We start from the raw sequence: 56,489 nt of genomic DNA, 5'->3' as shown, positions 1-56,489 counted from the left end.
CCTCGGTCGGTGCGACGGCACCGGCCGAGATCAGCTTGATCGCGTGCGGCGTGGCCTCGGCCTCGACCATCATGATCGCGACTTCGCCGTCGGCCAGAACACGGCCGGCCACGACCATGTCGAAGGTGGCCCGCTCGAGCTCCTCGAGGGTCGGGAAGGCGACCCACTGGCCCTCGACGTGGGCGACCCGCGTCGAGCCGACCGGGCCGCTGAACGGCAGGCCGGAGAGCTTGGTGGACATCGAGGCCGCGTTCATCGCGACCACGTCGTACGGGTGGGCCGGGTCGAGCGCCAGGACGGTCTCGACGACCTGGACCTCGTTGCGCAGGCCCTTGGTGAACGACGGGCGCAGCGGCCGGTCGATCAGGCGGCAGGTGAGGATGGCGTCCTCGCTGGGACGGCCCTCACGCCGGAAGAACGAGCCGGGGATGCGGCCCGCGGCGTACATCCGCTCCTCGACGTCCACGGTCAGCGGGAAGAAGTCGAAGTGCTCCTTCGGCTGCTTGCTGGCGGTGGTCGCGGAGAGGACGGTGGTGTCGCCCAGCTGGACGATCACCGAGCCGGCGGCCTGCTGAGCGAGGCGGCCGGTGGAGAAGACGATCTCCCGGGTGCCGAACGATCCGTTGTCGATAACGGCGGTGCGGGTTTCGTTGCCGAGAGCGTTGTTCTGCTCGGTCATGAAGTGCGGTACTCCTTCGTCGAGGACCCGGCGGTCAACAGCGCGGTTCAGTCGAGCCGGTCTTCGATCGAAGCGCCCAGGTCTGGAGCTAGCTGGCTCGGAGCCTGGGAACCACTACCGAGGACCGGTGCTGACGGGTGTGATCCGCGCGGGTCCGTGGGGTGGAAATCTCGGGGAGCGACCAGGCGGCCGCTCCCCGAAGGTCAAGCTATCGGCGCAGGCCGAGACGCTCGATAAGCGTCCGGTAGCGGGCGATGTCCTTCTTGTGAACGTAGTTCAGCAGGCGGCGGCGCTGGCCGACCAGGAGAAGCAGGCCACGACGGCTGTGGTGGTCGTGCTTGTGCACCTTGAGGTGCTCGGTCAGGTCGGCGATCCGCTTGGTCAGCATGGCGACCTGAACCTCGGGCGAACCGGTGTCGCCGTCCTTGGTCGCGTACTCACCCATGATCTTGTTTTTGGTCTCTTGATCGAGCGCCATGTTCTCCGAACTTCTGTGTTGCCGATTGCACGGTTACTCCCGCGACCCGCGGCGTCGGGCAGGCATGCGGGACCGGTGTCGGATATTCCGACGACCGACCAACCCTATCAGGGCGTTACCGAAGCGACACCCGGGTCTCTTCGACGTCGGCCCTGATCTGCGCGATCAACGGTTCGATGGCGTCGTATTTGCGCTGCTCACGGAGGTGCGCGACGAAGTCCAGGCTGACCCTCTCGCCGTACAGGTCACCGTCGAAGTCAAGGACATAGGCCTCCACCCGCCGCTCCCGGCCGGAGAAGGTGGGATTGGTGCCGATCGACACGCTGGCCGGCAGGCGAGCGGCGTTCTCACCGCCGCGGGTGAGCCAGGCGGCATAGATGCCGTCGGCCGGGACCGCCGCATAGCGGTGCACCATCAGGTTGGCGGTCGGGAAGCCCAGCTCGCGCCCGCGCTGGTCACCGCGGACCACCACGCCGGCCAGGCGGTGCGGCCGGCCGAGCGCGGCGGCCGCGGCCCGCACGTCCCCGGCGTCGACACAACTGCGGATGTACGTCGAGGAGAACACCAGCCCGTCCGCGGAGACCAGCGGCGCGTCCTCCACGGTGAAACCGAACCGCTGCCCGAGCGACTCCAGCAGCGTCACATCACCGGCTGCCTTGTGCCCGAACCGGAAGTTGTCCCCCACCACGACGACCGCGGTGTGCAGCGCCTCGACCAGCACGTCGTGCACGAACTCGTTGGGGCTGAGCTGGGAGAACCCGGGGGTGAACGGCACCACGCAGAGCGCGTCGACGCCGAGATCCTCGATCAGCTCCGCCTTGCGGACCGCCTCGGTCAGCACGGCCGGGTGCGACCCGGGCCGGACCACCTCGGCCGGATGCGGGTCGAAGGTCATCACCACCGACTGGAGACCGAGGTCGTGGGCACGCTTCACGGCGTGCCCGATGATCGCCTGGTGCCCCCGGTGCACGCCGTCGAAGACGCCGATCGTCACGACTGACCGGCCCCACCCGCCGGGGACCGATTCAAACCCCCGCCACCGCTGCATCGAACGCTCCTCCACTGAAAACTCGCCCTAGCGTATCGATTGCCGCTCAGGCGGGAGCGAGCACGATCTCCGCGCGGGCCCGCCCGTCACGCTCGCTGACGATCGCGAGGACCACACCGGACTCGTCGAAGACCGCGTACGGCCCGTCGATCCCGGCCGCGCTGAGCGGGCCGCCGTGCCGGAGCACTCTGGTCTCCTCCGCAGTGGCCGTACGCTGCGGGAACGCCTGGCGGGCCGCCTCCGCGAGGGAGAGGCTGATCACGTCCGGGGCACGCTGCTCCAGCTCCGGCAGGGTGACCGCGGCGTCCAGCGTCATCTCGCCGACGGCGGTGCGGCGCAGCGCGGTCAGGTGACCTCCGACACCGAGCGAGGTGCCCAGGTCGCGAGCGATAGCCCGGATGTAGGTCCCCGACGAACATGTGACGTCCACGTCCACATCGACCACGCCGGAGCCGGCCGGCCGCCGGATGTCCAGCACGTCGAGCCGGTACACGGTGACCCGCCGCGCGGGGATCTCCACGGTCTCCCCCTCGCGCACCCGCTTGTAGGCCCGCTGCCCATTGATTTTGATGGCGCTCACCGCGCTCGGCACCTGGTCGATCTCACCCACCTGAACCGCCAGCCCGGCCCGGATCGCCTCATCGGTCACCGAGTCCGCCGGCACGGTGGCCGTGACCTCGCCCTCGGCGTCATCCGTGACGGTCGTCTGACCGAGCCGGATCGTCGCCGCGTAACTCTTCCGGGAACCGATCACATAGGTCAGCAGCCGGGTGGCCCGGTTCACCCCGATGATCAGGACGCCGGTAGCCATCGGGTCCAGCGTCCCCCCGTGCCCCACCCGCCGGGTCTTCGCCAGCCGCCGGATCCGGGCCACGACGTCGTGCGACGTCATGCCGGCCGGCTTGTCCACCACGATCAGTCCATCCGTATGCACCCGCCCACCCTATTTCCGTGGTCCAGGTCCGCTTCCCGGTCACCCTCCTCTTGAGGTACGCGTAGCCGGCCGTTCCGCCTAAACGAGGTCGTCCCCTCCGTGACAGCGCGAGCCAGGCGGCTCCCACCGCCCCAGCGCGGCCGCCGGGAAAGAGCACTCAGCGGGTCGCACCCAGAATCAGCCAGCGGGGTGAACGCCAGCGCCACAGCAGGGTGGCGAAGCGGACGAAGGTGAACAGGCCCAGCCCGGCCCAGACACCGCCGAGACCGAGGTCGAACGCGTAGGCGAGCCAGATCGCCGGCAGAAAGCCGAACAGGGCCGAGATCACCGTGATGGTGCGCAGGAAGGCCACGTCGCCGGCGCCGATCAGGACCCCGTCGAGGGCGTAGACGATTCCGGCGAACGGCAGCAGACCGACGAACCACGGCCAGATGATCGCGGCCTGGTCGTGCACCGCCGGGTCGGAGGTGAACCAGCCGGGGACCACGGAGGCGCCGGCCAGCGCCAGCAGGGCGAAGACGGTGGCCGCGACACCACCGGCGACGGTGACCCGGCGGGCCACATCGCGGGCCTCGTCGGCGTCGCCGGCGCCGAGAGCGGCCCCGACCAGGGACTGAGCCGCGATCGCGACCGCGTCGAGAGCCAGCGCGGCGAAGAACCAGAGTTGCAGCGTGATCTGGTGAGCGCCGACCGCGGCCACCCCGAACCGCGAGGCGACCGCCGTCGCGGACAGGAAGCAGGCCTGGAAGGCCGCACCGCGGATCAGCAGGTCGCGGCCGAGCACCACCTGCCGGACGATGATCGACGGTTCCGGGCGCAGGTGGCGCGTCTCCCGGATCAGGGCGAGCAGGAAGAGGCCGCCGCCGACGCTCTGCGCGATCACGTTGGCGATCGCCGAGCCGGTCAGGCCCAGCCCGAGCGGATAGACGAGCACCGGGCAGAGCGCGGCGGAGAGCACGTTGGCACCGAGGACGATGTAGAGCGGGCGCCGGGTGTCCTGCACGCCCCGCATCCAGCCGTTGCCCGCGGCGGCGAGCAGCAGGCCGGGCGCACCGAACGCGGCGATCCGCAACCAGCCCGCGGCGGCCTCGGCCGTGTCCGGGTTGCCGGCCAGGACGCGGGTGAGCGGCTCGGCCCCGACCAGAGCGAGCAGGGCGAGCAGCACACCGGCGCCGAGCGCGAGCCAGGACGCCTGGACGCCCTCGGCCACGGCGGCGGGCCGGTCGCCCGCACCGAAGCGGCGGGCGGCGCGGCCGGTCGTCCCGTACGCCATCAGGGTGCCGATCCAGACGGCCATCGACATGACGGAGCCGCCGATGGCGATCGCCGCGAGCTCGACCGGACCGAGGTGACCGACGACCGCGGTGTCCACCAGGACGTAGAGCGGCTCGGCGGCCAGGACGACGAGCGCGGGGAGGGCCAGTCCGGCGATCCTGCGGGCCGTGGCGGTGCCGTGCGGTTGGGCGTACGGATCGGCAGGCGGGCTCATGGTGTCCCATGATGCCCGCCTGGCGGTAAGGGTCGCAATGCGACCCCGGCCCTTACTTCTTACTGGCGCGTGTCCAGCGAGGTCTGCAGGGCGCGACGGGCCTGCTCGCGGGCGTCGTCGGAGGGCTGAGGCTTCGGCTTGGCAGCCATGAGAGGGATTCCTTCCACGGTGTGGTCGGGCGCTCCGCACACGCGGGCGCCCGGATGCGGTCGAGCGGGGCGTCACTAGCCGATCCGGGATCGCCGGATCTCAGGCTCCGATGACGCGGCCCGGGGCTGTGGACCCGGGTGGCTCGAGGCTTCGCGGAAGGCGGTGGTGGCAGCCGCGCGAAACCAAATCACCGTTCAGGTCCCAAACTAACGTTCACTCACGGACACGGAACGCGGATCCCGTAATCCGGGACGACAAAATGGGAGCCACCCTCTCGGGTGACCCCCATCTTCCTGCGATAACGCCGATCAGTTCAGGAATGCGTCAAGTAGGCGACGAACGCCGTCAACCACCTCGCCCACCTCCCCGTAACCGGTGAAGCCGGCCGCCAGCCGGTGCCCGCCACCGCCCTGCGCCACCGCCACACCGCTCACGTCCACGGCGCCCTTGCTGCGCAGCGAGACCGACCACTCCCCGGCCGCCACCTGCTTCACCACCACCGAGACGTCCGCGTCGGCCACCGAGCGGACCGGATCGATGAGCGTGTCCAGCACGTACGGCGGCTGGGCGTGCCGCTCCAGGTCGGCCAGCGTGGCGTAGGTCCACACCATGCCCCGCCCGCCGGCCGCACCCGGCTCGAGCACCGCCCGGCCCAGCACCTCACCGGTCAGCTTCATCGCCCCGAACGGGCGGCTGTCGAAGACGCGCCGGGAGATCTCCCCGGGCCGGATCCCGGTGGCGATGAGCCGGGCCGCCAGCTCGTGCACCGCCGCCGTGGTCATGTCGAACTTGAACGAGCCGGTGTCGGTCGCCAGTGCCACGTAGAGGCACTCCGCGATCTCCTGGTCGAGCGGCACACCGAGCCGTGCGAGCAACTGCTCGGCGACCACCGAGGTGGCCGCCGCCCTCGGATCGACCAGCCGGACCATGCCGAAGCCGGTGTTCGACGCGTGATGGTCCAGCACGACGCTGCACGGCGCGGCCGTCAGCAGGCCGGCGAGCCCGCCGAGGCGCGACTCGCTCGCCACGTCGAAGACCAGGATCAGGCGCGGGTCGTCGAAGGCCTCCGCCTCCGGCACCAGCAGGTCGGAGCCGGGCAGAGCGGCGTACGGATCCGGCACGACGAACTCACCCGGAAAGGTGGCCCGCAGCCGGGTGAAGCCCAGGCGCCGCAGACCCAGTCCGAAGCCGAGCATGCTGCCGAGCGCGTCCCCGTCCGGGTTCACGTGGCAGATCAGCTGCACCTCGTCGTCCGGGCCGGCCGAGCGGACCGCCGCGACCGCGGCGGCCCATTGCTCGGCGGAGGGCTCGGAGGACAGACTCACCCCTGGTCCTCGCGGGCGCCCACCCGCTCGTCCTCGTCCTCGTCGTCCTCGTCGCTCTTGTACGGGTCCGGGTCGCCGGCGTACTTCTTCCCGGCGGCCAGCCGCTGCACCTCCTGGTCGCGGTGCCGCGCCTGGGCCAGCAGGTCGTCGATCTCCTTGACGTTGTCCAGCACGTTGTCCAGGACGAACGCCAGGCTCGGCGAGTGACGCAGGCCGAGCGCGTGCCCGACCCGGCTGCGCAACATGCCCTTGGCGCTCTCCAGCGCCGCCGCGGTCGACGCCTGCTCGGTGGTGTCGCCCAGGACCGTGTAGAAGACCGTCGCCTCGCGCAGGTCGCCGGTGATCCGGGCATCGGTGATCGTCACCATGCCGAGCCGGGGATCCTTGATCTCCCGCACCAGCGAAGCCACCAACTCGCGGACACGCTCCGCGTGCCGCCGGGTCTTGGCTGGGTCCGACATTTCGCCCACCTCCGACTATGGTTCCCGCGGGTCAGCACCGCCCCCGCCCTAACTGCTGAAGCGTACCCATCTCTGGTCCGCGGCCTCGCATCGGTTTTCCGCCGCCGGGCAGCTCAGTCCTCGTCGCCGTAGAGCCGTCGCCGGACCGAGAGCAACTCGATCTCGGGGCGGCCGGCCACCTGATGCTCGCAGGTGTCGATGACGGCCCGGGCCTGTGCCGGGTCCGGCGCCACCACGGCCACCCCGATCTGCGCCCGCCCGTGCAGGTCGTGGAATCCCACCTCGGCGGCGCTGACCTCGTACTTCTTCAGCATCGCGATGATCGGCCGGAGGTAGGAGCGCTTCTGCTTCAGCGAGCGTGAGTCACCGGGCAGGAGCAGGTCGAAAACTGCGGTCTCGGTATACATCAGCGAGCAGGGTACTTGGGGTGGCGCGGGTTATCCCGCGAGTTTCCGCGCGACCACCACGTCGCGCTCGATGCCCTGGTCCACCCGGTGTTCCAGGGGCTGGTGCTCGACGATCTCCAGCCCGTTGGCCAGCAGGATGTCCTCGGCCAGCGCCCGCTTGGCGACCTTGGTGTTCCAGGACAGCCCGATCGCGCCGCCGGGACGCAGCAGCGCCAGCCACTGCGGCACCGCCCGCTCCAGCAGATCCAGCGGGCGGCGGGAGATGCCACCACCGTCGTCGTAGCTGCCGTGCGCCACGCCGTACGGCAGGTCGGCGACCAGCACGTCGGCGACGTTCCCCCGGATCAGGCCGTCGAGCTGGGTGGAGTCGGCCTGCAGCACGGTGATCTTCTGCACCGCCCCGGCCTTGTGGTCGTCCTTGCTCGGCGCGAGCGTCACCTCCAGGCGACGCGCGGCCCGGCGCCCCTGCCGGCGCACCGGCACCAATTCCGCGGTGTGCTTGAGCCGCTTGCGCTTGAGCCAGGTCTGGAGGAACAGCTTGTACGCCTCCACGTCCTTGCCGTCGATCTCCACGCCGATGCCGTCGTAGCCGTACATCAGGGCCTGGTTGAGCGTGGTGCCGCGACCGCAGAGCGGGTCCAGGACGGTCAGGTGCCCGTCGAGCATCCGGCCGGCCGAGGCGGAGGCGAGCAGCGTGAGGTTGAGCACCAGCTTGGTGAACTGCTCGTTGGTCTTGCCCGCGTACTTGGGGATGGTGATCAGGTCGCTGTCGTACCGGGCCAGCGGGCTGAGCGCGACCGGCCGCAGCAGCTCGGCGTCGACCCGCTCGAAGAGAGCGTAGGCGGCCGACAGATTAGAGACGTACGAAATGTCGCGCGGCTGCAGCTCGGCGGTGAAGGTCAGGTACTCCACACCGCCGATCCCGGTCACCTCGATCTCGGCGAGCTCGGAGGAGAGCACCGAGCCGAAGGCGGACAGCTCCGCCACCGAGATGCGGGCGGCCTGATCGGCGTAGACCCGGTTGGCGGAAGGGGCGAGCAGCAAGGCATAGCGGGACATGCCCTCATCCTCCCAGCCGCCCTTTCCCGGCGGCCGCGCTGGGGCGCCGCGTGGCTGGTGATCGCGCGGTAGCGGGGGACGGTCCCGGTTCGGCGGGACGGTCCCGCGCGTACCGGAAAGGGGTTGGAAAAAGAGCGGCCCTGACGCCGAAGCGCCAGGGCCGCACTCAGATCAGCCGGGGATTACGCCCGCGGCTTCTCGCGCATCTCGAAGGTCTCGATCACGTCGCCGATCTGCGGCGTGCCGAAGCCCTGGAGCGTCAGACCACACTCGAAGCCCTCGCGGACCTCGGTCGCGTCGTCCTTGAACCGCTTGAGCGAGCTGATCGTGACGTTGTCCGCCACCACGGTGCCCTCACGCAGGATGCGCGCCTTGGCGTTGCGGCGGATGAGACCCGACCGGACGATACAACCGGCGATGAGACCGATCTTGGACGAGCGGAAGACCTCGCGGATCTCCGCGGTGCCCAGCTCGACCTCTTCGTACTCCGGCTTGAGCAGGCCCTTGAGCGCCGCCTCGATCTCCTCGATGGCCTGGTAGATCACGCTGTAGTAGCGGATCTCCACGCCGGCGCGGTCGGCCATCTCCTTGACCTTGTTCGAGGCCCGGACATTGAAGCCGATGATCGTCGCGGTCTGCTCCGACGAGGCCGACGCCAGGTTGACGTCGCTCTCGGTGATCGCACCGACGCCGCGGTGGATGACCTTGAGCTGGATCTCGTCCGGAATCTCGATCTTGAACAGCGCGTCCTCGAGCGCCTCGACCGAACCCGAGCTGTCGCCCTTGATGACCAGCGTGAGCGAGGTCTTCTCGCCCTCCTTGAGCTGAGCCATGAGCGTCTCGAGCGTGGCCTTGGTCCCCGAGTTGGCGAAGGCGGCCGCACGACGGCGGGCCTGCCGCTGCTCGGCGATCTGCCGCACGGTGCGGTCGTCCTCGGCAGCGAGGAACGTGTCGCCCGCGCTGGGAACCGAGGTGAGACCGAGCACCAGGACCGGACGGGCCGGACCCGCCTCGGCGACCTGCTTGCCGTTCTCGTCGAGCATGGCGCGGACGCGGCCGTGCGCGCCGCCCGCCACGATCGAGTCACCGGCACGGAGCGTGCCCTTCTGCACCAGGACGGTGGCCACGGCACCGCGACCCTTGTCCAGGTGCGCCTCGACCGCGACACCCTGAGCGGGGCCGTCGATCGGAGCGGTCAGCTCCAGCGCCGCGTCGGCGGTCAGCAGGACAGCCTCGAGGAGGTTGTCGATGCCGATGCCCGGCTTGGCGGCCACGTCGACGAACATCGTGTCGCCCTGGTAGTCCTCGGCGAGCAGGCCGTAGTCGGCCAGCTGCTGACGGACCTTCTCCGGGTTGGCGTCCGGCTTGTCCACCTTGTTGACCGCGACCACGATCGGCACGTCGGCGGCCTTGGCGTGGTTGAGCGCCTCGACCGTCTGCGGCATCACGCCGTCGTCCGCCGCCACCACGAGGATGACGATGTCGGTCACCTGGGCACCACGGGCACGCATGGCGGTGAACGCCTCGTGACCCGGGGTGTCGATGAAGGTGATCGCCCGGTCCTCGCCCTGGTGAGGGACGACGACCTGGTAGGCGCCGATGTGCTGGGTGATGCCACCCGCCTCGCCGGCCACCACGTTGGTCTTGCGGATCGCGTCGAGCAGCTTCGTCTTACCGTGGTCGACGTGACCCATGACGGTCACCACCGGCGGACGGGTGACCAGCCGGTCCTCCGCCACCTCGGCGTCGAGGTCGATGTTGAACTGCGCGAGCAGCTCACGGTCCTCGTCCTCGGGGCTGACGATCTTCACGTCGAAGCCGAGGTGCTCACCGAGCAGCAACAGCGTGTCGTCGGAGACCGACTGCGTCGCCGTGACCATCTCACCCAGGTTGAACATCTCCTGGACGAGCGAGCCCGGGTTGGCGTTGATCTTGTCGGCGAAGTCGGAGAGCGACGCGCCGCGAGAGAGCCGGATCTCCTGGCCGTTACCGCGAGGAGCACCAGAGCTCATCTGCGGGGCGGACAGGTTGTCGAACTCCTGACGCCGCTGCTTCTTCGACTTGCGGCCACGGGTCGGCCGGCCGCCGGGACGCCCGAAGGCACCCGCCGCACCGCCGCCGCGACCACGGCCGCCGGCACCGCCGGGACGACCGGGAGCACCGGCGCCTACCGGGCCGCCGCCACCGCCGCCGGGACGGAAGCCGCCACCGCCGCCACCGCCACCACCGGGTCGGAAGCCGCCACCGCCGCCACCGCCGCCGCCGGGACCGCCGCGGTAGCCACCGCCACCGCCGCCGCCACCGCCGGGACCGCCGCGGTAGCCACCGCCACCGCCGCCGCCACCACCGGGACCGCCACGACCGGCACCGGGACCACCCGGACGACCGGCACCGCCGCCACCGGGACCGGCCGGGCGACCCGGACGCTGCGCCGGCATGGACGCGGGGCTGGGCCGCGGCGGCATCGAGGCAGGGCTCGGCCGCGGCGGCATACCCGCCTGGTTGGGACGCGGCATCGAAGCCGGCGAGGGCCGCGCCGCGGCACCGCCGGAGACACCGAACGGGTTGTTACCCGGACCACGCGCGGGCGGACGCGGAGCGCCGCCGGCCGGGCCGGGACGGGGGCCACCGGGCGCAGCCGGGGGCACGTTACGACCCGCGGCCGGAGAACCCGGACGCGGCGGGACACTGCCGGGACCGGGACGCGGGCCACGCTGGGCGCCGCCGTCCGGCGGGCCCTGCTGCTGCCGGCGCTCGGCATCCCGGGTCCGGGCGGCCTGCGCCGCCTTGACAGCGGCCTCTTGCTCGGCCTTCAACGCCGAAGCGCGAGCCTCGGCGGCCGCCACCTCGATGTCGTGGGCACTGGCCGGCTTGGCGACCGGGCCGGGCGTCGGGCCCGGACGACCGGGAACCGCCGGCTTGGGCCGGACGAACGGACCGGGCGAGGGAGCCGGGGACGTAGGAGCGTTACTGGACGCGCCCTGCGGCGGGCCGGGACGACGCGGCGGCTGAGGCCGCCCCATCGGGGGTCCCGGACGCGGGGGCGTAGCGGTGCCCGAGCCGCCGGAAGCGGCCGGAGCACTGGACGCCGGAGCGGCGGGCGCCGACGAAACGGCACCGCCCTGCTCCAGGGCACCACGAAGCCGCCGGGCCACCGGGGCCTCGACGGTGCTGGATGCGGATTTGACGAACTCGCCCATCTCCTTGAGCTTGGCGAGAACGGTCTTGCTGTCGACCCCGAGCTCCTTCGCGAGCTCGTGTACGCGGGCCTTGCCTGGCACTGCACTCCTCACTTCGAGGTCGTGCGAGCGCACCCGCACAGACCTCACTCGTGCACTAGAAGCCTGGTCATTTCAGGGACTTCATCGTGTGCTCATCTGGGTCGTCCTACCTTGCTGGGTCGTGACGGGGCTCAGGCGCCTCGTCATCGGTGGTTCCGCACGGCACGGAGACCGTGCGGATGTGCTCCGCAAGCAGCTCGGGGTCAGCAAAACCAGTGAGACGCAACGCACGCCCGAAGGCACGACGTCGCTCTGCCTGCGCGAAGCAGGCCGGATCGGGATGCAAATGTGCTCCCCGGCCCGGCAGTCGGCGGCCCGGATCGGGCAGAAGCCGGAGGTCTCCCCCGGATCCGGCCGCGACGAACCGCAGCAATGAAGCGGCCGGCGCGCGTTTGCGGCAGCCGACGCAGGTTCGCATCGGGCCGACCGAGGGCAAGTCTACCCCTCGATCGTGCCGGACGCGTATCCGGTCAGTTCCCCGCCTCGGCCGCATCACGGTCCGAGACTCCGGCCGGTTCGTTGTCCGGACGGATGTCGATGCGCCACCCGGTCAAGCGGGCGGCCAGCCGGGCGTTCTGTCCCTCCCGGCCGATCGCCAGCGAGAGCTGGAAGTCCGGAACGGTGACCCGAGCCGTACGGCTGGCGGCGTCCACCACCTCGACACGCAGCGCCTTGGCCGGGGAGAGCGCGTTGCCGACGAACTGGGCCGGGTCGTCCGACCAGTCGATGATGTCGATCTTCTCGCCGTGCAGCTCGCTCATCACGGCACGGACGCGCTGGCCCATGGGGCCGATGCACGCACCCTTGGCGTTCACGCCCGGAACCGTCGACCGCACCGCGATCTTGGTACGGTGACCTGCCTCACGTGCGATCGCGGCGATCTCCACGGTCCCGTCCGCGATCTCCGGCACCTCGAGGGCGAACAGCTTCTTCACCAGAGCCGGGTGCGACCGGGACAGCGTGATCTGCGGGCCACGGAAGCCCTTGGCCACGTGCACCACGATGCAGCGGATCCGCGAGCCGTGGTCGTACGTCTCCCCGGGGACCTGCTCGGACTGCGGCAGAACCGCCTCCAGCTTGCCCAGGTCGACGATGACGATGCCCTTCTCGGCCCGCGCCGCGTCCGCCTGCACCACACCGGTGACCAGGTCGCCGTCGCGCCCCGCGTACTCACCGAAGTGCTGCTCGTCGGTGGCCTCGCGCAGCCGCTGAAGGATCACCTGTTTGGCGGTCATCGCCGCGATCCGGCCGAAGTCGTGCGGTGTGTCGTCCCACTCCCGCACCACGGTGCCGTCCGGATCGAGCTCCTGGGCCAGCACGGAGGCCACCCCGGTCTTGCGGTCGATCTCCACCCGGGCGTGGCTCTCGGCGCCCTCGGTGTGCCGGTACGCGGTGAGCAGCGCGGTCTCGATGGCCGCCAGAATAGTGTCGAACGGGATCTCCCGCTCGCGCTCCAGGGCGCGCAGCGCCGCGAGGTCGATGTTCATTCCTCGCCCTCCCCTTCGTCGTCGTCTTCATCTTCGTCGTCGCCGAAATCGGCCTCGTCCATACGCTTGAACTCGATCTGGACCTTGCCCGGCCCGAGTTCGCCGAACCCGATCTCCCGGGTCACGCCGTCCACGTCGAGCACGACACCCGCGTCGCTCGTCGACACCACGCGCCCGACCACACCGTCAACCGCGACCAGGCGGCCGGCGTTGCGCCGCCAGTGCCGGGGCTCGGTCAGTGGCCGGTCGACGCCGGGCGAGCCGACCTCGAGCTGGTACTCCCCGTTCAGCAGCTCGCCACCGCTCTCCTCGGCGGCGTCCAGCGCCGAGGAGATCTCGCGGGAGACGATCGCCACGTCGTCCAGGCTGATCCCGCCGTCGGCGTCGACCAGGATCCGCACCACGTGCCGGCGACCGGCCCGGGACAGCGTGAGATCTTCCAGGTCGTAGCCGGCCTTCGCGACCACCGGCTCGACCACGGCACGGACCCGCGCCTTGGCAGCGGTCAGGTCGATCCGGGGAACCACGGGGGTACGGGGCTCCGGCTCCGGCCGGGTACGGCGGCCACCGGGACGGCCGCCGGGCCGGGCCCCGGCGCGACCACGCTGCGTCATCGGGCTCGACCTCTCACTAGCTTGCGCTGGAAACGACTATATGCCGCCGGGCACTTAGCGGCCCCGCGGCTGACGCTGAGCCTAACGCGCCGGCCGCCTGGACGGAGCGCCGCCGCACCGAATCCACCCCTTCCGCAGGTCAACGGCCCGGACCGGCGGACACCGAACGGATGGTGTTGACTGGCGCCGTGGTGATGAGAGCAGGGGGACACACGCGTCGCCGGGTGCTGTCCGTGGCGGGCACCGCGGTGGGTGCCGCGACTCTGACCGGATGCGGGCTGTTCGACGACGAGCCGGAGCCCGCGCCGGAACCGGATCCTCTGCAACCGCTGCTGGACGAGGCGCTGGCCCTGGCCGCGGCGTACGACCGGGCGATTGCCGCGCAGCCGGATCTGGGCGTCCGGCTGACCTCGCTCGCCGAGGACCACCGGGCGCACGCCGCCGAGCTCGCCCGGCTGATCGGCACCGCCCTGCCGTCGGCCTCCGCGGCGCCCTCCTCCTCGGCCTCGGCGACCGACGGCGACACCACGGCCGACCTGCGCAAGGCGGAACAGGCGGCGCAGAAGACCGCGGTCGCGGCGTGCCGGACCGCGCCGAGGGAACGGGCCGCGCTGGTCGGTTCGATCGCCGCCTGCCGTGCGACGCACGCCGAAGCACTGCGCTGATCAGGGGGTTCACGACGTGATCGAGGAGTTGACCGGTGCGCTGGCCGCCGAGGAGGCGGCCATCTACGCGTACGGGTTGATCGGCGTGCATCTGGCGTCCGCCGAGCAGGACCGGGCCCGGACCGCCGAGCAGCAGCATCGGGTGCGCCGGGACGAGCTGGTCGACCGGCTCGACGAACTGCGGGCCAGCACCGGCCCGGCGCCGGCCGGCTACCGGTTGCCGTTCGAGGTCACCGACCGGGCCACCGCGCTGAAGCTCGCCGTCCACGTCGAGGACGGTGTGGCCCAGGCATGGCGGGTAGTGCTGCCGGTGACCGAGGGTACGGAACGAGTCGACGCATTGTCGGCTTTGACCGAGTCGGCAGTTCGCGCGACCCGATGGCGGCGACTCGCCGAGGTCACGCCGCTGACCCTGCCCTTCCCCGGGCGTCCCGGCTGAGAGAGCTGCCGATCCAGGCTTCCCCGGATCCATGAATGGCCGAGAATGGCGTAGTGATCGACGGGCCCGACACCACCTCCGCACGCGGGTCGCTCGCGATCCGGCTCCGCGACGTCATCCAGCACCGATGGGCGGCTGAGGTGCGGGCCATCGGGTTACGCGGATCGGTGGCCCACGGCGATGACACCGACCACAGCGACGTGAACCTGGTCGTCGTCACCTACCGGCCCAAGACCGGCCCGAAACCGGCCCTGCGCAAGGTCGACGGCACCCCGGTGGAGTTGCAGGTGGTGACCGGCGAGGAGGGTCTGGGCCAGGCCCGGGTGCTGACCTCGCGCTGGCCGCTGGTGGCCGACGGGTTCATCACGACGTACCCGCTCTACGACCCGAAGGACTGGTTCACCGACCAGCGCGAGGCACACCTGACCCTGCTCGCCGAGGCGCGCCCGCTCGAGTTCACCCAGCTGGCCCGGCACAACTGGGCGATCGCCAACGGGGCACACGCCCGCGCCGTCCGGCTCGCGCAGTGGTACGACACCGACGCCGCCCTGGTCCTGATGGCCGAGGCCAGGCTGCACGCCGCGCTGGTCGCCGGCCTGCTCACCCGGACCTACTTCCGCAACGTGGCGGACGCGGTGAAGCGGACCGGGGTGGCCGCGGCCGACATGCAGGAGCTCGGGGCCATCCTGAAATACCAGGCGGAGGAGCTGACCGCCCGGGGTCGGCCGGTGGACGGCACCCTGGGCGCGCTCTTCGACTGAACCTTTTTCAACGTGGCGAGGGCCGCACTGCCCGGCGGGTTCACTGAACCTAGGGCAGGGTCAGGATCTCGTAGCCGTCGTCGGTCACCACGAGGGTGTGCTCGAACTGGGCGGTCCACCTGCGGTCCTTGGTGACGACCGTCCAGCCGTCCTTCCAGATCTCGTACTCGTGGGTGCCGAGCGTGATCATCGGCTCGATGGTGAACGTCATGCCGGGCTCCATGACGGTGTCCAGCCGCGGGTTGTCGTAGTGCGGGACGTACAGGCCGGAGTGGAAGGTCTCGCCGATGCCGTGGCCGGTGAAGTCGCGGACCACGCCGTAGCCGAACCGCCGCGCGTACGCCTCGATGACCCGGCCGATCGCGTTGATCGGGCGGCCCGGCGCCACCGCGCGGATGCCGCGCATCATCGCCTCGTGGGTCCGCTCGACGAGCAGGCGGGCCTCCTCGCTCACCTCGCCCACGCAGAAGGTGGCGTCGGTGTCGCCGTGCACCCCGTTCAGGTACGCCGTCACGTCGACGTTGATGATGTCGCCGTCCTCCAGCACGGTGGAGTCCGGGATGCCGTGGCAGATCACCTCGTTGAGCGACGTGCAGCAGGATTTCGGGAAGCCCTTGTAGCCGAGCGTCGACGGGTACGCCCCGTGGTCGAGCAGGAACTCGTGCACCACCCGGTCGATCTCGTCGGTGGTCACGCCGGGCTTGCAGTGCTCGCCGGCCAGCTGGGTGGCCTGCGCCGCGAGCCGGCCCGCGATCCGCATCTTCTCGATGATCTCGGGGGTCTGCACGTGCGAACCGCGCCATTCGCGGGGACGTTTCTTACCCACGTACTCCGGGCGGACGATCTGAGCCGGGACCGGTCGCCAAGGCGTCTGCTTTCCCGGAACGAGGGGGGCACGTACGGACATGAGCACAGCCTATCCGGCCGCACGGCCTGTCCTTGCCGCCCTCACAGCGCTGTGAAATCGTGTGTTCGTGGATCAAGAGGGCCTCGAGCCGAACTTCTCGGCGACCGGCGAGGTGGACGGTGGCCGGGTCACCGTGACGGTGACCGGCGAGGTCGACATGGCCTCGGCGGACACCCTGTACCGGACCGCCACCCCGGAACGGGCCCGGGCCGCCACACTCGACCTGCGCGCGGTGACGTTCTTCGACTCGGCCGCCATCCACACCCTGATCCGGCTGGCCGAGCGCTACCCGGGCACGCTCGAGGTCATCCCGTCGGCTCGGGTCCGCCGGATCCTGGACATCTCCGGGCTGGGCGAGCAGCCCTGGCTCAGGCCGGCCTGACAGCCGTCAGCGGCCGCCGCAGGGTGACCGCTGTTCCGTCCGGCGAGCGGTGCACCGACAGCTCGGTGAGCGCCCCGATCAGGGCCAGCCCGCGGCCGCGGAAACCGGCGTCGCCGGCCGGCCGCCAGTGGCCGGTGTCGCGGATCGTCACCAGCACCGCGTCGTCGGCGAGCGACGCCTCAACGGTGATCATCGGCTCGGCCGGGTCGATCGGATGCTCGATGGCGTTCGCCGCCGCCTCGGAGACCGCCACCACCAGGTCGAAACCGTCCGCCTCGGGGACACCGTGCGCGGTCAGGAAGTCCTCCAGGCGGCGGCGCAGCACGGTGAGCCGGCCGGGCTCGGCGGGCAGCCGCAACTGGAACTCCCGCGGTTCGGTCACCTCGAGCGCCACCATGGCGATGTCGTCGCGGCGGGTGGACCGGGTGGCCTTCACCAGCAGCGCCTCCAGCAGATCGTCGATGTGCTCGGTGGGCACGGCAGCGTCCACGATCAGCTCGGCGAGCCCGCTGTCGATGTCCTGCCGCCGGTCCTCGATCAGGCCGTCGGTGTAGAGCAGCAGCCGGCTGCCGGCGGACAGGTACGTCTCCCGGGTCGGGTAGATCACGTCGCCGAGCGCCCCGATCGGCGGGCCGAGCGCCGCCCCGTACAGGAAGGCGCCGGCCTGGCCCGGGTCGACCCGCACCGGTGGCGGGTGGCCGGCCGAGGAGTAACGCAGCCGCCTGGTCCGCGGATCGAAGGCGACACAGAGGACGGTCGCGAACTGCCTCCGGCCCAGCGTGTCCACCAGCCGGTTCAGGCGGGACAGCGAGGCGCCGCAGTCGAAGCCCTCCAGGACGTACGCCCGCAGCGCGTTGCGCAACTGGCCCATCCCGGCGGCGGCCTGCACCCCCTTGCCGACCACGTCGCCGATGACCAGGAACAACTCGTCGTCCGGGCTGGCGATGACGTCGTACCAGTCGCCGCCGACGCGGGCCTCGCTGCTGCCCGGCACGTACCGGTTGGCCACGATGGCGCCCGGCACCCGGGGCAGTGACTGCGGCAGCAGGCTGTGCTGGAGGGTGGTGGCGATCCGGTGCTCGGTCTCGTACAGGCGGGCGTTCGCCAGCCGCAGGCCGACCAGCCGGGCGAGCTGGGTGAGCACCGCCGGGTCGGCCGGGTTGTCCCCGCTGTTCCAGACCCGCAGCTCGCCGAGGTGCGGCCCGGCGGTGTCCGGGAGCGGCAGCACCACGTCCGGCTCGGCGGAGGCGGCGGCGGCGCCGTCCCGCTCGGCGCGAGCCTCCGGCACGGTGATCACCACCCGGCCGGCCGAGGTCATGGCGAGTACGTGCCGGGCCGCGACGTCGAGCACCTCGGCCGTGCTGGACACCGTGTTGAGGGCCACCGCCGCGTCGACGAGCGCCCGCAAGCGGCTGACGATGTCCCGGCGGAGCTTGCCCAGCTCCAGGTTGGCCCGGACGCGGGCCAGCAACTCCCGGGCGGAGAACGGCTTGGTCAGGTAGTCGTCCGCGCCGGCGGCGAGGCCCTCGACCGCGGCCTCCTCGCCGGCCCGGGCGGAGAGCACCACGATCGGCACGTCCCGGGTACGCCCGTCGGCGCGCAACGCGGCGATCAGGCCGAAGCCGTCCAGCCGGGGCATCATCACATCGGTCAGCACCAGGTCGAACGGGTGCTCGCGAGCCGCCTCCAGGGCATTCACGCCGTCCGCGGCGGTGACCACGTCCCAGTGCGGGCGCAGCAACCGGGAGACGTGCTCGCGCAGGTCGGCGTTGTCGTCGGCGAGCAGGATCCGGCCGCCGGAGCGGTTCCGCACCGGGTCGGGCAGGGCCGGACCGTCGCCGGCCCACCAGGTGGCCTCGTCGACCCAGAGGCGGGGTTCCACCGAGTCGGCGGCCACCGGGTCGTCGCTGATCCGCTCCGGCGGCAGATGGGCCGTCCCGAACGGGATCCGGACCCGGAACTCGCTGCCCCGGCCGGGTGCACTGTGCACCTCGACCGAGCCGCCGTGCAGCTCGGCGAGCTCGCGGACGAGGGCCAGGCCGATGCCGGTCCCCTCATGGCTGCGGGCCCAGGCATTGGTGACCCGGTGGAAGCGGTCGAAGAGGAGCGCCTGCTCGGCCTCGGCGATGCCGACGCCGGTGTCGCGTACGGACACGACCGCGTGCCCGCCCTCGGCCCGGACCCGCACCTCGATGCCGCCGTCCCGGGTGAACTTGACGGCGTTGGAGAGCAGGTTGAAGACGATCTTCTCCCAGAGCTCGTGGTCGACGTGTACCGGCTGGTCCAGCGCGGGCGCGTCGACGGTGAGGCGGAGACCGGCGCGCTCGGTGGCGGGCCGGAACGAGACGGCCAGCCGGGCGGTGTGTGCCGCCAGATCGGTCGGGCGGTACACCGCCTGCATCCGGCCGGACTCCATCCGGGAGAAGTCCAGCACCGTGTTGACCAGCTTCAGCAGGCGCAGGCCGTTGCGGTGGACGGGTGTCAGCCGGTCGCGCAGCGGCCCCGGCGTGGCCGGGTCCTCGAGCACGTCCTCCACCGGTCCGAGGATCAGCGTCAGCGGGGTACGGAACTCGTGGCTGATGTTGGAGAAGAAGTTGGTCTTGGCCTGGTCCAGGGCGGCCAGTTCAGCGGCCCGTGCGCGCTCCTGCTCGTACGCCCGCGCGTTCGCCACCGCCCGGGAGATCTGGGCCGCCGCCAGATCGAGGAAGTCCCGGTAGGCGCCCTCCAGCTCGAGGTAGCGGCTGACCCCGAGGACCAGTGCGCCCACCGTGTCGGCGCCCACCCCGATCGGCAGCACCAACGCCTCGTCGGCGGCGGACGGCGCCGGCTCGGCCACCATCTCCCGCAGAGCGATCCGTCCGGGCCGTCCGCTCTCGATCACCGCCCGGATCGCCGGATGCGTGACGTCGTCCAGGATCAGGGCGGCGAAGGGTACGTCCGCCGCGTTCTCCCCGAGCACGGCCGCGGCCTCGGCGGCCAGAGCGGCCTCGCCGGGCGAGTCGGCGAGGCGGCGTCCGAGGGCGCTGAGCGTACGCACCCGGCGCTCACCCAGCACCCGGCCGGTGGTGTCGCTGACGATGCAGAACACCCCGCCCGCCCGGCCGGTCTCGTCCCGGATCGGGTCGTACGAGATGTCGAAGTACGCCTCCTCGAGGAACCCGTGCCGCTGCAGGAGAAAGAAATGGTCGGCGGCGTAGTACGACCGGTCTCCGGCGATCACCCCGTCGAAGAGCTCGCGCAGCAGATCCCAGGTCTCCGCCCACAGCTCGCTGCCCGGCCGCCCGAGATAGCCGGGATGCTTGCCGCCCAGCGCGGCGATGTACGCGTCGTTGTAGAGCGCCGTGTACTCCGGCCCCCAGAAAACGACGATCTGCGCCCGTGAGGCCAGCATGGTGACGACCGCGTCGACGAGCTCGGCCGGCCAGGTCGACGGCTCACCGACCGGGGAAGCGGACCAGTCCAGTGCGGACATCCGCGCGCCCATCTCGCCGCCGCGCTCGAAGGCGATGCGCAGCCGGCTCGGCAGGGCACCCATCCATGCCTCCCACGGATCTTCGCCGGCCCGAAGCACCAGGCCCGGTGGCACGGTAGCACCGCTGTACGGATCGTCGCTGGTCAGCATCGGCGGAGATCGACGCGGCGCGGTCAGGCGGCCGTGACCGCTTGGGCCCGGCTGGCCGCCTCGATCAGCGCGGCGAACGACCGCAGATCGGGCGTGCGTTCCGGGTGCCACTGCACACCCATCGCGAAAGCCCGCCCGGGACGCTCGATGATCTCCACGACCCGGTCGTCCGGGCACCAGCCGACCGCCACGAACTCGCCCGGATCGGCGACCGCCTGGTGGTGAAAGGAGTTCACCGTCAGGCATCGGCCGAAGTAGTGGTGCGCCCGGCTGTCCTCGTCGACAACCACGTCGTGCCGGCCGTAGTCGGCGGCGTCGGCGGCGAGCGGGTCGGTCCCGCTCGCGGCCCGGTGCCGCTCGTGACCGATCACCTCCGGCAGGTGCTGGTGCAGGGATCCGCCGGTGGCGACCGCCATCACCTGCATGCCCCGGCAGACACCCAGGACCGGCAGCTCGGCGTCGAGCGCGGCGCGCATCAGCAACAGCTCGGCGGTGTCGCGTGCCTTGTCCGGCTCGGTCGCCGGGTGCGGCGTCGCGCCGTAGTTGGCCGGGTCGACGTCGCCCCCGCCGGTGAAGACCACACCGTCCAGAGAGTCGAGCACGTCGGTGCCGGGATCGTCCGGCGTGATCAGTACGGCTCGGCCACCGGTGGCGTGTACCGCCTTCACGTACGTCATCGGGAGCACCCCGGCCATCAGATCATGCTGGCCGTACTGCACGTGTTCGGCGTACGCGGTGAGGCCGATCAGCGGTCTGCGCATGCGGCCGGGTCCTCCTTGTCTCCGGTTGCCGCCGCGACCAGGGCTCCGAAGAGCCGCCGATCCCGGCTCACCTCGGGATGCCATTGGACGCCGAGCACGAACCGCCGGTCCGGATCCTCGATCGCCTCGGGGACGCCGTCCACGGCTCGCCCGGTGACGGTCAGCGAGCCGGCGTCAGCGACACCCTGGTGGTGGAAGCAGTGGATGGTGGCGTCGTCGCCCAGCAGCGCGGCGATCCGGCTGCCGGGGACGAAGGTGGCGGACTGTTCGCTGTACACGCCCGGGGCGAGGCGGTGCTTCTCGTGACCGATTATGTCGGGCAGGTGCTGATGCAGCGTGCCGCCGGCCGCCACGGCCAGCAGCTGCATGCCCCGGCAGACGCCGAGGATCGGCAGATCCCGGTCCAGGGCCGCGCGGAGCAGTACCAGCTCCGCCGCGTCCCGCTCCGGGTGCGCGACGGTGAGCGGTTCGGGGTCGGCGCCGTACCGCGCCGGGTCCACGTCCGGGCCGCCGGCCAGAAGCAGACCGTCCAGCCGGCCGAGCACGTCGGCGTCCAGGTCGTCGGGGGGCAGCAGCACCGCCCGCCCTCCGGCCAGGCGGACCGACTCGACGTAGTCGTGCGGCACCAGCGCTGAGGGCAGGTCGCGCCAGACGCCCCACGTCGCGGGCAACACGTATGTGGTTATGCCGATGATCGGACGCATTGCACCACCGTTTTCACAGGCGCGCGGCGCCGGTGAACCGGCGCCGCGTGACGGGCCCTTCTGTCCCACCTACACGGGGATCAGACCCGTGCGAGCGGGGATTCGACCCCTACGCCTCTTGCGAGCTGGGCGTATGAGATCCCTTCCCACGGTAACCGGTGCCGAAACATCACAGCGGTGTTACGTATGCGCCGGTGATGCCGCCGTCGACGACGAACTGGGACGCGGTCATGAACGAAGCGTCGTCGCTCGCCAGGAACGCCACCGCGGCGGCGATCTCCGCCGGCTCGGCGAACCGGCCCATCGGCACATGGACCAGCCGGCGGGCGGCTCGCTCCGGGTCCTTGGCGAACAGCTCCATGAGCAGTGGGGTGGCCACCGGTCCGGGGCAGAGCGCGTTGATCCGGATGCCCTCGCGGGCGAACTGGACGCCGAGCTCGCGGGTCATCGCCAGCACGCCGCCCTTGCTGGCGGTGTAGGCGATCTGCGAGGTGGCGGCGCCGAGCAGGGCGACGAACGACGCGGTGTTGATGATCGAGCCCTTGCCCTGCCGCTGCATGTGCGGGATCGCGTACTTGCAGCAGAAGAAGACCGAGGTCGTGTTGACCTTGAGCACGCGTTCCCAGGCGTCGATCCCGGTCACCAGGATCGAGTCGTCGTCGGGCGGGGAGATGCCGGCGTTGTTGAACGCGATGTCGAGCCGGCCGTGCCGCTCGACCACACCGTCGAAGAGGGCCTTGACCTGCTCCTCGTCGCTGACGTCGCAGGCCACGAACTCACCGCCGACCTCCTCGGCGACCGCCTTACCCGCTTTATCCGAAATATCGACGCAAACTACGAAGGCGCCCTCTGCCGCGAATCGCCGCGCCGTGGCCAGCCCGATCCCGCTGCCGGCGCCCGTGATGACGGCGACCCGGTCCTGTAGACGCTCCACTCAATCCCCCATCGAGAAAAACACGTTCTTCACATCGGTGAACGACAACAGCGCGTCCGGCCCCAGCTCGCGGCCCAGCCCGGACTGCTTCATCCCGCCGAACGGTGTCCAGTAGCGGACCGAGGAGTTGCTGTTCACGCTGAGCGCCCCGGTCTCCACCGCCCGCGACACCCGCAGCGCCCGGCCCACGTCCCGGGTCCACAGCGAGCCGGACAACCCGTATTCGGTGTCGTTGGCCAGCCGGATGGCGTCGGCCTCGTCCCGGAACGGCAGCACCGAGACGACCGGCCCGAAGATCTCCTCGCGCCAGTGCCGGTCGGTGGCCGAGTGCGCGAGCAGCACGGTCGGCGGGAACCACCAGCCGCCGCCGGACGGGGCCGAGCCGCGAAACGCCACGTCAGCGCCGTCCAGATAGCCGGCCACCGACGAACGCTGTCCAGAAGAGATCAGCGGGCCCATCTCCGCCGACTCGTCCGCGGGATCGAGCACCCGGAACGCCCGCACGGCCGGCTCCAGCAGGGCGAGGAACTTGTCGTACACCGAATCCTGGACCAGCAGCCGGGACCGCGCGCAGCAGTCCTGGCCGGCGTTGTCGAAGACGGCGCCCGGCGCGGCCGCGGCGGCGGCCTCCAGGTCGGCGTCCGCGAAGACGATGTTGGCGCTCTTCCCGCCCAGCTCCAGGGTCACCCGCTTCACCTGCTCGGCGCAGCCCGCCATGATCGACTTACCGACCTCGGTGGAACCGGTGAAGCAGACCTTGCGCACCGCCGGATGGGTGACGAAACGCTGCCCGACCACGCTGCCCTTGCCGGGCAGCACCTGGAACACGCCCGGCGGCAGACCGGCCTCCAGAGCCAGTTCGCCCAGGCGGATCGCGGTCAGCGGAGTGAGCTCGGCGGGCTTGAGCACGACCGTGTTGCCGGCCGCCAGCGCCGGGGCGAAACCCCAGCCGGCGATCGGCATCGGGAAGTTCCACGGCACGATGATCCCGACCACGCCGAGCGGCTCGTGGAACGTCACGTCGACACCGCCGGCCACCGGAATCTGCCGGCCGATCAGCCGCTCCGGCGCGCCGGCGTAGTAGTCCAGGACGTCCCGGACGTTGCCCGCCTCCCAGCGCGCGTTGCCGATGGTGTGACCCGCGTTGCGTACCTCGAGCTGCGCGAGCTCCTCGATGTGCTGATCCACCACCGCCGCGAAGCGGCGCAACAGCCGCGCCCGATCCCCGGGCGCCACCTGGCGCCACCCGGCGAAGGCTTGCGACGCACGCTCGATCGCCGCATCGGTCTCTTCCAAACCCAGCGACGGTACGGTCGTGAAGCGCTCGCCATTCGCCGGATTGATGACGTCCGTCCTGCTCATGGCGTCACCATAGGTCACAGTCGCTCGAATCCACGGCGCAACTCCCAGTCGGTGATCGCGGCGTCGTAGGCGGCCAGCTCGACCCGGGCCATGTTGGCGTAGTGCGCCACCACGTCCGACCCGAACGCCGCCTCCGCGACCGTGCTGCCCGTCCACAACTCGGCCGCGTCGCGCAGCGTGCCCGGCACCCGCTCGGCCGACTCGTCCAGGTACGCGTTCCCGGTGACCTCCTCCTCCAGCGTCAGATCGTTCTCGATCCCGTGCAGCGCGCCGGCGATCAGCCCCGCGATCGCCAGGTACGGGTTGACGTCCCCACCCGGCACCCGGTTCTCCACCCGCATCCCCTCGCCGTGCCCGGCGATCCGCAGCGCACAGGTCCGGTTGTCCACCCCCCAGCGCAGCGCGGTCGGCGCGAACGACCCCGGCTGGAACCGCTTGTACGAGTTGATGTTCGGCGCGAAGAGCAGGCTGAACTCCCGCATCGTGGCAAGCAGGCCGGCCAGCACCCGCTGTCCGGTGTCGCTCAGGTGGCCCGGACCGTCGCCGAGCATCGCCGACTTCCCGTCCCGCCCGCGCAGCGAGAAGTGGATGTGGCAGGAGTTGCCCTCCCGCTCGTTCGGTTTCGCCATGAAGGTGAGCGACATGCCCTCCTGAGCGGCGATCTCCTTCGCACCGTTCTTGTAGACGACGTGCTGGTCGGCGGCGGTGAGTGCGTCCGCGTACCGGAAAGCGATCTCGTGCTGGCCGAAATTGCACTCGCCCTTGGCGCTCTCCGGCAGCATGCCGGCGCCGTACATCTCGTTGCGGATCCGGCGCAGCAGCGGCTCCACCCGCGCGGTGCCGAGCAGCGAGTAGTCCACGTTGTACTGATTGGCCGGGACCAGGTCGTGGTAGTGCTTCTTGAACGCCTGCTCGTACGAGTCCCGAAAGAGGATGAACTCCAGCTCGGTGCCGGCGTACGCGGTCAGCCCGTGCGCCGCCAGCCGGTCCAGCTGGCGGCGCAGGATCTGCCGCGGTGAGGGTGGCACCGGCTGCCCGGCCGTGTCGGTGAGGTCGGCCAGGACCATCGCGGTGCCGGGATGCCACGGGACGCGGCGCAGCGTCGAGAAGTCCGGCTTCATGACGAAGTCGCCGTAACCGGTGGACCAGGAGGACATCTCGTACCCGTCGACGGTGTTCATGTCGACGTCCACGGCGAGCAGATAGTTGCAGCCCTCGCTCCCGCCGGACACCACCTCATCCATGAAATACCGCCCGTGCAGCCGCTTGCCCTGCAACCGGCCCTGCATGTCGGTCAGGGCCAGCAGCACGGTGTCGATGCTGCCGTTGTCAACGGATACGTCGAGTTCCTCGAGGTCCATGCATCCAGTCCTATCAGTCGTTGCCGGTCGGCATGGTCGGCTCGCCGTGCGCGGCCTTCTCGATCACGTTCTGCTTCGGCCCGGTGAACCACTTCCGGGCACTGGCGAACCACCAGATCGCGGCCGCGCCGAGCACGACCGCGACCGCGACGATCGTGTAGTTGAACGTCGAGGCGGTGATCGGGCTCGCCGTGGGCAGCACGAACAGCACGCAGATGACACCCACCCACCCGATCGCGATCCAGCCGACCGGCGCGCTCCACCGGCCCAGGTTCCACGGGCCCGGCACGAAGTCCGGGTTCAGCCGGCGCAGCAGGACCGGTCCGACATAGGCGATGTAGAGGCCGATCACCGCGATCGAGGTGGCGGCCAGGTACGCCGTGGTGTTCCAGAGCGACGGCAGCACCAGGAGCGTGGAGAGGCTGACGCAGAGCCAGATCGAGTTGGTCGGCGTACCGGTGCGGGGGTTGACCTTCTTCCAGATCCGCGAGCCGGGCAGCGCGTCGTCGCGGGCGAAGGCGTAGGACATCCGGGAGTTCGCGGTGACCGAGGCCATGCCGCAGAACCACTGCGCCACCATGCAGATGAGCAGCAGGAACGTACCGGTGTCGTGGCCCACCGCGTCGATGAAGATCTGCGCGGGCGGCAGCGCGAGCTCGCTGGTCCGGGCGCCCTCGTAGTCCTGGATGGACCAGGTGATCGCGAACAGCAGCACGAAGCCGGCGATCACCGAGACCACCACGGACATCACGATGCCGCGAGGCGCGGCGCGGGCGGCATCGTGGGTCTCCTCGGCGACGTGCGCGGACGCGTCGTAGCCGGTGTACGTGTACTGCGCCATCAGCAGGCCGATGAGCACCGCGTAGACGCTCGCCCCGGCGAAGGTGAACCCGGTGGCGTTGTGCACCTCGAAGAAGACCTCGGAGATCGGCTTGTGCTGGTCCGGCACGACGGCCAGAACACCCACGATCACCGCGACGCCGACCAGGTGCCACCAGGCGCTCACGTCGGAGAGCACCCGGACCAGGTTGACGCCGAACGTGTTCAGCAGGCCGTGCACCACGATGATGACCAGGAAGATCAGGAAGGTCCGGCCGGTGGTCACCTCCATGTCGAAGGCGAGGCTCAGGAACGCCGACGTGGTGATCGCGGCGCCGAAGTCGATCGCGGCGGTGACCGCGACCTCGCCGAGGAAGTTGAACCAGCCGATGAACCAGGCCCACGCGGCCTTGTTGCGTTTGGCCAGCGCCGCGGCCCACCAGTAGAGGGCGCCGGCCGTCGGATAGGCCGAACACACCTCGGCCATCGCCAGCGCCACGAAGGTCACCATGATGCCGACGAACAGCCAGCCGAGCGTGATGGCCATCGGGCCACCGGCGGTCATGGCGATCCCGTACGAGGTGATCGCACCGGCCAGGATGGAGATGATCGAGAAGGAGACCGCGAAGTTGGAGAAGCCGGAGAGCCGGCGGTGGAGTTCTTGTTTGTAACCGAGCTGGGCGAGTCGTTCTTCGTCGGTAGTGGAGGCGATGCCTGGATCAGCGCTCATCTGAGTGCTCCCTTGCCCGCAGGGTGTGTGACCTGAGCCATGCGATGCCGTGATGATCGCCCCGTGTTGTTACGGGCGTCAATGACAGCGGTTAATTGCGTTGCCCGGCCCCGGGGCCGGTGCGAGCCTGGAGGCAGGCCAGGGTTGCTCGGACAACCCTTCCGCGGCGGCGCGGGGCGCGGTCACCTCTCTCTTCAGCGCGTCCTCGCGCGCAAGCGCCCGCCCCGCGCCGCCGCCCTCAAGACATCGACGAATGAGAACGTTTCCGCAGCTCAGTCAGACTTTTCGGCTAAAAAATCTACAGCGGCGACTCTAGAAATCTGGCCTGTGGAGGCATACATTTGCTGTGTCGGCCACGGCCGGCACAGCAATTGGCACTGTCGGTGAGTTGGAGAAGGAGGACGAGATACCGCAGCAACGCGTAATCACGACGTCCCCGACCCGACAAGAGGTGATCGCAGCCGATGCCCATCACTCCGGTCGACTGCTAGCGGCACGCAGCCGGTCGACCACATGCGCCGACAGAGATCGGCACAAGAATTGAAAATCCAGGGCCCCGGTTACCCGCCGGGGCCCTGGACTATTTGCTAAGAAAGGGCCTATGAGCAGGGACGCACCCACCTACAGCATGGGCCGCGCCGCCGAGCTGATCGGCGTGACGCCGGCCTTCCTGCGCAGCCTGGACGACGCCGGGCTGATCGAACCGGGACGCTCCGGCGGTGGCCACCGCCGCTACTCCCGTCACCAGCTCGACCTCGCCACCCGCGTCCGGCAGCTGCTCGACGAAGGCTTCCCGCTCGCTGCCGCGTGCCGCGTCGTCACGCTGGAGGACCGGCTCGCCGCCGCGCACCAGCGGATCGCCGCGCTCGGCGGACGACTCGGGCCCGGCGAGGACGCCACCATCCCGACCCAGACCCGGCGCGATCTGGGCTCCCCCCGCTACTACTCGGCACCCAGCCCGGAGCGCTCGTCGGCACCCTGACCCGGCCTGGCCGCTCCGGGTGGCCGCGTGCGATCGTCACCCCATGTCCCATGGCCATTGGTGGAACGTCGAGGAGTGGCGGCGGCCGGGCCCCACCGCTGCCCAGCGCCGCAACGACCTCTGGATCGGGCTGGCGGTGGTCACCCTCGCCGTCCTCAACCTGTTCCTCTCCCGCAGCGCCGGATTCCTGCACAGCGAGGACGCACCGGCCCGGGCCGAGCAGATCGCCTGGGCGGTGGGCACCACCCTGCCGCTCGTCTGGCGCCGCCGGTGGCCGGAGGCGGTCGCGCTCATCATGTCGGCGCTCTTCATCGGCGCCCAGTTCCGGGGCGCTCAGGAGCAGCAGGTCACCTCCTACGCCCTCTACGCCGCGATCTACACGCTCGGCGCGTGGGGCCCGAACCGGCAGCGCACCCGGATCCTGCGGCTGGCGATCATCGCGGCGATGTTCTTCTGGCTCACCGTCGCGTTCGTCATCTCGTTCGAGGAGATCACGAGCGAGGAGTTCACCGGCGCCTCCGGGGAGCTGCCGGCGCTCTGGTCGCTGATCTTCAACATCTACGGCATCAACGTGATGTTCTTCGGCTCGGTCTACCTGGTCGGTGACGCCGCCTGGAACAGCGCCCACCGCCAGCACCGGCTGGAGGTCCAGGCCGCCGAGCTGCGGGCCGCCCAGGAGGCCGTCGCCGAGCGCGCGGTCATCGGCGAGCGGGTCCGGATCGCCCGTGAGCTGCACGACGTGGTGGCACACCACGTGTCGGTCATGGGCATCCAGGCCTCCGCCTGCCGGCGCGCGCTGGACAAGGACCCGGCCCGGGCCCGGACCGCGCTCACCGCGATCGAGGAGGGCGCCCGGACCGCGGTGGACGAGTTGCGGCGGATGCTGGGAGCACTGCGCGCCTCCGGTGCCACCGCCGACGCCGCGGGAGCCGGGATCGACCGGATCCCGGAGATCGCCGACAACGCCCGGGAAACCGGGCTGACCGTGCACTTCGCCGTCTACGGGGACCCGGTGCCGCTGCCCGACTCGGTGTCGCAGGCCGCGTACCGGATCGTGCAGGAGGCGGTGACGAACACGCTCAAGCACGCGCATGCCGGGGTTCTGGACATCCGGGTCCGCTACCTCAGCGCGGACGTGGAGCTGGACGTCACCGATGACGGGCGGGGCGGGCCGCCGGGAGCGGGCGGTGGCATGGGCCTGATCGGTATGCGGGAACGGGTGGCGGTGCACGACGGGGTGCTCGAACACGGTCCGCTGAGTGGAGGGGGCTACCGGGTGCGCGCCCGATTGCCGTACACGCCCGTCCTGACGACCGCGGGAGCTCCGGAATGACGATCAGTGTCCTGCTCGCCGACGACCATCAGCTGGTCCGTACCGGCTTCCGGGTCATCCTCGAGATGGAGGACGACATCACCGTGGTCGGTGAGGCCTCCGACGGCGCGCAGGCCACCGACCTGGCCCTGCGGCTGCGGCCCGACGTGGTGCTGATGGACGTGGAGATGCCCGGCGTGGACGGGCTGGAGGCCACCCGCCGGATCGCCGCCGCGAGCGGTCCCTCGGTGCTGATCCTGACCACGTTCGACCGGGACGACTACCTGTTCGCCGCGCTCCAGGCGGGCGCGAGCGGCTTCCTGCTGAAGAACGGCACCCCGGAGGCGCTCACCGAGGCGGTACGCGTGATCGCCGCCGGCGACGCCCTGCTGGCCCCCGCCGTCACCCGCCGGGTGATCGCCGAGTTCAGCACGCCCCGGCCGCGGAACCCGGGATCCGGGGTACGCCTGGACGAGCTGACCCCCCGCGAGCACGAGGTGCTGGTCTCGCTCGCCGGCGGTGCCACCAACGCGGAGATCGCGGCTGACCTGCACCTCGGCGAGACCACGGTGAAAACCCACGTCAGCCGGGTGCTGATGAAGCTCGGGGCGCGGGACCGGACGCAGGCGGTGGTTCTCGCGTACGAACTCGGGGTGGTCCGTCCTTCGCAAGGATGACCCCCGCGGGTCGTTCCCGCGCCGGACGACGCGGCCATCGATCGACACCTAGCGTTAGCCCCATGACCACCGTCCTCAACGTCGATGCCGTAAACCGGTCCTTCGGCGACCGCCAGGTCCTCAAGGACGTGTCGTTCGCGGTGGAGTCCGGCCGGCTGACCGGCTTCGTCGGCGCCAACGGCGCCGGCAAGACCACCACCATGCGGATCATCCTGGGCGTGCTCGCCGCCGACACCGGCACGGTGACCTGGCGCGGCGCACCGATGACCCGGGCCGTCCGGTCGCGCTTCGGCTACATGCCGGAGGAGCGCGGCCTCTACCCGAAGATGGCCGTCGCCGACCAGGTCGTCTATCTGGGCCGGCTGCACGGGCTGAGCACCGCGGACGCCAAGCGGAACACCGCCGCCCTGCTCGACCGCCTGGAACTGGGCGAGCGCGCCGGCGACCCGGTCGAGAAGCTGTCGCTCGGCAACCAGCAGCGTGCGCAGATCGCCGCCGCGCTGGTCCACGACCCGGAACTGCTGGTTCTCGACGAACCGTTCTCCGGCCTGGACCCGCTGGCCGTCGACACCGTCGTGGCGGTGCTGCGGGAACGCGCCGCGGCCGGCGCGGCGGTGCTCTTCTCCAGCCACCAGCTGGAGGTCGTGGAACGCCTCTGCGACGACCTGGCGATCATCGCGGAGGGCACGATCCGGGCCGCCGGCAGCCGCACCTACCTGCGCGAGCAGTACGCGCTGCCGCGTTACTCGGTCGAGGTCGGCGCCGACGCCGGCTGGCTGCGCGACGAACCGGGCGTGACCCTGGTCGAGCTGGACGGCCCGCGGGCCGTCATCGACCTGGACCCCGCGACCGACGACCAGCAGGTGCTGCGCGCCGCCCTGGCCCGCGGCCCGGTACGCGCGTTCGGCCCGGTCCGCCCTTCCCTGGCCGAGATCTTCCGAGAGGTGATCCAGTGACAACCCTCCAGGCCACCCGGCTGGTCATCGGCCGGGAACTCCGCGCCAAGCTGCGGGACAAGGCGTTCATCTTCAGCACCGTGTCGTTCCTGGTCATCCTCGTCGCGTCGATCGCCATCCCGGCCATGCTGGAGAGCGGCCCCACCAAGGTCGCGGTGACCGACAGCACCTATGTGGAGGCCCTGCAACGGGCGGGCCTGGAGGTCCAGCAGGTCTCCGACCCGGCCGCCGCCGAACAGCTGGTCCGCGACGGCGACGTGGAAGCCGCAGTCGTCGCCGGGCCCACGGTGGTCGCTCTTGAGGACTCGCCGGACGAGGTGGTGGAGGCGCTGAGCACCTCGCCGCCGGTGCAGCTGCTGGACGCGCCGCCGTTCGATCCGGCCCTGACGATCTTCGTGCCGCTGCTGCTCGCCATGCTCTGCTACATCACCTCGCTGCTCTTCGGGCTGCAGATCGCGCAGAGCGTGGTCGAGGAGAAGCAGACCCGGATCGTCGAGATCCTGGTCGCCAGCATCCCGACCCGCGCGCTGCTCGCCGGCAAGGTCGTCGCGATGACCCTGCTCGCGTTCGCGCAGATCGCGCTGCTGGCCGTCATCGCCCTGGTGGGCACCACGGTGACCGATCTCGACGCCGGCCTGCTCGACGCCCTCCGGCCGACTCTCGGCTGGTTCCTGCCGTTCTTCGTGCTCGGCTTCATCATGCTGGCCGCGATCTGGGCGGGGACGGGTGCGCTCGCCGCCCGCCAGGAAGACCTGGGCAGCACCTCCGGCACGGTGCAGATGGTGGTACTCATCCCGTTCTTCGCGGTTCTCTTCCTCCGCGACAACGCCGCCGCCCTGCAATTCCTCTCGTACTTCCCGTTCTCCTCGCCGATGGCGATGCCGATCCGGATCTTCCAGGGCGACGCCGCCGGCTGGGAACCGTTCGTGGCGCTGGCGATCCTGGCGGGCACCGCGGTCCTGCTGCTCGCCGTCGGCGCCCGCATCTACGAGGGCTCGCTGTTGCGCACCAACACGCGTACGTCGATGGCGACGGCGTGGCGCTCCCGCTCGACGGTGAGCTGAGACGCCCGTTTCAGGTGCCGGGTCGATGATCCCGAGTCGGTGGACATCACCCGGCACCTGCGGGCAGGATCAAGGGCATGTCGATGCGCTGGGGCATGACCGTGCCGCTCGGCGGCGTCTCGCTCGCCGAGCACGCCGCCGTCTACTCGGCCCTGGCCGATGCGGGTTTCACCGACGTCTGGACGGCGGAGGTGGCCGGCACCGACGCCTTCACCCCGCTGACCCTGGCCGCCGCGTGGGAGCCCCGGCTGCGGCTGGGCACGGCGATCGCCCCGGTGTTCACCCGGGGGCCGGGCCTGCTGGCGATGACCGCGGCGGCGCTCGCCGAGACCGCTCCGGGCCGTTTCCAGTTCGGCATCGGGGCGTCCTCACCGGTCGTCTCCGGTGACTGGAACGCCGCCGACTTCGTCCAGCCGTTCGCCCGCAGCCGCGACATGCTGCGCTTCCTGCGTTCCGCACTCGCCGGCGAGGTCGTCGACAAGCAGTACCAGACGTTCCGGGTCAAGCGCTTCCGGCTGGAGCGGCCGCCCGCCACCCCGCCGCAGATCATGCTCGCCGCGCTGCGCCCGCAGATGCTCCGGCTGGCCGCGGCCGAGGCGGACGGCGTGATCCTCAACTGGCTCTCCCCCGGCGACGTCACCACCGCCCTCGCCGAGACCAAGGAGGCCAGGCCCGGGTTCGAGGTGGCCGCCCGGATCTTCGTCGTCCCCACCGAAGACGCCGGCTACGCCCGTACCGTCGGCCGCCGGATGATCACGTCCTATCTCACCGTCCCGGCGTACGCGGCGTTCCACCGCTGGCTGGGCCGTGAGGCGGCGCTCACGCCGATGTGGCAGGCGTGGGAGTCCGGCGACCGCAAGGGCGCGCTCGCCGCCATCCCGGACGAGCTCGTCGACGAACTGATCGTGCACGGATCGCCCGATCAGTGCCGGGCCCGCGTCCAGGCGTACGCGGACGCCGGCCTCACCGTCCCGGTCATGGCCCTCACCCCGACCCCGGAGCTGGAGCGTGGCGGGTTCGCCGCGCTCACCGAGCTGATCGCCGCCCTGGGCCCCCGCTGACACCTCACCCGGCCGCGAAATTCCGTTGACCGCGGTGCCAGGCTGGAACCATGCCGGTGCAGATCAGACGGTTCACTCCCGCCGACGTCGACACGGTCGTCGAGTTCGCGCTGCGAGCGTGGGCGCCCGTCTTCGAGTCCTTCGAGAAGGTCCTCGGTTCGGAGATCTTCCTGCTCGCCTATCCGGACTGGCTCAAGTCGCAGGCCCGCGACGTCGCCCGGGTCTGCACCGAGCACGCCGAGCACACCTGGGTGGCGGTGGCCGACGGGCGTCCGGTCGGCTTCGCCGCCTTGATCTACGACGAGGCCGCCTCCAGCGGTGAGATCGAGATGATCGCGGTCGACCCGGACTATCACCGGCAAGGCATCGCGGCCGCGCTGATCGACCATTCGCTCCATCGGATGCGGGAGGCAGGCCTGAAACTGGCCGGCATCGGCACCGGCGGCGACCCGGGCCACGCCCCGGCCCGCGCGGCCTATGAGAAGGCCGGCTTCACGCCGCTGCCGCTCGTCCACTACTACAAACCCCTGTAACCGCCGGGTCCGCTTCGGTTCCGCCCATTTCGAGGTACGCGTCCACGCCGTCACGCCGAATTCGCCCGTCCCCGCTCTCCCCCGCGATCTCGGTGCCGGCTCCCGGCCGCAACGCGACCGCCGGGCCCAGGCAGTGGGGGAACCGCCGGCTGACGCCGTCGCCAACCCGGCGAGGCGGGCCCGGCACCCTGCGATTTCCCGGCGGCCACGTTCGCCAACCCGGCGGGGCGGGCCCGGCAGCCTCCGACTCCCAGCGGCCGCATTCACCAACCCAGCGATGCAGGCCCGGCACCCGCGACTCCCAGCGGCCGCATTCACCAACCCGGCGGGGCGGGGTGCGGCACCCGCTGCGGTTTCCCGGCGGCCGCGTTGGGGCTGGGAGCGGGCAGGGAGGTCGCGCGGGCATGGCGGGACTAGCTAGCTGGGTTTGGGGACGGTGTGGCGCGTACCGATAAGAAAAACGCACCCCAGGGAGCTTCCTGGGGTGCGTTTTGGATGCGGGGTCACTCGCCGTCGGCGAGGATTGCGTAAAGCTTGCGCTTTGTCTCGTTGAGCACGGCCAGGGCCTTCTGGCGCTGCTCCGGCGTGCCGGTGAAGCCGACCTGCTTGAGGGCGCTCATGATGCCGACCGCCGCGTCGCGGAAATCCTGCACCTGCGACATCGCGTCGTCGCCGACCTGGGCCCACGGCGGGTTCTGCGCGGCGGTCTCGGCCTCGGGCCGGCCGTCGGCGGTGAGCTGGTAGCTCTTGCGGCTGCCCTCGGCGGTCGCCTCGATCAGGCCCTCGTCCTCGAGGAGCTGGAGGGTGGGGTAGACCGAGCCGGGGCTGGGGCGCCAGATCCCGTTGGTGCGGGCATCCAGCTCCTGGATGATCTCGTAGCCGTGCATGGGGCGCTCCAGGAGCAGCGCCAGGATCGCTTGCCGCACGTTCTGCCGGGAGCCGCGGCCACCGCGGCGCGGGCCGTGGCGGCCGAATTCCGGGGGCGGGAAGCCGGGGCCGCCGGGGCCGAAGGGGAATCCAGGTCCGAACCCGAAACCGCGTCGGCGACCCTCGCCGACCCAGCCGCGTCCGCGTCCCCGCTCGCCGTCGTTCATGTACCTCATGACCTTCTCCGTTCTGTTGTCGATAGTTAGACGATATATCGCCGAACAGTCGAGGGCAAGGCATTGCGGGAAGGCGGGGCCGCGGTACGTGTCGGACGCCCCGGATCTGGCAATCTGGTACCTGTGTTGACGGTGCCCATTCGGCAGCTCGGCGAGCCCGAGCGCGCTGCGGTCGAGCGGATTTTGGACGCCGACCCCTACGCGGGCGCCCAGATCGCGGAGCGGGTGGCCTCGCACGGCCTGAACTGGTGGCGCTCCGACGGACGCATCTACGGCTACGAGCCGGCCCGCCGCGTCGAGTCGATCATCTGGTCCGGTGCGCATCTCGTGCCGGTCGGTGCCACTCCGGCGGCGACCGCCGCCTTCGCCGACCTGCTCGGTGCGGATCCGCGGATCTGCTCGTCCATCATCGGCCGCGCCGAGGCGGTCCTGGATCTGTGGGACCGGCTCGGCGGACATTGGGGGCCGGCCCGTGACGTGCGGCGCAACCAGCCGCTGCTGGTCACCGACCGTGACCCGGCAGTACGCCCGGATCCGGAGGTGCGCCTGGTCCGCTCCGGCGAGGTCGACCAGCTCTTCCCGGCCGCGGTGGCGATGTACACCGAGGAGGTCGGGGTCTCCCCGCTGCTGGACGACAGCGGCCGCGGTTACCGGCGGCGGATCGCCGAGCTGGTGAAAGGGAAGCGGGCGTATGCCCGGTTCGCCGGCGGCCAGGTGATCTTCAAGGCCGAGCTGGCGATCATCACTCACCGGACCACGCAGGTGCAGGGCGTGTGGGTCCACCCGGAGTACCGGGGGCGCGGCCTCGCCACAGCCGCCATGGCAGCGGTGGTGTCCGACGCGCTACGACGGGTCGCGCCGACCGTGAGTCTTTACGTCAACGACTACAACAAAGCCGCACGCCGGGTGTACCAGCGGTGCGGCTTTGTGTCAGCGGGATCGTTCGCGACGGTGCTGTTCTAGCGTCAGTGCACGGTGACCGTCGGGCCGGGCAGCAACTCGCGCAGCTCGTCGGGGAGTTCGGCGCCCATCTCGTCGGCGAGGCGCAGGGCCTCCTCGACAAGCGTCTCCACGATGATCGACTCGGGCACGGTCTTGATCACCTTGCCCTTGACGAAGATCTGGCCCTTGCCGTTGCCGGAGGCCACCCCGAGGTCCGCCTCCCGGGCCTCGCCGGGCCCGTTCACCACGCAGCCCATCACGGCCACCCGCAGCGGGACGGGGAAGCCCTCCAGCGCCGCCGTGACCTGCTCGGCCAGCGTGTAGACGTCCACCTGGGCACGCCCGCAGGACGGGCAGGAGACGATCTCCAGGCCGCGCTCACGCAGGCCCAGCGACTCCAGGATCTGGTTGCCGACCTTGATCTCCTCGACCGGCGGGGCGGACAGCGAGACCCGGATGGTGTCGCCGATGCCCTCGGCGAGCAGCGCACCGAACGCCACCGCGCTCTTGATCGTGCCCTGGAACGCCGGGCCGGCCTCGGTCACGCCGAGGTGCAGCGGGTAGTCGCATTGCTGGGCGAGCAGACGGTACGCCCGGATCATGACGACCGGGTCGTTGTGCTTCACCGAGATCTTGATGTCCCGGAAGCCGTGCTCCTCGAAGAGCGAGCACTCCCAGAGCGCCGACTCGACGAGCGCCTCGGCGGTGGCCTTGCCGTACTTCTCCAGCAGCCGCTTGTCCAGCGAGCCTGCGTTGACCCCGATCCGGATCGGGATCCCGGCGTCCGACGCGGCCTTGGAGATCTCCTTGACCTTGTCGTCGAACTGCCGGATGTTGCCCGGGTTGACCCGGACCGCGGCACAGCCGGCGTCGATCGCGGCGAACACGTACTTCGGCTGGAAGTGGATGTCGGCGATCACCGGGAGCTGCGACTTCTTGGCGATCGCGGGCAGCGCCTCGACGTCGTCCTGCGACGGGACGGCGACCCGGACGATCTGGCAGCCGGACGCCGTGAGCTCGGCGATCTGCTGGAGCGTGGAGTTGATGTCGGCGGTGAGCGTGGTCGTCATCGACTGCACGCTGACCGGTGCACCGCCGCCGACCGGCACGTTGCCGACCATGATCTGGCGGCTCTGCCGGCGCGGGGCCAGCGGCGGCGGGGGGACGGCCGGCATTCCCAGACTGATCGCAGTCATCTCACTCACTTGAAGATCGTAATCGGGTTGATGATGTCGGCGGTCACGGTCAGCAGGGTGAACGCCCCACCGATCAGAATGACCGCGTACGTCACAGGCATCAGTTTGTAGTAGTCCACCCGGCCGGGATCCGGTCGCCGGAACAGCCGGTAGAGCCGCGACCGGATCGCCTCGAACCAGGCGATCGCGATGTGCCCGCCGTCCACCGGCAGCAGCGGCAGCAGGTTGAACAGGCCGATGAAGACGTTGAGCGAGATGAAGACCTGCCAGAAGACCTCGGGCACGCCCTTCTCGATGGCCTCGCCGCCGATCCGGCTGGCGCCGACCACGCTGATCGGGGTGTCCGGGTCACGTTCCTCGCCGGTGATCGAGTTCCACAGCGCGGGGATCTTCTCCGGGATCCGCGCCATCGCCTTGAGCGAGTTCTCCACCAGGTACCAGTTGAACTCGCCCGATGCGGGAACCGCTCCGAGCGCACTGTAGGTGATGACGGCCGGCTGGTCGGTGGTCCAGCTCACCCCGGCGACGGCGACCTGGGAGACCGGCCCCTCCGGGTCGTCGAGCGGTGTCCGCTCGGCGCTGACCAGGTCCACGGTGGTCGTCGTGGTCTGACCGTCACGCACGTACTCGAACGGGGTGGGGCCGGCCGTCGAGGCGCGGATCGCGTCGGTCAGCTGGCCGTAGTTCGCCACCGATGTGGCGCCCACCTTGGTGATCACGTCACCGGTCCGCAGGCCTGCGGCCTTCGCCGGCGCCTCGACGGCGCTGGCCACCCCGGGCACACACTCGGTGCTGGCGTCGGAGAGCGAGGTCGGGATGCAGTCGCCCACCCGGATCATCGCCGGTGCGGCGCGCTGGCCCTCGATGGTCTGCGGGATGTCCGTGTTCGGCAGGCCGATCGTCATCGCCATCACCCAGGCGCCGACCAGCGCCAGCATGAAGTGTGTGATGGATCCGGCGGCGAGCACGACGGTCCGCTTCCAGACCGGGAACCGCCACATCGCGCGGTGCTGATCCTCCGGCGCCACGTCGTCGTCCTGCGGCGTCATCCCGACGATCTTGCAGAAGCCGCCGAGCGGGATGGCCTTGAGCCCGTACTCCGTCTCACCACGCTGGAAAGAGAAGATCGTCGGCCCGAACCCGACGTAGTACTTCGTCACCTTCATGCCGAAGCGCTTGCCCGTGATCATGTGACCCAGCTCGTGCAGGCTCACCGAGATCAGGATGGTCAGTGCGAACGCCGCCGCACCAAGCCAGAACAGCATCAGGCTCCTTCAGCCAGAGTGGCGATCGTCTGCCGTGCCTGGGCACGCGCCCAAGCCTCCGCGGCAAGCACGTCTTCGACGGTACCCGGCTCCGCGAAGCCGGGAGCCGCCGCGAGCACGCGCTCCAGCGTGTCAACAATGCCCAAGAAAGGTAGCCGACCGGAGACGAAAGCGGCCACACACTCCTCGTTGGCCGCGTTGTAGACGGCCGGCAGGCAGCGCCCGGCCCGCCCCGCCTCCTTGGCCAGCCGTACGGCCGGGAACGCCTCCTCGTCGAGCGGGCGCAGTTCCCAGTTGTGCGCCAGCGTCCAGTCCACCGCCGCGGCGGCCTGCGGCACCCGCTCCGGCCAGGCCAGAGCCAGCGCGATCGGCAGCCGCATGTCCGGCGGGCTGGCCTGCGCCAGGGTGGAGCCGTCGGTGAACTCGACGAGCGAGTGCAGCACCGACTGCGGGTGCACCATGACCTCGATGTCGTCGTACGGCACCCCGAACAGCTCGTGCGCCTCGATCACCTCGAGCGCCTTGTTCACCATCGTGGCCGAGTTGATCGTCACGACCGGGCCCATGTCCCAGGTCGGGTGCTTGAGCGCCTCCTGCGGTGTGACGTTCGCCAACTCCTCGCGGCGGCGGTCCCGGAACGCTCCCCCGCTCGCGGTGAGGATCAGCCGGCGCACCTCGGCGGCCGTGCCGCCGCGCAGGCACTGAGCGAGCGCCGAGTGCTCCGAGTCGACCGGGACGATCTGCCCGTCCTTGGCGATCCGGCGCACCAGCGGGCCGCCGGCGACCAGGGACTCCTTGTTCGCCAGGGCGAGGATCCGGCCGTTCTCCAGTGCGGCCAGCGTGGGTGCCAGCCCCAGGCTGCCGACCACACCGTTGAGCACGACGTCGCAGGGATGCGCGGCCAGCTCGGTCATCGCGTCGGGACCGGCCACGATCTTCGGGATCTTGAAATCACCGGTGGCGTATCCGCGCTTCTGCGCCACGGCGTAGAAGGCGAGCTGGAGGTCCTGCACGACCGAGGCCCGGGCCACCCCGACCACCTCGACGTTCAGTTCGAGCGCCTGGGTGGCGAGCAGTTCGACGTTGCCGCCGCCGGCGCCGAGCGCCACGACACGGAACCGGTCCGGATTGCGCCGGACGATGTCGATGGCCTGGGTGCCGATGGATCCGGTGGAGCCGAGCAGGACTAGGTCTCGCATGTCGCCCATCTTCCCGGACGGGAGCCAGCGGTCAGCGGGCCGGGGCGGAAACGTGCGCCCGGAGGAAGGCGGTGACCTCCGCGGCGGTCTCCGGCGGCAGCCCGTCGGTCGGTACGGCGTAGAAGCCGCTCTTGCCCAGCCGCGCCAGCACCATCCCGGGAAGCTCCTCGAGCCGGTCCACCGAGCCCCAGCGGAAGAGGTTCTCCACCTTGTCGTTGCCCATCCAGACGCCCTGATCGTCGATCCGGTAGTCGGTCGGCCGGTCGATCAGCCCGGCCATCTTGCGCAGGACCATCCGGGTGGTCACCGGCGGAATGATCAGCAGACAGGCGAGCCCGAACAGCACCGCGAACGACGCGACGAAGACGTCGCCGAGCAGGAAGAGGAGGGCGCCGAGGACCACGAGGGCGGCGCCCATCCACCGGTAGAGCCGGTACTGGGGCCGGAGGAAGGCGTTCAACGACGCGGTCAGCTGCTGCTCGGTGGGATGTGCCGAGAACGCGAAGGGTGCCATGGATGCAAGATCGTAGTGAAACGTGAACGCCGATGGGGTACCTCCCAGCCGTGCGATCGAGACTCGCGACCCTCTTCCGGCCGCTGCGTGGGCGTGACGTGGCGTTGCACGCTGCCGCCATCACCTTCTACAGCGGGATCGCGGTGGTTCCGGTGGCACTGCTGGCGATCTGGCTCACCGGGCTCGCCGTGGGCGCGCAGCGCGTACGCGATCTGACCGGCCGGACCCTCGCCGCGCTGCCGGACGAGATCGGCGCGTCCCGCGCGCTCAGCGCGCTCATCGACGCCGGGCTGGGGCTGACCCCGATGCTGGCGCTCGCCAGCCTGCTCCCGGCCACCCTGTACGGCGAGGGTCTCCGCCGCGCCTTCGCCTCGCTGCGCAAACCGGGTGAGTCGCTGGTCGGCTGGCGCGGCCGTCTCCTCTGGCTGCCGCTGCTGGCCGCCGCGCCGGCCCTGATGCTCGCCCTCTTCCTGGCGCTGCCCACGACGAGCGGCCTCTGGCTGCGCGGCGGGTGGTGGGCGGTGCTCGGTGTGGTGCTCTCCTTCCTCGCCGCCTGGCTGGTGCTGACCCCCGTGGTGATCTGGGTGTTCCGGTACGTGGCGCCGGGCCGCCCGCCGTGGCTCGCGACGATTGTGATCGGCTCGTTCACCGCCGCGAACCTCTCCGGGTTCCTGCACGGCTCGGTGCTCTTCTGCTCGCTGCCGCTGGACCTGGGCGTGCCGTTCGGCGGGTTCACCGAGATCGGTGGGATGGTCGCGGTCGGCCTGTGGCTCTACCTGTTCCACGTGGTGCTGCTGACCGGGTTTGCCGTAACGCACACCATCAAGCCGTATTTAACGGATGATTCGCCGAGGCCGGCCCCCGCTACCCCGGGGTAGCCTCGCGAACCATGACCCCCATTCCCGACCGCGCCGACGTGGTGATCATCGGAGCCGGCCACAACGGTCTGGTCTCGGCGATCCTGCTCGCCCGCGCCGGGCTCGACGTCGTCGTACTCGAGGCCGCAGGCGTGCTGGGCGGCGCCACCCGCACCGAACACCCCTTCCCGAAGGTTCCCGGGCTCGGCCAGTCCACCGGCTCCTATCTGCTCGGGCTCATGCCACCGGAGCTGCTGCGGACCCTCGGCGTCGACATTCCGACGCTGCGCCGCGACCCGCACTACTTCCTGCCGACGCCGGGGCCGGCCGGCTCGCCGTACCTGCTGTTCGGCAGCGACCGCGAGGCCAGCCGCGCGCAGCTGGAGACCTTTTTCTCGGCCCGCGACGCGGCCGCCGACGAGGCGCTCGCCGTCGAGATCGGCGCGCTGCGCGCCGATCTTGGAGGAGCCGGCCTCAGTGGAGGAGATCGCCGATCGCCACATCCGGCCGCAGCTCCAGAGCACGTTCCTCGATCTGGTACGCGGATCCGTGGCCGACTACCTGGCCCGGTTCGGGTTCAAGAGTGAACTGCTGGTCAGCATGTACGCGGTGACCGACGGCCTGTCCGGGCTGAACGCCGGCCCCGACGACCCGGGAACCGGGCACAACTTCCTGGTGCACAACATGTGCCGGCTGCCCGGGGCGGACGGCACCTGGCTGATCGCCGAGGGCGGCATGGGCACGGTCTCCCGGGTCTTCGCCGACGCCGCCCGCGCGGCCGGCGCCCGGATCGTCACGAGCGCCGCGGTGACCGAGGTGACCGTGGACTCCGGTGCGGCAAGTGGCGTGGTCCTGGCCGACGGGCGGTCGATCTCGGCCCGGGTGGTGCTCGGCAGCTGCGACCCGTACCGGTTGATGGATCTCGTCCCGGACGGCACCCTGCCGTCCGCGCTGACCGAGCGGATGGCCGCCGTACGGCGGACCGGCACCACCCTCAAGGTCAACCTGGCGCTGCGCGACCTGCCGAAGTTCTCCTGCCTGCCGGCGGGCGCGCCGTCGCCGTTCGGCTCGACGATCCATCTGCTGCCCGGCGATTCCGGCTCACCGATGGCCGCGCTGCGGGAGATGTGGGCCGACGTGCAGGCCGGCCGGCTGCCGGCGGAACCCACCATCGAGTGGTACCTGCACACCACGGTCGACCCGTCGCTGCGCGATGACGCCGGGCATCACTCGTCGGCGCTCTTCGTGCAGTCGGTGCCGTACGAGATCGCCGGCTCGTCCTGGGACGCCGAACTGCCCGGTTACGTCGAGCGCCTGCTGGCGATCTGCGATCGCTACGCTCCCGGCACGTCCGAGCTGGTCGCGGACATGATGCCGCTCACCCCGCCGGACATCGAGCGGCATTTCGGCATCACCGGCGGTCACATCCACCACGTCGACAACACCGTCGCGTTCGACAGGCGCATGCCGTACGCGACCGGCCTGGACGGCCTCTACGCCGGTTCCGCCGGAACCCACCCGGCCGGCAGCGTCATCGGCGCCGCCGGCCACAACGCCGCGCGGCGCATCCTCAAGGATCTGGGCCGGTAATCCTGTCGAGAGTCACGACGCAGCTTCTACCACCTCCCGAGGAGCCCTCCGCGCTCCAGAAGGAGAAGTGCTTCGTGACTCACGCACCCTTGGCCACGGCGGAGCGGACCCTTCCGGTCCGCGCCGCCGGCCTCTCCGCGATCTCCGGCATCGCGTTCGTGGCGCTGCTGACGCTGATCCATGTGGTCCGGCGCGACGTCTCACTGAACTCGCAGACCACCAGCGAGTACGCGATAGGCGACCTCGGCTGGCTCATGGTGGTGGCGTTCCTGCTCTCCGCCGTGAGCTACGGCGCCCTCGCGGTCGCTGTCCTCGCCAGGCGCCCGCGGCGACCCGCGCGGGCCGGCGCGATCCTCCTGGCGCTGGTGGCCGCCGGTACGGTCGTCGGCGGAATCTTCGTCACCGACCCGGTCAACACCCCGCAGGACCAGCTGTCCACCAGCGGCACGCTGCACGGCCTCGGTGCCGGCCTCGCGCTCATGTTCTTGCCGGTCGCGGCACTGCTGGTGGGTTTCGGGCTGCCCAGCGACAGCCGGCACGTCCTGCGGTGGACCGCGGTGCTCCCCCTCGCCGCGCTCCTCATGTTCCTGGCCGTCCAAGCAGTGCCGGACATGTCGATCGGGTGGCCGGAGCGGCTTCTGGTCCTCGTCTACGCCGTCTGGCAGATCGTCGTGGCCCGCGTCCTCTCCCGGCGGACGGTACGGTGACGAGAACGTGGGAATCGCTCGCGGATTTCTCGCCGGAGGACGTCGAGAACCCGGCGCCGGCTTCTACCTGACGGTGAGAGTGTCCGAGACCTGGAGGAGTACCACGTGAAATACATGCTGTTGATGCAGTTCAGTGAGGCGACCGGCGACTTCCCGGCGATCAGCACCTGGACGCCGGAGGAGGTCCAGGCGCACATCGGTTTCATGATCGAGGCCAACGGCAAGCTCGCCGCGGACGGGGAACTCGTCGATGGGCAGGGGCTGGCCTCACCCGAGCAGGCGAAGATCGTCCGCGCCGGCGTCGGCGGGGCACCGGTGGTCACCGAGGGGCCCTTCCCCGAGACGAAGGAGTTCCTCGCCGGCTACTGGATCGTCGACTGTGACACCGCCGACCGGGCCGTGGAGATCGCGGCGTACGTCTCGACCGCACCCGGGCCGGGCGGGAACCCGCTCAACATGCCGATCGAGGTACGCCCGATCATGTCGGCACCGGCCGAGGATCTGTGACGGCTGAACACCCCTGACCGACTCGCCGAGGACCTGCTGCGCGATCTCGTGCCGCAGGTTCTCGGCGTGCTCACCCGCAGGTTCGGCGACTTCACGGCGGCCGAGGACGCGGTGCAGGAGGCCCTGCTGGCGGCCATCACGCAGTGGCCGGAGCAGGGACGGCCGGACAATCCCCGAGGCTGGCTGATCCAGACCGCCTACCGCCGGATGATCGAGCAGGTACGCAGCGAGCAGGCCCGGCGGCGGCGGGAGGAACTGGTCGCCCGGCGTGAGCCCACCGACCGGTTGTCGGCGCCGGCGGCGGATCTCGAGACGGCCGTTGAGCGGGAGGACACGCTGGTCCTGCTGTTCCTGTGCTGTCACCCGGTACTGTCGACGGCCTCGGCGATCGCGTTGAGCCTGCGGGCGGTCGGTGGTCTGACCACCGCCGAGATCGCCCGGGCCTTCATCGTTCCCGAGTCCACCATGGCGCAGCGGATCAGCCGGGCAAAGCAGAGCATCAAGGCCGCCGGAAGCACGTTCCGGATGCCGGACGCGCAGGACCGGCCGCGCCGGCTCGCCGCCGTTCTGCACGTCCTCTATCTGATCTTCAACGAGGGGCACACCAGCAGCGCCGGGCCGGACCTGCGTCGGGTGGAGCTGTCCGCGGAGGCGGTCCGGCTGGCCCGGGCGGTGCACGCGCTGCTGCCCGGCGACAGCGAGGTCACCGGCCTGCTGGCGCTGATGCTCCTCACCGACGCCCGCAGCCCGGCGCGTACCGGCCCGAACGGCGAACTGATCTCGCTGGCCGACCAGGACCGCAGCCGCTGGGACGCCGGCGCCATCGCCGAGGGCGTCGCGCTGATCACCCACGCGCTGCCCCGTGGGCCGGTCGGCCAGTACCAGATCCAGGCCGCGATCGCCGCGCTGCACGACGAGGCGCCGACCGCCGAGAAGACCGACTGGCCCCAGATCCTCGCGCTGTACGAGGTGCTGGAACGCCTCTCGGCCAACCCGGTGGTGTCCCTCAACCGCGCCGTCGCGTTCGCCATGGTGCACGGCCCGCTCGCCGGGCTCGACGCCCTGGCGGCGCTCGACGCGGACCCGCGACTGGCCCGGCACCACCGCCTGGACGCGGCCCGGGCCCACCTGTACGAGATGGCCGGCGACCGGCGGGCCGCCGCCGAGCACTACCGCACCGCGGCGAAGCGGACGACCAGCCTCCCCGAGCAGCACTACCTCGCCCTGCGAGCGGCCCGGCTCGGCGAGCCCGGTTGAACCCGGTGGCCCGCATCGGCCCGGCGGTCGCGCTGGGGCCGTGCGGGGCACTGAGGTCGCGCGGGAGCCGGGGGACGGCTCAATTGCGGTTGGGGACCCGTGGCGCGTACCAGAAAGAGGTTTTCAGCTTTCGGTTCTGCTTGCCCGGATCTTGTGGCCGACGCCGGTCAGGCAGCGGCCGCTGGGCAGGTCGAACTTCCAGCCGTGCAGCTGGCAGGTGAGCACGTTGCCGTCCACGATGCCGAAGCGGGACAGGTCGGCCTTCAGGTGCGGGCAGCGGCGCTGCACGGTCCAGTCGCCGAACTGGATGTCCTCGGCGTCGACCGCCTTCTCGTGCTCGTCGTACCAGCCTTCGGCGTACTGCAGGCGCTCCTCGGACAGGCACTTGAAGAACGCGTAGACGAACTCGTTGTACTGCCCGATCCGGGCCGCGGAGAAGCGGCAGGAGAGGAAGAGCGAGTTCACCCAGTCGCCCTCGTCGATGAAGATCAGGTGCTCGATCAGCTCGCGCTGGGTGCGGAAGCGGTAGCGGACCTTCTCGTCGGCGTAGGGACGGACCTGCTTGCCGGGGAAGTCCACGACGATCGACTCGATCTCCTCGCCCTCGTAGGAGACCAGGTCGAAGCGGACCGGGCCGCCGACGCCCTTGGCCAGGTAGATCGACTCTTCGAGCAGCGGCTCGATCCGCTTCTTCAGTTCACCGAGCACGTCGATCTCGGGGTGCCGCCAGGACGCCTTCTCGGCCTCGATGATCGGGCGCTTGCGCTCGCGCATCTCCTCGAGGTGCTGCTTCTTGTTGGCGAAGAACTCGTCGATCGGCACCGGGTGCGTCGTGGTCGCGCTTTTGTCCTTGTTGATTTCGCTCACGCTGCCGGGCAGCAGCACGATGCCGTTGGTGCCGCCGACCTTGGCGTATTCGGACATGAAGACCGACTGGTCGGGGAAGATGTTGCCCTCGTCGCCGTGGATGTCGTTGAACTGCCACAACTCGTCGTCGAGGAAGCACGGCGGGCCGGCGATCGGGAAGACGTGGTCGGCCTTCAGGTCGTCGATGTAGCGCCAGGTGCGGTCGAACTGCCGCTCCCGCTTCTGCTTGCCGAACGCGGTCTTCGCGTTCTCCGGCAGCTCGTAGACCATCGGGTACCAGATCGCGCCGGAGAATTGCAGCATGTGCGCGTGCACGTGGCCCAGCTCGTTGAAGCGGGTCAGGTCGGCCGGGCGGGCGTCGTTCTGGTTCAGCACGCGGATGCCGTCGTACTCCACCCAGAGTGACGAGTCACCGATCGGGCCGTCGGTCGGGCTGATCAGCGCCTGGATCATCACCTTGAGGCCGCCGTCCAGCTCGTGCACCTCGTCGGACTTCGTCCGCAGGAAGCTGGTGAAACCCAGCTCCCGCAGCTCGTCCTCGAGTTGACTGGTCGGGTACTCCGGCAGCAGGACGGTCGCCTTCTTGCTGATGAACCGCTTCAGGTGCTCCGCGTCGAAGTGGTCCCGGTGCAGGTGGGAGACGTACAGGTAGTCGACGTCGCCCAGGGTCTCCCAGTCCAGCTGCGAGTTGTCCGGGAAGGGGAACCACGAGGCGAAGTACGCCGGGTTCACCCACGGATCGCACAGAATGCTGCCGGCGGCGGTGTCGATCCGCATGCTCGCGTGGCCGGTGCCGGTGATCCGCACTAGATCGCTCCTCAAATTCGGATTCTGACCGCTCTTGAAAGTACAACCGGGTTGCCGGGTGCCGCCCGCCGACCCCGTGACACACTGAGATCCGACGTTGGCGAACATCGACGAGGAGGACCGGCCCGTGGCCGCGGAAGAACACCACGAAGAGGTTTACGCACCGGACCAGCTCAAGCCGGGAAACCGCAAGCGGGCCCAGCGTGGTGCGATCATCTCGGCCGTGATCCTGCTGCTCTTCTTCTGGGGCAACCAGCAGGGCAACACCGAGAAGGTCTGGCTCGTCCTGATCGCCCTGGGGCTGATCGGCGTGGTGATCGGCGACGTCGTGCTGCGCCGTGCCGGACTGCGCCCCAACGACCAGTAACCCGCCGCACAGCAAAAGAGGGGGCCTAGGCCCCCTCTTTTCGTTGTCGTGGGTCAGCGCCGGCGCAGCAGGATGTCCTTGACCTCGCGCAGCGCCGCGTCGACCTCGGCCTCGAAGTAGCCGTTCGGCACCAGGCCGAACTGGAGCATGTCGAGGTCGTTCTCGTTCACCGGCATCGGGCCCCGGCCGGTCATCGCCTGCAGGATGCCCTCGAAGAGGCGATCCACCTGCATCGGGTCGTAACCGCTGCCGAAGCGACGCGGCTGGAACGTCCGCCGCAGCTGATCCACCCGGTACAGCTCGCCACCCGGCTCGCCCAGCGGCGGACCGAGCTGCGGCTGCGGCGGGCCGTAGCCACCGCCACCACCGGGCGGGCCGCTCATCGGGGCACCCGACATCGGCGAGCCCGGCATCGCGTTCGGCATCTGCTGCTGCGGGCCGCCGTAGCCACCGCGCTGGTCCCGGTCCGGCATCCGGATCTCGGCCGTCATGTCGGCGCGACCGTGCCGGCCCGGCTCGAAACCGTCGAAGCCGGTGGGCTCGTCGTAACCACCCTGGTCGTAACCGCCGCCGCTCTGGCCGCCGTATCCGGGCGGCGGACCGGGCCGCTGCGGGGGCTGCTGCTGCTGGCCGTAACCGGTGGGCTCGTCGTACCGCCCGCCGTACGGATCCGAGGGCGGCAGCTGCTGCTGCTGGCGCTGCGGCATCTGCGGAGGCATCATCCGGTCGTCCCGAACCGGTGCGGGGAGACGCTCGGTCGGGGGCGCCATCCGGCCGGGAGCCTGTCCCATGCCGGGCCCGCCCATGCCGGCCGCGGCGCCGAACTGCGGCTGTCCCGGGCCCATCCCGGGCGGCGGGCCGGCGGGCGCCTGCTGGGGCTGGCCGAAGCCGCCCGGAGCCTGCTGCGGGCCGCCGAAGCCACCCTGGCCACCCATGCCGGGTGGGCCGGCCGGGGCCTGCTGGGCCGAGAGCCCGCTCCGCATCGAGTCACGCATCGGGTCGGGTGCCGGACGGCCGCCCCGCTCCTCGAACTCGGCGAGCTGCCGCTCGACCCGGTCCAGGTGCAGGTCGACCTGCCACTCGTCGTACCCGCCGAAGCGCACCCGGAAGACGACGTCGTGCACCTCCTGCGCGCCGACCGGCGGACCGACCTGCTCACCGGCCAGGGTCGCCTCGACCCGGTCCAGGAAGGCATCGACCTCGTCGACCTTGTAGCCGCGCCGCAGCGCACGCCGCCGGAAACGCTGTCCCTGACTCGTCACAACGTCTCCCACTCCGCTCGCTGGGACCTGCGCCCAGTCACTGTGCCACCTCCGCGTCGGCTGCGGCGCCCCCTGCGCTCGCGTGCGTCAGCTCTCCCGCGGCCAGTTGGCCGCATGCGCCGTCGATCTCCCGCCCCCGCGTGTCCCGCACAGTCGTCGAGACGCCGGCCTCTCGAAGCCGACGGACGAACTCGCGCTCAACCGGCTTGGGGCTCGCATCCCACTTGCTGCCCGGCGTCGGGTTGAGCGGGATGAGATTCACATGGGCCAGCTTGCCGCTCAGAAGGCGGCCGAGCAGGTCGGCACGCCAGGGCTGATCGTTTACGTCCCTGATCAGGGCGTATTCGATGGAGACCCGACGGCCGGTCTGAGCCGCGTAATCGAACGCGGCATCGAGCACCTCGGCCACCTTCCAACGCTGGTTGACGGGCACAAGCTCATCGCGCAGATCATCATCGGGGGCGTGCAGTGACAACGCAAGAGTCACAGAGAGCTGTTCGGCTATCAACCGCCGCATTGCGGGCACCAAACCCACCGTGGACACGGTGATGTGCCGTTGTGACAGCCCCAGACCCTCCGGCGCCGGCGACGTGAGCCGCCGCACGGCCTCGATCACGCGCGGGTAGTTCGCCAGTGGCTCGCCCATACCCATGAAAACCACGCGGGAGAGCCGCGGCGGCGAACCGGTGACCGCGCCCGAAGCGGCCACGCCGGCCAGATAGACGACCTGGTCCACGATCTCGGCCACCGACAGGTTCCGGGTCAAGCCCTGCTGGCCGGTGGCGCAGAACGGACAGGCCATGCCGCAGCCCGCCTGGCTCGACACGCACGCGGTCACCCGATCGGGGTACCCCATGAGCACGCTCTCCACCAGCGCGCCGTCGTGCAGACGCCACAACGTCTTACGCGTCGCGCCCTCGTCGCACGCCTGCTCCCGCAGCGGGGTGAGCAGCGTTGGCAGCAGGTCGGCGGTGAGGCGGTCGCGGGTGGCGGCCGGCAGATCAGTCATCTCGGCGGCGTCCCGGACCAGACGGCCGAAGTAGTGGGTGGAGATCTGCTTCGCGCGGAAGGCCGGCTCGCCGAGGCCGGTGACCGCACTCCTGCGGCCTGCGAGATCCAGGTCGGCGAGGTGGCGCGGCGGCATGCTCGGACGGCGACGGGTGGTCACCGCGTCGGGCTGATCGGGGCTGATGGGAATGACCGGAAGAATCGTCATGGCATATCCAGCTTCTCACGCCTGCTAACTCGGGGTGATGATCGAGAAGAGCAGGTACGCGGTGGGCACGGCGAACAGGATCGAATCCAGCCGGTCCATCAGACCGCCGTGGCCGGGCAGCAGGTTGCTCATGTCCTTGATCCGCAGGTCCCGCTTGAGCATCGACTCGGCCAGGTCGCCCAGAACCGCGACCACCGAAATCACCGCACCGAATAGCAAACCCCAGTAAACCGGCACGTCCAGGAGGAAGAAAAGGAGCGCGCTGCTACCGATCGCGGCAGCCGTCATCGAGCCGGCGAAGCCCTCCCAGGACTTCTTCGGGCTGATCTTCGGGGCCATCGGGTGCTTGCCGAGGAACACGCCGGAGGCGTAACCGCCAGTGTCGGAAAGCACAACGGCGGCCAGCGTGCAGATCACCCGCCAGGCGCCCGCCTTCGAGTCCTCACTGCTGTCGGTCTGCACCAGCATCGCGGCGAAGCTCAGCAGGAACGGGCCGTAGACGGCGGTCAGCACGGTCGGGGTGAAGTCCCGCTTCACCGCGGCGACGCCGTCCGCCAGCCGCCACAGCATCGCGGCACCCACAGTGACCAGCAGGCCGATGGCGAGTGCGTCCGGACCGGCCCACCACGCCAGGCCGACCATCAGGGCGCTACCGGCGATCAGCGGGACGAGCGGAGGGCGGCTTCCGGTGACCGACAGCGCGCGGGTCATCTCCCAGACGCCCACCCCCGATGCCGCGACCAGAACCACGAGCAGCGCCCTCGGCTCGATGAGCAGCGAGGCGAGCACGAGCACGCCGAGGCTGAGCCCCACCCCGATGGCCGCCGGAAGGTTGCGACCCGCGCGGCTGGGGCCCTCTTTCTGCCCCTTGCCGGCCCGGCGCTTGCCCTTGGCGCCCTTCGGCGCCTGGTCCGGCACGGTCATCGGTACGGCCACCGGCGGGTCGGCGCCCGCCGGCTCGTCCGCGTGCCAGGCCGGACCCGGGTACACCGAGTCGGCCGGCGAAACGCCGGAGGGGTCGTAGACGTACGGCGCCGGCACGCTCGTGTCGTCGCCGGAGGCCTGCCCGGCACGCGGATCGAGGTACGACATCAGACTTCGAGCAACTCAGCTTCCTTGTGTTTGAGGAGCTCGTCGACGACCGCGACGTAGCGGTGGGTCAGGTCGTCGAGCTCCTTCTCCGCACGACGGCCATCATCTTCACCCGTCTCGCCGTCCTTGACCAGCTTGTCCAGCTGCTCTTTCGCCTTGCGGCGGACGTTACGGATGGCGACCCGGCTCTCCTCGGCCTTGTGGCGGGCCACCTTGATCATCTCGCGGCGCCGCTCCTCCGTCATCTGCGGAAGGTGGATGCGCAGCTGAGTGCCCTCGTTGTTGGGGTTGACACCGAGGTCCGAGTCACGGATGGCACGCTCGATCGGTCCGAGCTGGGACGCGTCGTACGGCTTGACGAGCACCATGCGCGGCTCCGGGATGCCGACCGAGGCCATCTGCGTCACCGGCGTGGGCGCGCCGTAGTAGTCGACCAGAATCTTGGAGAACATCGCCGGAGTGGCCCGGCCGGTACGGATGGCGGCGAACTCCTCCTTGGCGTGCTCGACCGCGCTGTCCATCTTCTCTTCGGCCTCGAAGAGGGTTTCCTCGATCACCGGCTCTTCTCGCCTCCTTGCTGTCTTCGGTGGTGCGGGATGTGGGGACGTCCGGCCGCTCACGCGGTGATGAGGGTGCCGATCTTCTCGCCGGCGCACGCGCGCACGATGGTGTCGTCACCGTCCGCGCCGAAGACCAGCATCGGCAGCTTGTTCTCCTCGCACAGGCTGAACGCGGCCTGGTCGGCCACCCGCAGCCCGCGCTGGAGGATTTCCTGGAAGGTGATGTTCTCCAGCTTGCGCGCGTCCGGATCGACGCGGGGATCGGCGGTGTAGACCCCGTCGACGCCGTTCTTGCTCATCAGCACCATGTCGGCGTGAATCTCCAGCGCCCGCTGGGCGGTCACGGTGTCGGTGGAGAAGTACGGCATGCCGGCGCCGGCACCGAAGATCACGACGCGGCCCTTCTCCAGGTGCCGGATCGCGCGGAGCGGGATGTAGGGCTCCGCGACCTGTGCCATCGTGATGGCGGTCTGAACGCGGGTCTCGATGCCTTCCTTCTCCAGGAAGTCCTGGAGGGCGAGGCAGTTCATCACCGTGCCGAGCATGCCCATGTAGTCAGCCCGGTTACGGTCCATGCCGCGCTTCTGCAGCTCGGCGCCGCGGAAGAAGTTGCCGCCGCCGACCACCACGGCGACCTGGATGCCACGCCGGTTCACGGTGGCGATCTGCCGCGCCAGCGCCTGCACGACGTCGGGGTCGACGCCGACCGCGCCACCGCCGAAAACCTCGCCGGAGAGCTTGAGGACGACCCGCCTCGGCCGCGAGGTCGGCGGGTTGTGATCGTCAACCGTGGCGGACTGCTCGGTCACCATCGTCATGAGACCCGCCTTCCCTTCCCTTTCAACAGCAGACCCTATGCGACCGGGAGGCCGGACGCTGCAATCGCGTGCCCGACCTCCCGTGCCAATGAAGAACGGAGCCTTACTCCTGGCCGACCTCGTAGCGGACGAACCGGGTGACCTCGATACCGGCCTCGGCGAGGACCTGCTTGACGGTCTTCTTGTTGTCGACCACCGAAGCCTGCTCGAGCAGGACGAAGTCCTTGAAGAAGGAGTTCACCCGGCCCTCGATGATCTTTGGCAGCGCCTGCTCCGGCTTGCCCTCCTCGCGAGCGGTCTGCTCGGCCACGCGACGCTCGGTCTCGACGGTCTCGGCCGGGACCTCTTCGCGGGTCAGGAACTTCGGGCGCATCGCGGCGATCTGCATGCCGACGCCACGGGCGTCCGCGTCACCGGCCTCGTCGGTCTTGCCGCTGTACTCGACCAGCACGCCGACCTGCGGCGGCAGGTCCTGCGCCTTGCGGTGCAGGTAGACCGCGACGTTGCCGTCGAGGACCGTGAAGCGGTTCACGACGATCTTCTCGCCGATCTTCGCGGCGTAGTCCTGCACGGTCTCGGCGACGGTCTTGCCGTCCTCGAGCGTGGCGGCGAGCAGCGCGGCGGCGTCGGCCAGCTTGTTCTGCTCACCGAACGCGACCAGACGCTGGCCCAGCTCGACGAAGTCGGTGGTCTTGGCGACGAAGTCGGTCTCGCAGTTGAGCTCGAGCAGCGCCTTGCCGGAGTGGGCGACGATGCCGTTGGCGGCGGTGCGGCCGGCCCGCTTGCCGACGTCCTTGGCGCCCTTGATGCGCAGGAACTCGACGGCCTTGTCGAAGTCGCCGTCGGCCTCGTCGAGCGCCTTCTTGCAGTCCATCATGCCGGCACCGGTGAGGTCGCGGAGCTTCTTGACGTCCGCGGCGGTGAAGTTAGCCATGGCTCTTCTCTCGATGTCAGTCGGAATCGGCCGCCGCCGCCCTCCGTGCGGCGGCGGCCGGAAGCACGTCGGTGGACTTACTCGGCGGGAACGGCGGCAGCCGGGGCCGGGGCGGCGGCAGCGGCGGCCGGGGCGGCCTCGTCGGCAGCCGGAGCGGGAGCAGCAGCCGGCTCGGCGGCGGCAGCCGGGGCGGCCTCGTCGGCCTTCTTCTCGGCGCCCTCGTAGAGGTCGCGCTCCCACTCGGGCAGCGGCTCGCCGGCGGCGACGGTGCCCGCCTCGGGCTTCTCGTCGGCGCCGCCGCGGCCACGGCCGGAGCGGGCGATCAGACCATCGGCGACCGCCGCGGCGATGACCTTGGTCAGCAGCTCGGCGGAACGGATCGCGTCGTCGTTGCCCGGGATCGGGAAGTCGACCTCGTCCGGGTCACAGTTGGTGTCCAGCACCGCGATGACCGGGATGTTCAGCTTCCGGGCCTCGTCGACGGCGATGTGCTCCTTCTTGGTGTCCACGACCCAGATCGCCGACGGCGTCTTGGTCATGTCACGCAGACCGCCCAGGGTCTTGGTGAGCTTGGTCTTCTCGCGGAACAGCTGGAGGGTCTCCTTCTTGGTGTAACCGGCGGCGGTGCCGCTCAGGTCACCCAGAGCCTCGAGCTCCTTCATCCGCTGCAGACGCTTGTACACCGTCTGGAAGTTGGTCAGCATGCCGCCGAGCCAACGGTGGTTCACGTACGGCTGGCCGACCCGGGTCGCCTGCTCGGCGATGGCCTCCTGCGCCTGCTTCTTGGTGCCGACGAAGAGGATGTGGCCACCCTCGGCGACGGTGTCCCGCACGAAGCTGTACGCCTTCTCGATGTAGTCGAGGGTCTGGCGCAGGTCGATGATGTAGATACCGTTGCGCTCGGTGAAGATGAAGCGCTTCATCTTCGGGTTCCAGCGCCGGGTCTGGTGCCCGAAGTGGACACCGCTCTCCAGCAGCTGGCGCATGGTCACGACGGCCATGGTGGGTAACTCCCTGATCTTCCCTGGTTGTCACGCTCACCGGCGGTGAGCGTCCTGGCGCCCGGGCAGCGGCCACGGTCGGGCCCGACGAAGATCGGGACCAGGGAGGGCCGCCGCCGACCGGAACTGGTTGATCACCGGTCGGAGGGCGCGCGAGGTCGACCGCCTGGGCGGTCGCCGTCGACAAGCATACGCCAAGCGGTGCGACCGCCCGGGGGGCGGGATCAGCGCCGGAGCCGTCAGGCCACGGCGAGGCCGGCCGCGAGCAGGAGGATGAGGCCGGCCGGCAGGTAGGCCATCGGCGCGCGCAGCCACGAGTCGCGGCTGATCGCACCACCGCCGGCCGCGAAGAGCCCGAAACCGGTAAGCGCGAGACCCAGAGTGAGCAGAACCGCCGGGACGATGTCGCGTGGGGTCGGGTCACCGGCGAAGGTCGCGCCGGCCAGCAGCCGGAGGACCGGTAGGAGCAGAATCACCACGGCGACGGTCAGGATGACCGAGGAGATCGGGCGCCGGGTGCGATACACCCCGTCGGTCGGGTGGTTCGGGACAACCGGTGGGATGAGGCTGGTCGGTTCGCCCATCGGTGGTGCGGCTTCGGGCACCGGCATGCCCTGCGGCGCGGGCTTGCTCTCCGGCGCGGGCTTGCTCTCCGGCGCGGGCGTCGGACGGATCGCTGGATATTCCGGACCGCGGACCGGGATGCGTACGGCCTCGTACGCGGCCCCGGTCTCCGGCGCGGCTGCCGCGGGCTCTCTCTGCTCCGGCAGCCGGAAGGAACCGGATATCTCGGAGTCATCCGGTTCTGTGGTGTAACGGCGGCCGGTGTACCAACTGGGCTCGGAATCGTCGGCGTATCGATGCTCCACGTCTTGGCACCGTAAGCGACCGACGGGTTTCGATCCACCGCCTCGCGCTTATCACACCGGGACGGGTGTCGAACGGCGATCCACAATCACGGGCTGTCCACAGGGCGCCGCGCAGCGTCACCGGATCTGTGCCAGCGTCCCGGCTCATGACGACTGAGCGACGGGCGGTCGGTGACTACGGCGAGCGGATGGCCGCCCGGCACCTGGCGGACGACGGCCTCATCCTGTTGCATCGCAACTGGCGGTGCGCTGACGGCGAGGTGGACCTCATCCTGCGCGACGGCGACGACGTGGTCTTCTGCGAGGTGAAGACGCGGCGCACGGCGACCTTCGGTCCGCCGGCCGCCGCGGTGGATCACCGCAAGATCCGCAAGCTGCGGCTGCTGGCCGGCCGATGGCTGGCCCAGAGCGGGGTACGCCCACGGCAGATCCGCTTCGACGTGGTGGAAGTGCTCCCGCAACCCCGCGGCGCCACCCGGCTCGTCCACATCCGGTCGGCGTTCTGATGAGCTACGCCCGCGTGCTCTGCGTCGGCCTGGTCGGGGTCGCCGGTCACCTGGTCGAGGTGGAGGCCGACCTCTCCACCGGGCTGCCGGCGGTCGTCCTGACCGGGCTGCCCGACACCGCGCTCAACGAGGCCCGAGACCGGGTTCGCGCCGCCATGGTCAACTCGGGCCAGGAATGGCCGAACCGCCGAATCACGGTGAACCTCCTCCCGGCCGCACTGCCCAAGCACGGCAGCGGATTCGACTTGGCGATCGCCGCGGCACTCCTCGCCGGCGCCGGCGAACTGCCGCCGGCCCCGCTGGACGGGGTGGTGCTCCTCGGCGAACTCGGACTCGACGGCACCGTCCGCCCGGTCCGCGGTGTCCTGCCGATGGTCGCGGCGGCGGCCCGGGCCGGCATCACCCGGGTCATCGTGCCGCTCGGCAACGCCCGGGAGGCCATGGTGGTGCCCGGCGTGGCCGTACGCGCGGTCGACTCGCTGCACCGCCTGGTCGAGTACGTCCGGGGAACCGCCCCGCTCCTGGACCCACCATCCGCGCCGACGGCACCGCCGGCAGGCGGCCCGGATCTGTCCGACGTCGCCGGCCAGCAGACCGCCCGGTACGCCCTGGAGATCGCCGCCGCCGGCGGCCACCACCTGGCCCTCTTCGGCCCTCCCGGAGCGGGCAAGACGATGCTCGCCGAGCGCCTCCCGTCGATCCTGCCCGAACTGGACGACGAGGCCGCCCTGGAGGTCACCGCCCTGCAGTCGATCGCCGGCCTGCTACCGCCCGACGGCCGGATGATCCGCCGCCCGCCATTCCAGGCGCCGCACCACAGCGCCAGCTTGGCGGCCCTCGTCGGCGGCGGCACCGGCCTGGGCCGGCCGGGCGCCCTCTCGCTGGCACACCGGGGCGTGCTCTTCCTGGACGAGGTGCCGGAGATGGCCCAGGCGACCCTGCAGGCGCTGCGCCAGCCGCTGGAGAGCGGACGGGTCGTCATCTCCCGAGCTCGCGGCACCACCGAGTACCCGGCACGGGCCCAGCTCGTGATCGCGGCCAACCCCTGTCCGTGCGCCTCCCCCGCCGGCGACCAGCTCTGCGGCTGCACCCCCGTGGTACGCCGGCGCTACCTGGGCCGCCTCTCCGGCCCCCTGCTCGACCGGATCGACATGAAGATCACGGTGCTGCCGCTGACCGCGGTGCAGCTGATCGGCGCCTCCGAACCCGGCGAGTCCTCATCCGCGGTAGCGGCCCGGGTGGCCCGCGCCCGAGCCGCCGCCGCGAGCCGCTGGTCCGCGGGCGGCTGGCGGGTCAACGCCGACGTGCCCGGCCCGCATCTGCGCCGACCACCTTGGCGTCTGCCGGCCCGGGACACCGGCATCCTGCACCGTGCTCTCGACCGCGGGGCGCTGTCGGCTCGCGGCTTTGATCGCATCCTGCGGTTGGCCTGGACCATCTGCGATTTGGACGGGCGGGAGCGGCCGAACGCGGGTGATGTGGGTGAGGCCTATCAGCTCCGCATGGGGGAGCTGCTAGGCCGTGTTTCGTAGGGCGCGGAGCCATTGGTTGATGGCGGCGATGGTGACGGTGGCTTCGTAGCGCACGGCGAGCTTGTCATACCTTGTGG

At 70.6% G+C, this 56,489-nt stretch carries 54 protein-coding genes and 1 pseudogene (1 of these 55 running past the window's edge); 20 read left to right on the top strand and 35 right to left on the bottom strand.

Features of this window, described 5'->3' with window-relative positions; all coding sequences use genetic code 11:
- The 13 genes from I4J89_RS00275 to rimP form a co-directional block, all read right to left on the bottom strand.
- Positions 1-679 carry the start of a polyribonucleotide nucleotidyltransferase gene (locus tag I4J89_RS00275; protein ID WP_196411731.1) on the bottom strand. Its footprint begins 1,664 nt before the window's first position, so only the first 679 of its 2,343 coding nucleotides appear in the window; its start codon is at positions 677-679; its stop codon lies off the left edge, out of view.
- A gap of 208 nt (positions 680-887) precedes the next feature.
- The gene (gene rpsO / locus I4J89_RS00270) at positions 888-1,157 is read right to left on the bottom strand and encodes a 30S ribosomal protein S15 (RefSeq protein WP_196411730.1); all 270 of its coding nucleotides are present in this window, start codon (positions 1,155-1,157) and stop codon (positions 888-890) included.
- Between the two features lie 115 nt (positions 1,158-1,272).
- Positions 1,273-2,205 (bottom strand): bifunctional riboflavin kinase/FAD synthetase, encoded by a 933-nt coding sequence (locus tag I4J89_RS00265; RefSeq protein WP_196411729.1) that lies wholly within the window; start codon positions 2,203-2,205, stop codon positions 1,273-1,275.
- Positions 2,206-2,251: 46 nt separating this feature from the next.
- Positions 2,252-3,139, bottom strand: coding sequence for a tRNA pseudouridine(55) synthase TruB (truB, locus tag I4J89_RS00260; protein WP_196411728.1), 888 nt, complete (start codon positions 3,137-3,139; stop codon positions 2,252-2,254).
- 157 nt (positions 3,140-3,296) lie between these two features.
- A complete protein-coding gene (locus I4J89_RS00255) occupies positions 3,297-4,628 on the bottom strand; it encodes an MATE family efflux transporter (protein ID WP_196411727.1) in 1,332 nt (443 codons plus the stop codon).
- A gap of 458 nt (positions 4,629-5,086) precedes the next feature.
- Positions 5,087-6,103: a DHH family phosphoesterase gene (locus tag I4J89_RS00250; RefSeq protein ID WP_196411726.1), complete on the bottom strand. Its 1,017-nt coding sequence runs from the start codon at positions 6,101-6,103 to the stop codon at positions 5,087-5,089.
- The gene (gene rbfA, locus I4J89_RS00245) at positions 6,100-6,564 is read right to left on the bottom strand and encodes a 30S ribosome-binding factor RbfA (RefSeq protein ID WP_196411725.1); all 465 of its coding nucleotides are present in this window, start codon (positions 6,562-6,564) and stop codon (positions 6,100-6,102) included. Before rbfA ends, I4J89_RS00250 begins: the two co-directional genes overlap by 4 nt.
- A 113-nt stretch (positions 6,565-6,677) precedes the next feature.
- Positions 6,678-6,971 (bottom strand): DUF503 domain-containing protein, encoded by a 294-nt coding sequence (locus I4J89_RS00240; protein WP_196411724.1) that lies wholly within the window; start codon positions 6,969-6,971, stop codon positions 6,678-6,680.
- Between the two features lie 30 nt (positions 6,972-7,001).
- A complete protein-coding gene (locus I4J89_RS00235) occupies positions 7,002-8,030 on the bottom strand; it encodes a TRM11 family SAM-dependent methyltransferase (RefSeq protein WP_196411723.1) in 1,029 nt (342 codons plus the stop codon).
- Positions 8,031-8,212: 182 nt separating this feature from the next.
- A complete protein-coding gene (gene infB / locus I4J89_RS00230; protein ID WP_196411722.1) occupies positions 8,213-11,311 on the bottom strand; it encodes a translation initiation factor IF-2 in 3,099 nt (1,032 codons plus the stop codon).
- Positions 11,312-11,417: 106 nt separating this feature from the next.
- Positions 11,418-11,729, bottom strand: a complete 312-nt coding sequence (locus I4J89_RS00225) for a YlxR family protein (protein ID WP_196411721.1) — start codon at positions 11,727-11,729, stop codon at positions 11,418-11,420.
- A gap of 52 nt (positions 11,730-11,781) precedes the next feature.
- Positions 11,782-12,798, bottom strand: coding sequence for a transcription termination factor NusA (nusA, locus tag I4J89_RS00220; RefSeq protein ID WP_196411720.1), 1,017 nt, complete (start codon positions 12,796-12,798; stop codon positions 11,782-11,784).
- A complete protein-coding gene (gene rimP, locus I4J89_RS00215; protein ID WP_196411719.1) occupies positions 12,795-13,412 on the bottom strand; it encodes a ribosome maturation factor RimP in 618 nt (205 codons plus the stop codon). The genes nusA and rimP overlap by 4 nt, the downstream gene beginning before the upstream one ends.
- A 194-nt stretch (positions 13,413-13,606) precedes the next feature.
- On the opposite strand from rimP, the gene I4J89_RS00210 reads away from it, so the two are divergent.
- From I4J89_RS00210 to I4J89_RS00200, 3 genes are read left to right on the top strand one after another with little or no spacing between them, the layout of a single operon-like run.
- Positions 13,607-14,077, top strand: coding sequence for a hypothetical protein (locus tag I4J89_RS00210; RefSeq protein ID WP_196412205.1), 471 nt, complete (start codon positions 13,607-13,609; stop codon positions 14,075-14,077).
- A gap of 16 nt (positions 14,078-14,093) precedes the next feature.
- Positions 14,094-14,516: a ferritin-like domain-containing protein gene (locus tag I4J89_RS00205; RefSeq protein WP_196411718.1), complete on the top strand. Its 423-nt coding sequence runs from the start codon at positions 14,094-14,096 to the stop codon at positions 14,514-14,516.
- Positions 14,517-14,569: 53 nt separating this feature from the next.
- Positions 14,570-15,277, top strand: coding sequence for a nucleotidyltransferase domain-containing protein (locus I4J89_RS00200; protein ID WP_309238111.1), 708 nt, complete (start codon positions 14,570-14,572; stop codon positions 15,275-15,277).
- A gap of 49 nt (positions 15,278-15,326) precedes the next feature.
- On the opposite strand, the gene map is transcribed toward I4J89_RS00200, so the two are convergent.
- Positions 15,327-16,184, bottom strand: a complete 858-nt coding sequence (gene map / locus I4J89_RS00195; protein ID WP_196411716.1) for a type I methionyl aminopeptidase — start codon at positions 16,182-16,184, stop codon at positions 15,327-15,329.
- A gap of 67 nt (positions 16,185-16,251) precedes the next feature.
- On the opposite strand from map, the gene I4J89_RS00190 reads away from it, so the two are divergent.
- On the top strand, positions 16,252-16,566 hold the full coding sequence (locus tag I4J89_RS00190; protein ID WP_196411715.1) for an STAS domain-containing protein: 315 nt from the start codon (positions 16,252-16,254) through the stop codon (positions 16,564-16,566).
- On the opposite strand, the gene I4J89_RS00185 is transcribed toward I4J89_RS00190, so the two are convergent.
- The 7 genes from I4J89_RS00185 to I4J89_RS00155 form a co-directional block, all read right to left on the bottom strand.
- Positions 16,553-20,101 carry a SpoIIE family protein phosphatase gene (locus I4J89_RS00185; RefSeq protein WP_196412204.1) on the bottom strand — a complete coding sequence of 1,183 codons (3,549 nt, stop codon included), beginning with the start codon at positions 20,099-20,101 and terminating at the stop codon, positions 16,553-16,555. The two genes, I4J89_RS00190 and I4J89_RS00185, sit on opposite strands and share 14 nt — an antisense overlap.
- Positions 20,102-20,211: 110 nt before the next feature.
- On the bottom strand, positions 20,212-20,949 hold the full coding sequence (locus tag I4J89_RS00180) for a gamma-glutamyl-gamma-aminobutyrate hydrolase family protein (protein ID WP_196411714.1): 738 nt from the start codon (positions 20,947-20,949) through the stop codon (positions 20,212-20,214).
- Positions 20,934-21,653: a gamma-glutamyl-gamma-aminobutyrate hydrolase family protein gene (locus I4J89_RS00175; protein WP_196411713.1), complete on the bottom strand. Its 720-nt coding sequence runs from the start codon at positions 21,651-21,653 to the stop codon at positions 20,934-20,936. The genes I4J89_RS00180 and I4J89_RS00175 overlap by 16 nt, the downstream gene beginning before the upstream one ends.
- 169 nt (positions 21,654-21,822) lie before the next feature.
- On the bottom strand, positions 21,823-22,587 hold the full coding sequence (locus I4J89_RS00170; RefSeq protein ID WP_196411712.1) for a 3-oxoacyl-ACP reductase: 765 nt from the start codon (positions 22,585-22,587) through the stop codon (positions 21,823-21,825).
- Positions 22,588-23,949: an aldehyde dehydrogenase family protein gene (locus I4J89_RS00165; RefSeq protein WP_196411711.1), complete on the bottom strand. Its 1,362-nt coding sequence runs from the start codon at positions 23,947-23,949 to the stop codon at positions 22,588-22,590.
- 14 nt (positions 23,950-23,963) lie between these two features.
- Positions 23,964-25,310 carry a glutamine synthetase family protein gene (locus I4J89_RS00160; protein ID WP_196411710.1) on the bottom strand — a complete coding sequence of 449 codons (1,347 nt, stop codon included), beginning with the start codon at positions 25,308-25,310 and terminating at the stop codon, positions 23,964-23,966.
- 13 nt (positions 25,311-25,323) lie between these two features.
- On the bottom strand, positions 25,324-26,859 hold the full coding sequence (locus tag I4J89_RS00155) for an amino acid permease (RefSeq protein WP_196411709.1): 1,536 nt from the start codon (positions 26,857-26,859) through the stop codon (positions 25,324-25,326).
- 601 nt (positions 26,860-27,460) lie between these two features.
- Here I4J89_RS00155 and I4J89_RS00150 point away from each other — a divergent pair.
- From I4J89_RS00150 to I4J89_RS00120, 7 genes are all read left to right on the top strand, one after another.
- Positions 27,461-27,841 (top strand): helix-turn-helix domain-containing protein, encoded by a 381-nt coding sequence (locus tag I4J89_RS00150; RefSeq protein WP_196411708.1) that lies wholly within the window; start codon positions 27,461-27,463, stop codon positions 27,839-27,841.
- A gap of 43 nt (positions 27,842-27,884) precedes the next feature.
- Entirely contained in the window at positions 27,885-29,174 is a 1,290-nt protein-coding gene (locus I4J89_RS00145; protein ID WP_196411707.1) for a sensor histidine kinase, read from the top strand.
- Positions 29,171-29,830 (top strand): response regulator, encoded by a 660-nt coding sequence (locus I4J89_RS00140; RefSeq protein ID WP_196411706.1) that lies wholly within the window; start codon positions 29,171-29,173, stop codon positions 29,828-29,830. The genes I4J89_RS00145 and I4J89_RS00140 overlap by 4 nt, the downstream gene beginning before the upstream one ends.
- A 62-nt stretch (positions 29,831-29,892) precedes the next feature.
- Positions 29,893-30,786, top strand: coding sequence for an ABC transporter ATP-binding protein (locus tag I4J89_RS00135; protein WP_196411705.1), 894 nt, complete (start codon positions 29,893-29,895; stop codon positions 30,784-30,786).
- The gene (locus I4J89_RS00130; protein WP_196411704.1) at positions 30,783-31,850 is read left to right on the top strand and encodes an ABC transporter permease; all 1,068 of its coding nucleotides are present in this window, start codon (positions 30,783-30,785) and stop codon (positions 31,848-31,850) included. Before I4J89_RS00135 ends, I4J89_RS00130 begins: the two co-directional genes overlap by 4 nt.
- 77 nt (positions 31,851-31,927) lie before the next feature.
- A complete protein-coding gene (locus I4J89_RS00125; protein ID WP_230858145.1) occupies positions 31,928-32,911 on the top strand; it encodes an LLM class F420-dependent oxidoreductase in 984 nt (327 codons plus the stop codon).
- A gap of 50 nt (positions 32,912-32,961) precedes the next feature.
- Positions 32,962-33,444 (top strand): GNAT family N-acetyltransferase, encoded by a 483-nt coding sequence (locus tag I4J89_RS00120; protein ID WP_196411703.1) that lies wholly within the window; start codon positions 32,962-32,964, stop codon positions 33,442-33,444.
- Between the two features lie 503 nt (positions 33,445-33,947).
- Here the strand turns inward: I4J89_RS00120 and I4J89_RS00115 are convergent.
- Entirely contained in the window at positions 33,948-34,547 is a 600-nt protein-coding gene (locus I4J89_RS00115; RefSeq protein WP_196411702.1) for a PadR family transcriptional regulator, read from the bottom strand.
- Positions 34,548-34,670: 123 nt separating this feature from the next.
- Here I4J89_RS00115 and I4J89_RS00110 point away from each other — a divergent pair, with 123 nt between their 5' ends.
- Positions 34,671-35,510 carry a GNAT family N-acetyltransferase gene (locus I4J89_RS00110; protein WP_196411701.1) on the top strand — a complete coding sequence of 280 codons (840 nt, stop codon included), beginning with the start codon at positions 34,671-34,673 and terminating at the stop codon, positions 35,508-35,510.
- Between the two features lie 2 nt (positions 35,511-35,512).
- On the opposite strand, the gene ispG is transcribed toward I4J89_RS00110, so the two are convergent.
- From ispG to I4J89_RS00090, 4 genes are read right to left on the bottom strand one after another with little or no spacing between them, the layout of a single operon-like run.
- On the bottom strand, positions 35,513-36,685 hold the full coding sequence (ispG, locus tag I4J89_RS00105; RefSeq protein ID WP_196412202.1) for a flavodoxin-dependent (E)-4-hydroxy-3-methylbut-2-enyl-diphosphate synthase: 1,173 nt from the start codon (positions 36,683-36,685) through the stop codon (positions 35,513-35,515).
- A gap of 5 nt (positions 36,686-36,690) precedes the next feature.
- On the bottom strand, positions 36,691-37,950 hold the full coding sequence (locus I4J89_RS00100) for a M50 family metallopeptidase (protein WP_196411700.1): 1,260 nt from the start codon (positions 37,948-37,950) through the stop codon (positions 36,691-36,693).
- On the bottom strand, positions 37,950-39,158 hold the full coding sequence (gene dxr, locus I4J89_RS00095; RefSeq protein ID WP_196411699.1) for a 1-deoxy-D-xylulose-5-phosphate reductoisomerase: 1,209 nt from the start codon (positions 39,156-39,158) through the stop codon (positions 37,950-37,952). The genes I4J89_RS00100 and dxr overlap by 1 nt, the downstream gene beginning before the upstream one ends.
- A gap of 22 nt (positions 39,159-39,180) precedes the next feature.
- Entirely contained in the window at positions 39,181-39,663 is a 483-nt protein-coding gene (locus I4J89_RS00090) for a YcxB family protein (protein ID WP_196411698.1), read from the bottom strand.
- Between the two features lie 50 nt (positions 39,664-39,713).
- Here I4J89_RS00090 and I4J89_RS00085 point away from each other — a divergent pair, with 50 nt between their 5' ends.
- The 5 genes and pseudogenes from I4J89_RS00085 to I4J89_RS00065 all read left to right on the top strand — a co-directional run bounded on the left by I4J89_RS00085 (position 39,714) and on the right by I4J89_RS00065 (position 44,581).
- The gene (locus I4J89_RS00085; RefSeq protein ID WP_309238110.1) at positions 39,714-40,541 is read left to right on the top strand and encodes a YhjD/YihY/BrkB family envelope integrity protein; all 828 of its coding nucleotides are present in this window, start codon (positions 39,714-39,716) and stop codon (positions 40,539-40,541) included.
- Positions 40,542-40,552: 11 nt separating this feature from the next.
- Positions 40,553-42,110, top strand: a pseudogene (locus I4J89_RS00080) (phytoene desaturase family protein).
- Between the two features lie 74 nt (positions 42,111-42,184).
- Positions 42,185-42,817, top strand: coding sequence for a DUF998 domain-containing protein (locus tag I4J89_RS00075; RefSeq protein ID WP_196411696.1), 633 nt, complete (start codon positions 42,185-42,187; stop codon positions 42,815-42,817).
- Positions 42,818-42,931: 114 nt separating this feature from the next.
- Positions 42,932-43,324, top strand: a complete 393-nt coding sequence (locus I4J89_RS00070; RefSeq protein ID WP_230858188.1) for a YciI family protein — start codon at positions 42,932-42,934, stop codon at positions 43,322-43,324.
- 3 nt (positions 43,325-43,327) lie between these two features.
- Positions 43,328-44,581 carry an RNA polymerase sigma factor gene (locus I4J89_RS00065; RefSeq protein WP_196412201.1) on the top strand — a complete coding sequence of 418 codons (1,254 nt, stop codon included), beginning with the start codon at positions 43,328-43,330 and terminating at the stop codon, positions 44,579-44,581.
- Positions 44,582-44,704: 123 nt separating this feature from the next.
- Here I4J89_RS00065 and I4J89_RS00060 read toward each other — a convergent pair whose 3' ends face one another.
- Positions 44,705-46,255: a Rieske 2Fe-2S domain-containing protein gene (locus tag I4J89_RS00060; RefSeq protein WP_196412200.1), complete on the bottom strand. Its 1,551-nt coding sequence runs from the start codon at positions 46,253-46,255 to the stop codon at positions 44,705-44,707.
- A gap of 97 nt (positions 46,256-46,352) precedes the next feature.
- Between I4J89_RS00060 and I4J89_RS00055 the strand changes: the two genes are divergently transcribed.
- Positions 46,353-46,622: a DUF2631 domain-containing protein gene (locus tag I4J89_RS00055; protein WP_230858144.1), complete on the top strand. Its 270-nt coding sequence runs from the start codon at positions 46,353-46,355 to the stop codon at positions 46,620-46,622.
- 53 nt (positions 46,623-46,675) lie between these two features.
- Here the strand turns inward: I4J89_RS00055 and I4J89_RS00050 are convergent, their stop codons facing one another.
- The 8 genes from I4J89_RS00050 to I4J89_RS00015 all read right to left on the bottom strand — a co-directional run bounded on the left by I4J89_RS00050 (position 46,676) and on the right by I4J89_RS00015 (position 54,374).
- On the bottom strand, positions 46,676-47,884 hold the full coding sequence (locus I4J89_RS00050; RefSeq protein ID WP_196411694.1) for a DivIVA domain-containing protein: 1,209 nt from the start codon (positions 47,882-47,884) through the stop codon (positions 46,676-46,678).
- Positions 47,885-47,921: 37 nt separating this feature from the next.
- The gene (gene rlmN / locus I4J89_RS00045) at positions 47,922-49,100 is read right to left on the bottom strand and encodes a dual-specificity RNA methyltransferase RlmN (RefSeq protein WP_196411693.1); all 1,179 of its coding nucleotides are present in this window, start codon (positions 49,098-49,100) and stop codon (positions 47,922-47,924) included.
- Positions 49,101-49,124: 24 nt separating this feature from the next.
- Positions 49,125-50,192 (bottom strand): phosphatidate cytidylyltransferase, encoded by a 1,068-nt coding sequence (locus tag I4J89_RS00040; RefSeq protein ID WP_196411692.1) that lies wholly within the window; start codon positions 50,190-50,192, stop codon positions 49,125-49,127.
- The gene (gene frr / locus I4J89_RS00035; RefSeq protein WP_196411691.1) at positions 50,192-50,749 is read right to left on the bottom strand and encodes a ribosome recycling factor; all 558 of its coding nucleotides are present in this window, start codon (positions 50,747-50,749) and stop codon (positions 50,192-50,194) included. Before frr ends, I4J89_RS00040 begins: the two co-directional genes overlap by 1 nt.
- A 59-nt stretch (positions 50,750-50,808) precedes the next feature.
- Entirely contained in the window at positions 50,809-51,570 is a 762-nt protein-coding gene (pyrH, locus tag I4J89_RS00030; protein ID WP_196411690.1) for a UMP kinase, read from the bottom strand.
- 103 nt (positions 51,571-51,673) lie between these two features.
- Entirely contained in the window at positions 51,674-52,504 is an 831-nt protein-coding gene (gene tsf, locus I4J89_RS00025; protein WP_196411689.1) for a translation elongation factor Ts, read from the bottom strand.
- A gap of 77 nt (positions 52,505-52,581) precedes the next feature.
- Positions 52,582-53,505, bottom strand: coding sequence for a 30S ribosomal protein S2 (rpsB, locus tag I4J89_RS00020; RefSeq protein WP_196411688.1), 924 nt, complete (start codon positions 53,503-53,505; stop codon positions 52,582-52,584).
- Between the two features lie 239 nt (positions 53,506-53,744).
- Positions 53,745-54,374 (bottom strand): hypothetical protein, encoded by a 630-nt coding sequence (locus tag I4J89_RS00015; protein WP_196411687.1) that lies wholly within the window; start codon positions 54,372-54,374, stop codon positions 53,745-53,747.
- Between the two features lie 146 nt (positions 54,375-54,520).
- Here I4J89_RS00015 and I4J89_RS00010 point away from each other — a divergent pair, with 146 nt between their 5' ends.
- Together I4J89_RS00010 and I4J89_RS00005 are read left to right on the top strand one after the other, a co-directional pair.
- Entirely contained in the window at positions 54,521-54,880 is a 360-nt protein-coding gene (locus I4J89_RS00010; RefSeq protein WP_196411686.1) for a YraN family protein, read from the top strand.
- Positions 54,880-56,412 (top strand): YifB family Mg chelatase-like AAA ATPase, encoded by a 1,533-nt coding sequence (locus I4J89_RS00005; protein WP_196411685.1) that lies wholly within the window; start codon positions 54,880-54,882, stop codon positions 56,410-56,412. Before I4J89_RS00010 ends, I4J89_RS00005 begins: the two co-directional genes overlap by 1 nt.
- Positions 56,413-56,489: the final 77 nt, after the last annotated feature.

Origin of the sequence: Actinoplanes aureus (genome assembly GCF_015704865.1) — a bacterium.
Classification (GTDB): Bacteria; Actinomycetota; Actinomycetes; order Mycobacteriales; family Micromonosporaceae; genus Actinoplanes; species Actinoplanes aureus.
The sequence above is the reverse complement of the archived record's forward strand: the minus strand, read 5'-3'. Positions and strand labels throughout refer to the sequence as shown.

What these genes read in the sequence shown, in the direction of transcription:
- rpsO (WP_196411730.1), bottom strand. Translation starts at nt 1,157, where the DNA reads ATGGCGCTCGATCAAGAGACCAAAAACAAGATCATGGGTGAGTACGCG.
- I4J89_RS00265 (WP_196411729.1), bottom strand. Translation starts at nt 2,205, where the DNA reads ATGCAGCGGTGGCGGGGGTTTGAATCGGTCCCCGGCGGGTGGGGCCGG.
- I4J89_RS00255 (WP_196411727.1), bottom strand. Translation starts at nt 4,628, where the DNA reads ATGAGCCCGCCTGCCGATCCGTACGCCCAACCGCACGGCACCGCCACG.
- rbfA (WP_196411725.1), bottom strand. Translation starts at nt 6,564, where the DNA reads ATGTCGGACCCAGCCAAGACCCGGCGGCACGCGGAGCGTGTCCGCGAG.
- I4J89_RS00240 (WP_196411724.1), bottom strand. Translation starts at nt 6,971, where the DNA reads ATGTATACCGAGACCGCAGTTTTCGACCTGCTCCTGCCCGGTGACTCA.
- I4J89_RS00235 (WP_196411723.1), bottom strand. Translation starts at nt 8,030, where the DNA reads ATGTCCCGCTATGCCTTGCTGCTCGCCCCTTCCGCCAACCGGGTCTAC.
- I4J89_RS00225 (WP_196411721.1), bottom strand. Translation starts at nt 11,729, where the DNA reads ATGCGAACCTGCGTCGGCTGCCGCAAACGCGCGCCGGCCGCTTCATTG.
- nusA (WP_196411720.1), bottom strand. Translation starts at nt 12,798, where the DNA reads ATGAACATCGACCTCGCGGCGCTGCGCGCCCTGGAGCGCGAGCGGGAG.
- rimP (WP_196411719.1), bottom strand. Translation starts at nt 13,412, where the DNA reads ATGACGCAGCGTGGTCGCGCCGGGGCCCGGCCCGGCGGCCGTCCCGGT.
- I4J89_RS00210 (WP_196412205.1), top strand. Translation starts at nt 13,607, where the DNA reads ATGAGAGCAGGGGGACACACGCGTCGCCGGGTGCTGTCCGTGGCGGGC.
- map (WP_196411716.1), bottom strand. Translation starts at nt 16,184, where the DNA reads ATGTCCGTACGTGCCCCCCTCGTTCCGGGAAAGCAGACGCCTTGGCGA.
- I4J89_RS00185 (WP_196412204.1), bottom strand. Translation starts at nt 20,101, where the DNA reads ATGGGTGCCCTGCCGAGCCGGCTGCGCATCGCCTTCGAGCGCGGCGGC.
- I4J89_RS00180 (WP_196411714.1), bottom strand. Translation starts at nt 20,949, where the DNA reads ATGCGCAGACCGCTGATCGGCCTCACCGCGTACGCCGAACACGTGCAG.
- I4J89_RS00175 (WP_196411713.1), bottom strand. Translation starts at nt 21,653, where the DNA reads ATGCGTCCGATCATCGGCATAACCACATACGTGTTGCCCGCGACGTGG.
- I4J89_RS00165 (WP_196411711.1), bottom strand. Translation starts at nt 23,949, where the DNA reads ATGAGCAGGACGGACGTCATCAATCCGGCGAATGGCGAGCGCTTCACG.
- I4J89_RS00160 (WP_196411710.1), bottom strand. Translation starts at nt 25,310, where the DNA reads ATGGACCTCGAGGAACTCGACGTATCCGTTGACAACGGCAGCATCGAC.
- I4J89_RS00155 (WP_196411709.1), bottom strand. Translation starts at nt 26,859, where the DNA reads ATGAGCGCTGATCCAGGCATCGCCTCCACTACCGACGAAGAACGACTC.
- I4J89_RS00150 (WP_196411708.1), top strand. Translation starts at nt 27,461, where the DNA reads ATGAGCAGGGACGCACCCACCTACAGCATGGGCCGCGCCGCCGAGCTG.
- I4J89_RS00145 (WP_196411707.1), top strand. Translation starts at nt 27,885, where the DNA reads ATGTCCCATGGCCATTGGTGGAACGTCGAGGAGTGGCGGCGGCCGGGC.
- I4J89_RS00140 (WP_196411706.1), top strand. Translation starts at nt 29,171, where the DNA reads ATGACGATCAGTGTCCTGCTCGCCGACGACCATCAGCTGGTCCGTACC.
- I4J89_RS00135 (WP_196411705.1), top strand. Translation starts at nt 29,893, where the DNA reads ATGACCACCGTCCTCAACGTCGATGCCGTAAACCGGTCCTTCGGCGAC.
- I4J89_RS00125 (WP_230858145.1), top strand. Translation starts at nt 31,928, where the DNA reads ATGTCGATGCGCTGGGGCATGACCGTGCCGCTCGGCGGCGTCTCGCTC.
- I4J89_RS00120 (WP_196411703.1), top strand. Translation starts at nt 32,962, where the DNA reads ATGCCGGTGCAGATCAGACGGTTCACTCCCGCCGACGTCGACACGGTC.
- I4J89_RS00115 (WP_196411702.1), bottom strand. Translation starts at nt 34,547, where the DNA reads ATGAGGTACATGAACGACGGCGAGCGGGGACGCGGACGCGGCTGGGTC.
- ispG (WP_196412202.1), bottom strand. Translation starts at nt 36,685, where the DNA reads ATGACTGCGATCAGTCTGGGAATGCCGGCCGTCCCCCCGCCGCCGCTG.
- I4J89_RS00100 (WP_196411700.1), bottom strand. Translation starts at nt 37,950, where the DNA reads ATGCTGTTCTGGCTTGGTGCGGCGGCGTTCGCACTGACCATCCTGATC.
- dxr (WP_196411699.1), bottom strand. Translation starts at nt 39,158, where the DNA reads ATGGGCGACATGCGAGACCTAGTCCTGCTCGGCTCCACCGGATCCATC.
- I4J89_RS00090 (WP_196411698.1), bottom strand. Translation starts at nt 39,663, where the DNA reads ATGGCACCCTTCGCGTTCTCGGCACATCCCACCGAGCAGCAGCTGACC.
- I4J89_RS00070 (WP_230858188.1), top strand. Translation starts at nt 42,932, where the DNA reads ATGCTGTTGATGCAGTTCAGTGAGGCGACCGGCGACTTCCCGGCGATC.
- rlmN (WP_196411693.1), bottom strand. Translation starts at nt 49,100, where the DNA reads ATGACGATTCTTCCGGTCATTCCCATCAGCCCCGATCAGCCCGACGCG.
- I4J89_RS00040 (WP_196411692.1), bottom strand. Translation starts at nt 50,192, where the DNA reads ATGTCGTACCTCGATCCGCGTGCCGGGCAGGCCTCCGGCGACGACACG.
- pyrH (WP_196411690.1), bottom strand. Translation starts at nt 51,570, where the DNA reads ATGACGATGGTGACCGAGCAGTCCGCCACGGTTGACGATCACAACCCG.
- tsf (WP_196411689.1), bottom strand. Translation starts at nt 52,504, where the DNA reads ATGGCTAACTTCACCGCCGCGGACGTCAAGAAGCTCCGCGACCTCACC.
- rpsB (WP_196411688.1), bottom strand. Translation starts at nt 53,505, where the DNA reads ATGGCCGTCGTGACCATGCGCCAGCTGCTGGAGAGCGGTGTCCACTTC.
- I4J89_RS00010 (WP_196411686.1), top strand. Translation starts at nt 54,521, where the DNA reads ATGACGACTGAGCGACGGGCGGTCGGTGACTACGGCGAGCGGATGGCC.
- I4J89_RS00005 (WP_196411685.1), top strand. Translation starts at nt 54,880, where the DNA reads ATGAGCTACGCCCGCGTGCTCTGCGTCGGCCTGGTCGGGGTCGCCGGT.